Raw genomic sequence first — 56,488 nt, 5'->3', positions numbered from 1 at the left:
AGGAGAAGGCCGAGTGGGACGCCAAGGAGTGGACCGAGGACGGTGACATCCCGGACGCGGTGGGCCGCCACGACATGAACAAGATCCTCTTCAACGAGGACACCGTGGACAAGATGCTGGAGACGCTGATGACGCGCGGCCACCGCGTCGAAGGCGGCGACCGGCTCGGCAAGACGATCATCTTCGCCAAGAACAACGACCACGCCCGGTACATAGAGGAGCGCTACAACGCGAACTACCCGCAGGGTGCCGGCCACACCGCGCGCGTGATCACGTACAAGGAGACGTACGCCCAGTCCCTCATCGACGACTTCTCCAACCCGAAGAACCCGCCGAACGCCCCCGACATCGCCATCTCCGTCGACATGCTCGACACCGGCATCGACGTGCCCGAGGTGGTGAACCTGGTCTTCGCCAAGCCGGTCTTCTCCAAGACCAAGTTCTGGCAGATGATCGGCCGCGGCACCCGCCTGCGCCCCGCCCTCTATGGCCCCGACCCCGACAACCCCGAGCACAACAAGCAGAACTTCTACGTCTTTGACTTCTGCGGCAACATCGACTTCTTCAACAGCCAACTCGACCGGTCGGAGGGGCGCAGGGCCGTCACCCTCACCGAAAAGCTCCTCCAGCGCCAGCTCGACCTGGTCCGGGTCCTGGACAAGCGGCAGCAGCCCGACCCGGCACGTGACGCCGGCCCCGACGCGATCGGTACCGAGGCGGAGATCCGCTGGTCGCTGGCCCACCGGCTGCACCACACCGTCACCGGCATGAACCTAGACAACTTCCTGGTGCGCCCGCACCGCCGGGAGGTCGAGGTCTTCAGCGACTTCGGGAGCTGGCACCGGGTGGACGACGACGCGGACACCGCGATCCGCGACCACCTGCTCGGACTGCCCAGCGAGTTCCGCCCGGACGACGAGGAGACAGGCGAGGAGGCCAAGCGGTTCGACCTGATGGCGTATGGTCTCCAGCTTGCCGCGCTGGAAGGCGGCAAGGACTTCGCCAAGCTGCGCACGAAGATCCATGACATCGCGTCCAACCTGCTCACCAAGACCAACATCCCGGCGGTCGGTGAACAGGCCGAGCTGCTGGAAGCGGTGGCGGGCGACGAGTGGTGGAACGACGTGACACTCCCGATGCTGGAGGACATGCGCCGCCGTATGCGTCGGCTCGCCCGGCTCACCGACCCCAAGGTCAAGCGGAACGTCGTCTACACCGACTTCGTCGACCAGTTCGGTGACATCATCGAGGCCGAGATCCAAGGAATGCCTCAGGGCACGGACGAGCAGCGCTTCAAGCAGAAGGCGCGGGCCTACCTCCTGCGCCACGAGGACCAGCCGGTGGTGCGCAAACTGCGTCTCAACGAGCAGATCACCGAACTCGATCTGGCGGACCTGGAGGAGATCTTCCTGTCAGAGGCCATCGCCTCCCAGGAGGACCTCGACGAGGTGCGGTCCTCTGGCGGCCTCGGCCTGTTCGTGCGCGGGCTGTGCGGGCTGGATCGACAGGCCGCACAGAAGGCGTTCGAAGTCTTCTGCACGGGTAAGCAGCTCAGCTCCCGCCAGATCGACTTCCTGACGTTGATCATCGATACGGTGGCAAAGCGCGGAATCCTGGGCTTGGGCGACCTCTACGAGGATTCGTTTGCCGATCTTGCCCCGGGTGGCCCCGACGACCTGTTCACCGGTGAGGAACTCGAAGTCCTCAACGTCATCTTCAAGGAACTGGAGCGGACAGCCAGGCCCACCACCTTGGCGGCTTAGGCTCGGCGTCGCGGCGATCGCCCACGCTGCGAGCTGATGCCACTGTTCCGAGCTGACGGCAACCCTGACGGCAACGACGGCACACAGAGGCTGTTGATCACGACCATCAGCGATCAGCCGGGAGGAAAGCGGAGCGCCCGCCCAATGGCCTGCCCGATCCTACGGATCAGAAGGTTGCAGGTTCGAATCCTGCCGAGTGCACACAGATCAAAGGCCCCCGGGATCATCCCGGGGGCCTTTGGCGTCAACCGCCGACATCAACGCGGCCGGAAAGGCTGATCGCTGATCGCCGCTCGACACGCAGGGCCCCGCCGAGTCGGTCGGACACAGCGGGGCGGGGCGGGGTTCGGGTCACCTCGTGAAGGGGGTCCAGCCATGGTTCGCGTACCAGTAGTGGGGCAGGCCCTTGGTGCCGGTGGTGCGGAACGGGAGGCCGTGGTCGTCGATGCGTTCGGTGCCGGTGCGGCCCTGTGAGGACCAGTCGAGCTCCAGGTACCAGCGGCAGTCGCAGCCGACGGTCCGGGCGTCGACCATCAGCACCTCGGGGTCCTTCGCGGACACCCGGTAGGGCATGCGCATCGCCGGGGTGTTCGTTCCGGTGGCGCTGTCGCTGCCCGGGACCGAGCGGGCGATCGGCCGGTCCATGTCCAGGTCGACGGTGAACGAGCGGGGGGTCATGTCGCCGCCGCAGCCCTGGTCCATGGCGTAGACCGTGCCCTTCACCGGGGCGGCCCGTCCGACGACGCGGACCCGCAGCGCCTCCAGGACGACCGCCGTGTCCGTCCGCCCCTGCACCGAGATCCCCACGAGTGTCTCGCCGCCGTGCACCGCCGCCTGGGTCCGGGCCCACGGGGCGGCGTCCTGCGGCGCCGGGGGCGGTGGCACCTGCTGGGGCGCCTTGTCGATGACGTAGTCGTGGCTGCAACCGATCTGCCACAGCTGGGAGTTCGCGGTCCAGGTGAGGGGCGGGGCGGCGGAGGCGGTGGTGCGGGAAGGGTTCGTGGTGGGGCTCGGTGAGCCGTCGCCCGCGGCCGGTGTCCTGGGGGAGGGCGAGCCGGATGGCCGGCCGCTCGCCGTGGAGGGCGGTGCGGACGGTGTGGGGGAGCCGTGGCGCGCGCCCGCGGTCTTCGCGGTCGGCGTGCCGGACGCCCGGTCGTCGCCGGTGGTCGTGGAGTGTCCGGAGGCGGCCAGGGCGGACAGGCTGCCCAGGGTCACCAGCAGCGCGGTCGTCACGGCCGTGGTGACCGCGACGCGGCGTCGGTACCAGGGCTTTCGTGGTGCGGGGCGCGGCGCTTCGGCCCGCTCGGGAGGACCGGGCCTGTTTTCCTCCGGCGAGGGGGTGGCGGCGACCGCCGGTGTGGGGTCGGCCGCCGTCACGGTCACCGGCTCGGCCGTTTCGTCGGCCGCGGGAACAGCGGCCGTCGTCGACGCGGACGCGGCCCCCGCGGAGGGCCGGGACCTCTGCCGTGCCGCCACTGCCAGGACCCACCACCGGTGCAGTTCGACCCGTTCGGCCGGACTCGCCCCGCACATCGCGGCGAACCGTTCCACGGGTGCGAAGTCCAGTGGTACGGCGTCCCCGGCGCAGTACCGGTGCAGCGTCGAGGTGTTCATGTTCAGCCGGCGGGCGAGTGCGCCGTAGCTGCGGTCCGTGCGCGCCTTCAGGCGACGCAGCAGCGCCGCGAACTCCTCCACGTCGTCCTGAGATGGCACCGGGTCCTCCTGCCTCGTGTCCCAGGACGGCATCCCAGGCACTCCCTGTATGGGGAGGTCGGGAGGCCTGGGACGGTTCCACCGTTGCGGATCGGGTGCCGTCCGTTGTGGCCGTGCCGAGCGTCCGCCGATGCTCTTGGTGTCGCCGGAGCGGCCCCCACGCCACGGGGGTCGAGAGGGACGCTCTGCAGACGGCGACGCACTTCCGACCTCATCGAAACCGGGGAAGCACACTCATGAACAGCAACAAGACCGCCCGCAAGCACGTCCGCCGCACCGCTCTGATCGCCGGCCTCGTCGCCGCCGTGGCTCTGCCGCTGGGGCTCACCGCGTCGGCTCAGGCGACCACGAGCGGGACGACGGCGGCTGCTGTCGCGCAGCGGACGATCAGCGGCACGTCGTCGGACAACGTGACCCGCGTCGCCGACTTCTACGGCGCCTACATCGACGCCCAGCTCGACGCGGACAACGGCAAGCTGGCCACCGAGCTCCGCACGTTCTACGTCCGGCCCGACCACCTCCGTGAGGTGGTGAAGTGGGAGAACCGCAACCACGCGGACGGCATCCTGCGGGCCCAGAACGTCCCCATGAAGTGGACGGTCAAGAGCACCGCCACCGCCGGCCGGGTCAACGTCACCCTCACCTGGGGCCAGGGCAGCACCACCAAGCTCGTCGTCGACCTGGACCGCAACCACAAGATCACCCGCATCGCCGGTTAGCGGCTCGATTCCTGTCGAGCGCACACGGACGAGAGGCCCCGGAGCGATCCGGGGCCTCTCGCGTACGCGGTGTGCCGCCGTGCCGCGGGCCGGAGTTCACGTCCGCCCGGGGCGGGCCGAGGCCGGTTCAGGGGGCGGTGTCGTGCTGGAGACGGAGTTCGCGGCGGTAGGTGTGGGCCAGGGTCGTGGCGCGGGTGAACCAGTCGGTGAGGACGGCGATCTCGTCGGGGGTGTAGTCGCCGAAGAGGGCGGTGAGGCGGTCGTAGTAGGGCTGGTAGAGGGCGTGGACGCGGGCGACGGCCGTGGGTTCGGCGGCCACGCGGACCCGGCGGCGGTCCTGGGGGTCGGGGCGGCGGGTGACGTAGCCGGCGCGTTCCAGGCGGTTGAGGATGCCGGTCACCGCGCCTGTCGTGACCTGGACGCGGGTCGCCAGCTCGCCGGCGGTGAGGAGGTTCTCGCCGGCTTGGAGGACGTAGGCGAAGCAGGTCAGGTCGGTGACGTTGAGGCCGAGGCGCTGAGCCATCTCCTGTTGGCCGACCATGCTGGCCGCGATGAGGTCGTCCATCGCCGACAGCGCTGCTGCGGGGGTGGCGGCGGGGCGGGGCGGCGTGGATGTCATCGCGGGGACTGCTCCTGTACCGGGTGCTCGGCGACTGTTTCGTGCTGGTCCCTTGTTATCCGCTTTCCTGTTCTCTTACCTTGTAAGAGAGTCGTTGACTTCTTAGATTGTGAGGTAAGTCGTGGCGCATCTGCATGACGAGGGGCACACCGTCGCCGGCTGGACCGGTGTCGCCGTCGCGACCGTGGGGACCACCGTGGTGGGGGTCGGGGTCTGTGCCGGCTCCGGCCTTCTCGTGGCCGGGGGGCTGGTGATCGCCGGCGTGAGCGTGCTGGTCACCTGGGGGCTGCACCTGGCGGGCTGGGGCAAGCCGCCCGGGGTGCGGCCCCGGGCCGAGTGGGGCATGCGGGTCCGGGACACGGGGGCCCGCCGAGGTCATCCGGGGTGTGTCGGGTGCCGCCTCGCGGGGCGCGTTCCCGCTGGTCGGGGCGCGTTGTCAGTGCCGGGGCCTACCGTTGCGGGTGATGGCACAGGCATGGAAGTGCACGGGACTTCGGTGGTCGGCGGAGGGTCCCGTGCTGACGTGGGACCGGGGGCGTCGTAGCCCGCTGTCCTGGGGGAAGCGCGTGGCCTTCGGGGTCGCGGAGGGGGGTGTGCGGGAGTGCGCCGGGGCTCGGGGGCACGCGTGTCCGGTGCGGGCGGGCGTGTCGGCGCGCAGTACGGGGGGCCGGTGCGAGGAGTGCGCGCGCCTGGACCGGGCCCACTCCGTCGCCGCGGACGGGATCGCCGACGATCCGCGGCCGTACCGCGTGTACCTGGCGTGGTTCGGGCCGGGGCTGGTCAAAGTGGGGATCACGGCGGTCGGGCGGGGGTCCGCGAGGCTGCTGGAGCAGGGGGCGGTCTGTTTCAGCTGGCTCGGCACCGGGCCGCTGATGGCCGCCCGGCGCAGCGAGGAGCTGCTGCGGGCCGCCCTGCGGGTGCCGGACCGGATCCCGTACGGCGAGAAGCGGGCCGTGCGGGCCGCCCTGCCGGCCGGAGCGGAGGAGCGGGCCGCCGAGATAGGTGAGTTGCACGCGCGCGCGGTGGAACTGACCGGCTGGCCGGAGTCGTTGGCCCGCGCGCCCTTCCAAGCCGTCGACCATGTGCGGGTGTTCGGGCTCGACACGGCGCCCGCCGCCCGGGGCGAGGTGACCGGGCTGGTCGCCGGGGGTGTGGTGAGCGGGGAGCTGGTGGCCGCCGCCGGGCCCGATCTGCATCTGGCGACCGGCGCCGGCGCGGTGGTCGTGCTCGACACGCGGCTGATGGGGGGATGGGGGCTGGTTTCGGTCGGGGAGGGGGGCGAAGTCACCGTTCCGGTGCGGGAGTTCAAGGCGGAGGCGCATCGTCAGGACGGGCTGTTCTGAGGGATGGCGCATTGCGCGCGAAAGGGGGCGAAGCGGCCCGTGGGATCAACGTGGAGTGAGGGGTTCCCAGGCGTTCCCTGAGAGGTGCCTGTGTATTTCTCAGGGAAATCACAGACTGGTGAAAGCGTGTTCTCAGAGGACCCCGACATGGTGTGTCCCATGACCACGACCTCGCCCCAGGGGCGCACCGAACTGCTGAGGCCGGACGGGAGCCCCGTTCGCGTGCTTGTGGTGGACGACGAGTTGTCGATCACCGAGCTGCTGTCCATGGCCCTGCGCTACGAGGGATGGCAGATCCGGAGTGCCGGGGACGGCACGGGCGCCATCCAGACCGCGCGGGAGTTCCGGCCCGACGCCGTCGTCCTCGACATGATGCTGCCCGACATGGACGGGCTGACCGTCCTGGGCCGGCTGCGCCGTGAGCTGCCGGACGTCCCGGTGCTGTTCCTGACCGCCAAGGACGCCGTCGAGGACCGGATCGCCGGCCTCACCGCCGGTGGCGACGACTACGTCACCAAGCCGTTCAGCCTCGAAGAGGTCGTGGCCCGGCTGCGGGGGCTCATCCGGCGCTCCGGCGCCGCCGACCGGCGCTCCGACTCCGTGCTCGTCGTCGGTGACCTGACCCTCGACGAGGACAGCCACGAGGTGTCGCGGGCCGGGGACAACATCCACCTCACCGCCACCGAGTTCGAGCTGCTGCGCTTCCTGATGCGCAACCCGCGGCGCGTGCTCAGCAAGGCGCAGATCCTCGACCGCGTGTGGTCCTACGACTTCGGCGGCCAGGCCAATGTCGTCGAGCTGTACATCTCCTACCTGCGCCGCAAGATAGACGCCGGGCGGGAGCCGATGATCCACACCCGGCGTGGGGCCGGATATCTGATCAAGCCCGCGGTCTCATGAGCGGGCGACGACGACCGCGTCCGCAGAAGAGACGAGCGGGGAAGCCGCGCACCCTGCGGACGCGACTCGTCGTCGTGTCCGTGACCCTGATCGCCGTGATCTGCGCGGTGATCGGCACCGTGACCACTCTCGTGCTGCGGGATCACCTGTACGGGCAGCTGGACGGCTCCCTGAAGGAGGCCGCCATGCGTCTCTCCGGCGGCCCCGCCGGAGGACCCGGTGGCAAGGACGGCGCCAAGAACGACAACGGCGCCGCCCGCGGCGACACCAACGCGCCCCAGCAGCAGATGACCCTCGACGAGTTCGTCGCCAAGGGCCCGGGGCCGCAGAAGGCCCTCGCGGCCAAGGTCGAGAACGGCTCGATCACCAGCGGCAGGGTCGGCGACAAGAAGAACGACGACAACAACATCCCGCAGATGAGTCCCGAGGCACTCACCGAGGCCCAGATGAAGGTGCTCGGCACGGTCACGCAGGACGAGAAGCGGCACACCGTCGAGATCCCCGGCCTCGGCACCTACCGGGTCCAGTACATCCACGGCAACAACGGTGACTACTACGTAGGCATCCCGACCTCCGACGTCGACGGAACCATCAACACCCTGATCCTCGTCGAGGTCAGCCTCACCGTCGCCGGCCTCATCGCCGCCACCCTCGCGGGCACGGTCATGGTCAGTGTCGCCACCCGCCCCCTGCGCAAGGTCGCCGCCACCGCCACCCGGGTCTCCGAGCTGCCCCTGCACACCGGTGAGGTCAACCTCAGCGAGCGGGTGCCGGAGTCCGAGACCGACCCGCACACCGAGGTCGGACAGGTCGGCGCCGCGCTCAACCGGATGCTGAACCACGTCCACGGCGCCCTGCACGCCCGCCAGGAGAGCGAGATGCGGGTGCGCCAGTTCGTCGCCGACGCCAGCCACGAGCTGCGTACGCCACTGGCCTCCATCAGGGGATACGCCGAGCTGACCCGGCGCGGACGCGAGCAGGTCGGGCCCGACACCAAGCACGCGCTCGGCCGGATCGAGTCCGAGGCCGGCCGGATGACCCTGCTCGTCGAGGACCTGCTGCTGCTCGCCCGCCTCGACGCGGGCCGCCCGCTCCAGTTCGAGCAGACCGACCTCGTACCGCTGGTCATCGACACCATCAGCGACGCCCGCGCCGCCGGACGCGAACACGTCTGGCGCCTCGAACTTCCCGACGAGCCGGCTCTCGTGTCCGCCGACTCGGCGCGGCTCCAGCAGGTGCTCGTCAACCTGCTGGCCAACGCCCGTACGCACACCCCGCCCGGTACGACCGTCACCGCACGCGTGCAGCGGCGCGGGCCCTGGCTGTGCGTGGACGTCCAGGACAACGGCCAGGGCATTCCGCCGGACCTGCTCCCGCACGTCTTCGAACGGTTCGCCCGCGGCGACTCCTCGCGCTCCCGTGCCTCCGGCTCGACCGGTCTGGGCCTCGCCATCGTGCAGGCCGTCGCGACCGCGCACGGCGGTGCCGTGACCGTCGACAGTGTGCCCGGCCACACCGTGTTCACCGTGCACCTGCCCGCGCTCGCCCCCGCCGTGCCCCAGCCGGCCCCCGAAACGAACTGGCAACTCGACTCACAGGTCGAGCACAGTGCCACCACATGGGTGCAACAGGGCGCCTGAGGAAAGTCGTTGTCATGCGAACCGATTCTTCTCCCGGCACCCTGCCGGCGCGGGAGCACCTCCCGGCCGCCACAGCCGGTACGCCTGTACTGGACGTAGTGATCCCCGTCTACAACGAGGAGAAGGACCTCCAGCCGTGTGTGCGGAGACTGCACGACCATCTGGCGCGTACGTTCCCGTACCCGTTCCGCATCACCATCGCGGACAACGCGTCGACGGACACCACTCCCCTGGTGGCACAGCGGCTGGAGGCGCGGATCCCGGAGGTGAAGTCCTTCCGGCTCGAGCAGAAGGGCCGCGGCCGTGCGCTGCGCACCGTCTGGTCGGCCTCGGACGCCCCGATCCTCGCGTACATGGACGTGGACCTGTCCACCGACCTCAACGCACTGCTGCCGCTGGTGGCGCCGCTGATCTCCGGCCACTCCGACCTGGCGATCGGCTCCCGGCTGGCCCGCAGCTCCCGCGTGGTGCGCGGGCCGAAGCGGGAGTTCATCAGCCGGGCCTACAACCTTATCCTGCGCGGCTCGCTCCAGGCCCGCTTCTCGGACGCGCAGTGCGGGTTCAAGGCGATCCGGCGTGACGTCGCACAGCTCCTGCTCCCCCTGGTGGAAGACACCGGCTGGTTCTTCGACACTGAGATGCTGGTGCTCGCCGAGCGGGCCGGTCTCCGTATCCACGAGGTGCCGGTCGACTGGGTCGACGACCCGAACTCCACGGTGCACATCGTGAAGACGGCGACCGACGACCTGAAGGGGGTTTGGCGCGTAGGGAAGGCGCTGGCCACCGGTTCGCTGTCGCTGGACCGGCTGACCAGGCCGTTCGGCGACGACCCCCGCGACCGCGACATCATGGACGTACCCAAGGGCCTGGCCCGCCAGCTCGTCGGCTTCTGTGTGGTCGGTGGTCTCTCCACCCTCTTCTACCTGCTGCTCTACAGCGGCTTCCGCCAGTTCAGCGGCTCGCAGTTCGCGAACGCGCTCGCGCTGCTGGTCTCGGCGGTCGCCAACACCGCCGCCAACCGGAGGCTGACCTTCGGGGTGCGCGGCCGGGGCGGGGCCGTCAAGCACCAGGCGCAGGGCCTGGTCGTCTTCGGTATCGGACTCGCGCTGACCAGCGGTTCGCTCGTCGCGCTGAACGCGGCGAACTCCGCCCCCGCGCACTCGACCGAACTCGCCGTACTGGTCGCGGCCAACCTCGCGGCGACCGTCCTGCGCTTCCTGCTCTTCCGCGTGTGGGTGTTCGCGGACCGCCGGGAGGCCGAGGAGCCGCAGGCCGGCGTGGTCGCCCCCCGCACCCCCGCCGCACCGGCCCACGCGCCGCTGCCGCACCGCTCGGGCCCGACCGCCCACGACACCGCGACGAGCCACGCCACGGCCACGGGCCAGGACAGGGCCACCGGCCACGCCACGGCCGTCGGCCACGACAAGACCATCCCCGGCCACACCACGGCCGTCGGCCACGACAGGGCCACGGGCCGCACCACGCCCAGGAGCCACGGCGGCACGACGAGCTTCGACGGCCCGACGGGTTACGACGGCAGGACGAGCCACGACAGCCGGACCGGCCACGACGGCCCGACGGGTTACGACGGCAGGACGAGCCACGACAGCCGGACCGGCCACGACAGCCCGACCGGCCACGACAGCCCGACGAGCTTCGATTCGACGACGAGCTTCGACACGACGACCCAGTTCCGCGCCGGCGAAGCCGCGGACGGCACCTGGAGGGACGCCACCATGCGCTTGCAGCCGGTGCGCCCCCACGACACCGACCCGGGGGACGCCCGATGACCACCCACCTCGACCAGACGACGACCTGGCCACCGACGGACACCACCGCGGAACCGGCGGTCCCGGCTCCCGAGTCGGGTGAGCCGAAGCAGCCCCTGTACCGCAGACTGTGGCGCGGCCGCCCCGAGGACCCCCGCTGGGCGCGCCCGGCCTTCCTCGGCCTGCTGGCCGCCACCCTCCTGCTCTACCTGTACAACCTGAGCGCCTCCGGCTACGCGAACTCCTTCTACTCCGCCGCCGTCCAGGCCGGCAGCCAGTCCTGGAAGGCCCTCTTCTTCGGCTCGCTGGACGCGGGCAACGCCATCACCGTCGACAAGCCCCCGGCCTCGCTGTGGCCGATGGCGCTGTCGGTCAGGCTCTTCGGCCTGAACTCCTGGGCGATCCTCGTCCCCGAGGTGCTGATGGGCGTCGGCACGGTCGCCGTCGTCCATGCCTCGGTGCGCCGCCGCTTCAGTGCCGCGGCCGGCCTGATCGCGGGCGCCGTGCTCGCGCTCACCCCCGTCGCCGCGCTGATGTTCCGGTTCAACAACCCGGACGCGATGCTGGCCCTGCTGATGGCCGTGGCCTGCTACATGGTGGCCCGCGCACTGGAGGACGGCCGGACGAAGTGGCTGGTGTGGGCCGGTGTCGCGATCGGCTTCGCGTTCCTCGCCAAGACGCTCCAGGCCTTCCTGATCCTGCCGCCGCTCGCGCTCGTCTACGCGGTCTGCGCTCCGGTGTCGGTGAAGAAGCGGTTCGGCCAGCTGGCCGTCGCCACGGGCGCGCTGATCGTGTCCGGCGGCTGGTGGGTCGCGATCGTCGAGCTGTGGCCCGCGTCCTCCCGCCCGTACATCGGCGGCTCGCAGAACAACTCCTTCCTGGAGCTGACCTTCGGCTACAACGGTCTCGGCCGTCTCAACGGCGAGGAGACCGGCAGTGTCGGCGGTGGCGGTGGCGGCGGCAACACCGGGCAGTGGGGCGAGACCGGCTGGGACCGGATGTTCAACTCCGAGATCGGCGGCCAGATCTCCTGGCTGCTGCCGGCCGCGCTGATCCTGCTGGTCGGCGGTCTGGTGGCGACCAGCAAGCTCAAGCGCACCTCGGCCACCCGCGGTCTGTTCCTCGTCTGGGGCGGCTCGCTGCTGATCACCATGGTCGTCTTCAGCTACATGGCGGGCATCTTCCACCAGTACTACACGGTGGCCCTCGCCCCCTACATGGCGGCCGTGATCGGCATGGGCGCCGGGATCCTGTGGGAGAAGCGGTCCGAACTGTGGGCGTCGATCACCCTCGCGGCCTCGGTCGTGGCGGCGGCGGCCTGGTCGTACGTCCTGCTCAACCGCACCTCGGACTACCTGCCCTGGCTGAAGTGGCTGGTGCTGATCGGCGGCCTGGTCGCCGCGCTCGGCCTGGTCTTCGCCGGCCGGATCAACCGTCAGCTCGCCCTCGCGGCGGCCTCGCTCGGTCTGGTGGCCTCGCTGGCCGGCCCGACCGCGTACACGATCAGCACCCTCCAGGAGGGCCACACCGGTTCCATCGTGACGGCGGGCCCGGCAGGCTCGTCCATGATGGGCGGCGGCGGTCCGGGCGGTGGCGGTGGCCGGGGCGGCTTCGGCGGCAACGGCGGCGGCCCCGGCGGCCAGCAGCAGAACGGCGGCGGCAACACCCAGGGCCAGAACCAGCAGGGCCAGAACCAGCAGGGCAACGGCTTCCCCGGCGGCGGTCAGATGGGCGGCGGGGGCATGCCGGGCCAGAACGGCAACGGCTCCACCCAGGGCCAGGGTCAGGGCCAGGGCCAGGGCCAGGGTCAGCAGGCCGGGCCCGGCGGTCAGACGGGCGAAGGCGGCGGCATGGGCGGCGGCGGTGGCGTCGGCGGCCTGCTGAACGGCGCGAGCGTCACCGACGAGGCCAAGAAGCTGCTGGAGGCCGACGCCGACGACTACACCTGGGCGGCGGCCGCGATCGGCGCCCAGAACGCGGCGAGCTACCAGCTGGCCACCGGTGAGGCCGTGATGGCGATCGGCGGCTTCAACGGCACCGACCCGTCCCCGACGCTGGCGCAGTTCAAGGAGTACGTGGCGGACGGCAGGATCCACTACTTCGTCTCCAGCGGCAGCGGCGGCGGTATGGGCGGCAGCAGCGACGGCACGTCCTCGCAGATCAGCACCTGGGTGCAGGCCAACTTCAAGGAGGTGACGGTGGGTTCGGCCACCTTCTACGACCTCACCCAGAAGTCGAGCGGCTGACGTACGGCTGAGTGGGAAGGGCGGTGGCTCACCCGAGCCACCGCCCTTCTTCGTGCGCCCGAGCACCCGTCCTCCCGTGCCCGACAACTCTGTTGTACGCCGTACAGGAATCCTTCTACGGTGTACAGCATGACGACGACGTCCACGACCCCGTCCCCCCGGGCCGGCCGACCCCGGGCCGGCGATCCGCGGGGCGGCCATTCCCAGCGCTGGCTGATCCTCGGCGTGATCTGCCTGGCCCAGCTCACCGTCCTGCTCGACAACACGATCCTGAACGTCGCGATCCCCTCCCTCACCGAGGAACTGGACGCGACCACCTCCGACATCCAGTGGATGATCAACGCGTACTCGCTCGTGCAGTCCGGCCTGCTGCTCACCGCGGGCAGCGCCGCCGACCGCTACGGCCGGAAGAAGATGCTGGTCACCGGCCTGGCGCTGTTCGGCACCGGTTCGCTCGTGGCCGGACTCGCGGACACCAGCGGCGAGCTGATCGCCGCCCGGGCCGGCATGGGCGTCGGCGGCGCGCTGCTGCTCACCACCACCCTCGCCGTCGTGATGCAGATCTTCACGTCCGAGGAGCAGCCGAAGGCGATCGGCATCTGGGCCGCGGTGAACGCGCTCGGCTTCGCCACCGGCCCGCTGATCGGCGGTTTCATGCTGAACCACTTCTGGTGGGGCGCGATCTTCCTGATCAACCTGCCGGTCGTGGCGCTGGCCCTGGGCGCGGTGATCGCGCTGGTGCCGGAGTCGAAGAACCCGCGGGGCGACCGGCCCGACCTGCTCGGCGCGCTCCTGTCCACCATCGGCATGGCGTCACTCGTCCTCGCGATCATCTCCGGCCCGGCGCACGGCTGGACGTCGGCGCGGGTGCTGGTGAGCGCGGCGGTCGCGGCCGTCGTCCTGACGGTGTTCGCCTGGTGGGAGAGCAGGATCCCCCACCCCATGCTCGACCTGGCGTTCTTCCGTGACCGCCGGTTCGCGGGTGCGGTCGGCGGGGCGGTACTGATCACCTTCGGGATGGGCGGCGCGCTCTTCCTGCTCACCCAGCACCTGCAGTTCGTCCTCGGATACGGCCCCCTGGAGGCGGGTCTGCGGACCGCGCCGCTGGCGCTGACGGTCGTCGCGCTCAACTTCTCCGGGGTGGCGCCGAAACTGACCGCGAAGCTGGGCACGCCGGTCGCCGTCATGGCGAGCATGGTGGTGATGGCCGCCGGCCTGGTGTCCATCGCGACCACCGGCGACGGGTACACCGGCACCGCGATCGGGCTGGTGCTCATCGGCGTGGGATGCGCGGTCGCCAACCCGGCGATGGCCCACGCGATCATGAGCGCGATACCGCCGGCGAAGGCCGGGGTCGGCGCGGGGATCAACGGGACGCTGGCGGAGTTCGGGAACGGGCTCGGGGTGGCCGTGCTGGGCGCGGTGCTCAGCTCCTCCGTCGCCTCGGGGAAGTCACTGTCGGCCGGGCTCGGCGCCGGGCAGCTGGTGGGGGCCGTGGCGGTGCTGGCCGGAGGACTGGTGGCAGCGGGTCTGCTGCGCAGGGCCGAGCGGCAGAAGGAGCCACCGGCTCCGGCCACCTGAGAGCGGTCGCCGCCGGCACTCGCCCCGCCTGGCGACCTGCCGGCCTGCCGCCGTGCGCCGGGCCGCCTGGCCGCCGCCCGGCCGGCTGTCTGCCCGATCGCCGCGGGTTCGGTTGTCGCCTGGCCGGCTGTCTGTCCGATCGCCGTGGGTTCGGTTGTCGCCTGGCCGGCTGTCTGTCCGATCGCCGTGGGTTCGGTTGTCGCCTGGCCGGCTGTCTGTCCGATCGCCGTGGGTTCGGCTGCCGCCTGGCCGGCTGTCTGCCCGATCGCCGCGGGTTCGGCTGTCGCCTGGCCGATCGCCGTGCCTCCGGCTGCCGCCTGCCCGACGGCACGCCCTGGCCGCACCCCTGACCGCCCGCCCGCCTGCCTGGGCGCCCGCCCGCCCTGCCGCCCCCGGGCGCCCGCCCTGGCTGCACGCCCGCCCCCCGGCCGCCCCCCCACCCCGAGGCCCCCCACCCCGAAGCCCCGCTCGCCCCCCAGGCCCGAATTGGCTGCCCGCGCCGCTCCCTCCGGCACCTCGGGGCGGCGGCCGCCTAGCATCTTTCCCAGTTACCGGAACGCAGGAAGGTGCTGGCCATGGCCGAGACCGCCAAGGAAGCCGCGCAGCGCAGTGTCTGGCTGGAGGACGGCAAGGCGCGGCGGCGTGGCCGGGGCGGTGGCGGTCAGCCTTCCGGGCTCGACCGGGAACGGATCACCGAGGCGACCGTACGACTGCTGGACGCCGAGGGGCTCGCGAAGTTCTCCATGCGCCGCCTCGCGGCCGAGCTGAACGTGACGGCGATGTCCGTGTACTGGTACGTCGACACCAAGGACGACCTCCTCGAACTCGCCCTTGACGCCGCCTTCGGCGAACTGGAGCCCCCCGATCCGGCGGCCGCGGACGAGGACTGGCGGACCCAGCTGCGCGCGCTGGCCACGCTGTACCGGACCCTTCTGGTCCGCCACCCCTGGCTGTCGCCGCTCGCCGGCCGCTACCTCAACATCGGCCCGAACTCGCTGCGTTTCTCCCGCGCGGTCCAGCAGGTCGTGCTGCGCACCGGTCTGCCCGCGCACGGCATCACCGGTGCCATCTCGGCCGTCTTCCAGTTCGTGTACGGCTACGGCACGATCGAGGGCCACTTCTTCAGCCGGGTCGCGGACACCGGGCTGACCCCCGACGAGTACTTCCGGCAGGCGCTGACCGCGACCGCCGAGGCCCCGCAGACCGCCGAGATCATCGAACAGTCCAAGAGCCTGATGGCGGCCCGCGGCGGCGACACGGTCGCCGAGATGATGAACCGCGACTTCACCTTCGCCCTGGACCTGCTGATCGCGGGCATCGAGGCGATGGTGGAGCGCGGCTGACTACTCCTCGGGGGCGAGCCGCGCCGGAAAGCCCCCCGTCGCCACCGGTCCCCAGCGTTCCGGGGTGATGCGGATGATCGACTTGCCCTGCTTGACCATGGCGGCCCGGTACTCGTCCCAGTCGGGGTGTTCGCCGGCGATGTTGCGGAAGTACTCGACGAGCGGCTCCACGGAGTCGGGGGAGTCGATCACCTCGGCCGTGCCGTCGATCTGCACCCAGGGGCCGTTCCAGTCGTCGCTCAGCACGAGGACGCTGACCCGCTCGTCGCGCTTGGCGTTGCGGGTCTTGGCCCGCTCCGGGTAGGTCGAGACGACGATCCGCCCCGAGTCGTCGACCCCGCAGGTCAGCGGCGACCCCTGGGGCCCTCCGTCGGCCCGCCGGGTCAGCAGGATCGCGTGGTGCCGGGGGCGTACGAAGTCCAGCAACTCGTCCAGGGTGACGGCGGTGTTGGTCGCGATGTTCGGTGCCATGCAGGTCAGCCTAGGGCGACACGGACCCCGACCGCGTGACCCCGGTGGTCCTACGCCCGGGGCAGCGTGTCCCCCTGCACCGCCTGGATGTCCAGCTCGACCCTCAGGGTCGTACCGATGGCGGCGATGCCGGCCTGGACGACCTGGTTGTAGTTCATGGCGAAGTCCTCGCGGTGGAGTTCCGCGGTGGCGCGGAACGCGGCCCGGGTGCCGCCCCAGGGGTCGGCGCCGACGCCGAGGTGGGCGAGGTCCAGGTCGACCGGGCGGACGACCCCGCGCAACGTGAGATCGCCGTGCACGGTCCACCGGTCCGGGCCCGCCACCGTCAGGCCGGTCGAGCGGTAGGTGATCTCCGGGTGGGTCTCGGCGTCCAGGAAGTCCGCCGAGCGCAGATGGGTGTCGCGCATGCCGTTGCCGGTGTCGATGGACGCGGCCCGGATGACCGCCTCCACCCGGGACCTGGTGACCTCGTCCGGGGCGATCTCGATGCTCGCGGAGAACTCCGTGAACCGGCCGCGCACACTGGAGATGCCCAGGTGCTGCGCCACGGCGGCGACCGTGGAGTGCGCCGGGTCGACCGTCCACGGTCCGGGCGGCGGCAGCTCGGTGCCGCCCTGCCGGGCGAGGGTGACCGCCCCGACCTCGGCGCGTCGGCTCGCCGTCACGATCGCGCTGGAGGCCACGGGCGCGTACCCGACGGCGGTGACGATCACCGTGTACGCCCCGGGCGCCAGCTCGGTCGCGTCCCGTACGGCGCCCTCGGCGTCCGCCTCGGCGCGCAGCATCTGCGTGCCCGTCATGTCCGTCACCGTGACGACCGCGTGCGACACGGCCCATCCGTCCTTGGTGCGGATCCTCGCGGTCAGTGCCATCTCAGGTGTCTCCTCGTGAGAAACCGGGCGGGCGGCGGGGAGCACCCAGCACCCTGCCGCCCGCCCGGCGAACAACCGTCCTGCTCGCTACTCGCCCGGGTGGGCGAGTGCGATGTCGTGGCCGTCGGCGTCGGCCCCGGCGACCGTCAGCCCGGTGGCCACCGGCGGATAGCCGGTCGCGATCACCGTGTAGTCGCCGGTGTCGAGGTCGGCGAAGGCGTACGCCCCGTCCGGTCCCGTCGTCGCCGTGCGGAGCACGTTGCCCGCCGCGTCCACGAGCGTCACCCGCGCATCGGCCAGCGGACCGTGCGGCGCCCGTACGACGCCCCGGAGCCGGGCGCCCGCCTCGAGGACGACCTCCGCGCGGGTCACGCCCGTCGCGCCGATCTCCACGGGGAGCGCGCGCGGCCGGAACCCGGGCGCGTTCACCGCGACCGTCACGGCACCCGGCACCAGCTCCGCGAAGGTGAACTCGCCCTGCTCGCCGGTGGTTCCGGTGGCCAGCAGATCGCCGCGCACATCGGTGACGACCACCATCGCGTCCTTGACGCCCGCGTTCGACCCGGCGGCCCGGACGACCCCGTTCAGGCCGCTGGTCCCGCTGAGCAGGACGTCGTACGCGACCGGCTCGCCGTTGACGACGATCGTGGACGCCTGCGGCTGGAACCCGTCGGCGGAGGCGATCAGGACGTACGAGCCCGTGCCCGGCGCGTCCAGCGCGTAGGCGCCGTCGGCCTGGGCGACCGACCGGCCCAGCTGGCGTCCCTCGAGGGAGATCAGGGTGACGGCGGCCTGCGGGACGGGGACGTTCTCGGCGCCGCGGACATGGCCGTGGACCGGGATGCCGGACCCCGCACCCTCGCCGTCGCCGGTCGCACCGGTGGCCACGGCCGCGAACCGCTGTGTGCCCTCGGGACCGTCCTCGGGACCGGCCTCGCCGGTGGCGGGGACGGCGGCCCAGCTCGGGACCCTCTCCCCGGCGGAAGCGGACCCGTCGGACACCGCGGACGCCTCGGGCGCCTCGGCGGGAGCCGACGCCCCGGCGGAAGCCTTCGTCTCCTCCCCGGCCGCCTGCGCCATCGCGCCCGCCGTCCGCAGCGGGACCTCCTTGATGAACAGGGTGATCAGGAAGGCGACCGCCGCGAGGCACGCGGCGATCAGGAACACGTCCGCGATGCCGTGGCCGTACGCGCTCTCCATCACCGTGCGCAGCGGCGCGGGCAGCGAGTCCATGTCCGGGATCGAGCTGGAGCTGGAGCCGGAGGCGAGGGCGGCGTACTTGGGGCCGAGGGCGGCGATGCCGTCCGTGGCGTAGTCGGTGATCTTGTTGGCCATCACGGCGCCGAGGACCGAGACGCCCATCGCACCGCCGAGGGACCGGAAGAAGGTGACCGTGGAGGACGCGGAGCCGAGGTCCTTGGGCTCGACCTGGTTCTGTGTGCACAGCACCAGGTTCTGCATCATCATGCCGATGCCGAGGCCCAGCAGGGCCATGAAGATCGCGGTCTTCCAGTAGTCCGTGTCGTAGCGGATGGTGCCGAGCAGGCCGAGGCCCGCCGTGATGAGCACGCCGCCGCTGACCAGCCAGGCCTTCCAGCGGCCGGTGCGGGTGATGAACTGCCCGGAGACGGTGGAGGAGACGAACAGACCGCCGATCATCGGGATGGTCAGCACGCCGGACATGGTCGGGGACTCGTCGCGGGCCAGCTGGAAGTACTGGGCGAAGAACACCGTGCCGGAGAACATCGCCGTACCGACGAACATCGAGGCGATGGACGACAGGGTGATGGTCCGGTTGCGGAACAGCCGCAGCGGAATGAGGGGTTCGGAGGCCTTCGACTCGACGAGTACGAAGAGCAGGGCGAGCGCGATCGAGCCGCCGACCATGGCGTACGTCTGCCAGGACACCCAGTCGTACTTGTCACCGGCGAAGGTGACCCAGATCAGCAGCAGCGAGACCGCCGCGGCGACGAAGAACGCGCCGGCCCAGTCGACCTTCACGTCCCGCTTCACGACGGGCAGGTGCAGGGTCTTCTGGAGCACGATCAGGGCGATCACGGCGAAGGGCACGCCGACGTAGAAGCACCAGCGCCAGCCGAGCCACGAGGTGTCGGTGATGACACCGCCGAGCAGCGGGCCGCCGACGGTGGCGACGGCGAAGGTCGCGCCGAGGTAGCCGGAGTAACGGCCGCGCTCGCGCGGGGAGATCATCGCGGCCATCACGATCTGCGCGAGGGCGGACAGACCGCCGACGCCGATGCCCTGCACCACGCGGAAGGTGATCAGCATCCCGGCGTTCTGCGACAGACCGGCCGCGGCCGAACCCAGGACGTAGATGACGAGCGCTATCTGGACGAGCGCCTTCTTGCTGTAGAGGTCCGCGAGCTTGCCCCACAGGGGCGTCGACGCGGTCATCGACAGCAGGGCGGCGGTGACGACCCAGGTGTAGGCGGACTGGCCGCCACCGAGGTCGCCGATGATCTCCGGGAGGGCGTTCGAGACGATCGTGGACGACAGGATCGCCACGAACATGCCGAGCAGCAGCCCGGAGAGCGCCTCCATGATCTGCCGGTGTGTCATCGGAGCGTGTTCGGCGGGGGCGTGCTTGCCGGCCCCTCCGCCGTGCTTCGCGTGAGCCCGCACACCGGCTGGTGTGGTCGTTGCCATGGGCTTCCTTTTCTTATCGTGCTTGTGCGGGTGTACGGGTGGTCTCTGTGGTCTCTGTGGTCCCTGCGGTCTCCGTGGAGACGGTGGGAGTGGTGGGCGGTGGCCGGTGCGGGGCGGTCCGGCAGTCGCCGAAGCTGGCCCGCAGCCGGGTCATCAGCCGGATGAGCTGGCCGACCTCGTCGTCGCTCCAGTCGCTCAGCCGTTCCGCCAGCAGCTCGGTGGTGCGGCGGGAGAGTTCGGCGAGCATCGCGTGGCCCTCGGGGGTGAGGCGCAGGATGCGGGAGCGCTTGTCCGCCGGGTCGGGGGAGCGTTCGAGCCAGCCCCGCTCGGCGAGGTGCGCGGCGTGCCGGCTGGTCACGGACATGTCGACGGCGAGCAGCTCGGAGAGGTTGCTCATGCGCATGTCGCCGTGGCGCCCGAGCAGCGTCAGCACGCCGGCCGAACCGGCGGAACAGTCCGGCGGCAGAATCCGCCCGAGGTCCCGCTTCACCGCTCCGACGGCACTGAGCTGACGAACCAGCTCCTCGTACTGCGCCTGCCGTGCCATCCCACCTCCCAATTCGTTGCTTAGGGCAACCATAGAAGAGGTTGGTTGCCGCAGGCAAATAAAATGGGGGAGGTCGGCCGCAAAAAGTTGGCAAAGGCAAGTATTGCGAGGGTAAATGTGCAGGTGGGGGTGGTCGGCGGGTACGCCGGTGGACATATCGGCGGCCGCGCCGGCGGGCGGTTCCGGGTGAGGCGCATGAGCACCTGGTGGAGGCCCTGGCCGAGGGTTCCGCCCGAGGTTGCGACAGGGCGTTCCGGCAGGGCGTTCCGGCCCGGCGTTCCAGGACCCCCGCTTGGGTCGCCCCGCGCGTTTTCGCTAGTGTCTCGGCCCATGGCTAACACCCAGGGCCCCCAGGGCAACCACGACCCCGCAGGCAGCACCCAGATGTTCCGCGCCTTCGTCGACGAGGGCGCCCCCCAGGCGGCCCGTCAGGCTCCCGCGCCGGCCGGTCCCCGTATCGGTCTGATCGTGGGCGTCGTCGCCGCGGTGGTGATCGTCGCCGCGGTCGCCTGGCTCGCGCTCTCGTAAATACGCGGCAGTACGCGGTCCCCGGTCGCGCGGTCCCCGATCCCTGCCGCGGCCGGCTCACTCCCACCGCACGGACACGTCCCGCGTCTCGATGTGCATCCCCAGCGGGACCCGCCAGGAGTCGACGCACACCGTCCACGTCTGTCTCTTCCGTGCCCCGGGAGCGATCGGCGTGGGCAGGGGCTCGGTCGATCCCAGCGTGGCCCAGTCGATGCCGAGCGCGTCGACGACGTGCGTCCCGAAGCTGACCGTGCCCGAACGCACCGCCGTACCGCCGGAGTTGTGGAAGGCGAGCGTCACGTCCTCGCACCAGCGCCGGTCGCTGGGGGCGCGCAGCGGTGTGCCGGTGGTCAGGGCCGCCGGGGCGGGCGGGTCCGGTCGGGCCGACGTCGGGCTCGGAGCGGGAGCCGGCACCGAGGGCGCGGGAGTGTGCGTGGGCGCCGAAGCCGGGGTCGTACGGCCGGAGGCGGTGGCTCCCGCCGGGGACGCGGTCTCCGCCGAGGGGTCGGCCTGCGTCGAGGACGTGCCGCCCGCGCTCGGACCGCCCTCCTCCCGGGGGGAGTTCGCCGACGGCCCGTCCAGCGGTATCAGCCGCACCTCTCCCGTGGGGCCCGGACCGGGTCGCGTACCTGCTCCCGGTGTTCCGTCGCCCGCCGGGCCGACCGCCACGAAGTCGCCGCCGTGGCCGCCTCCCCCGCAGCCGCCCAGCACGATCCCCGTGCAGACGACGGCGGCCGCCGACGCGCCCCACAGGGCACCTCGGCGGCCACGGGTCCGTGTCCGGGTCGGGCGTTCCGGAGGCTTCGGCATCGCGCCAGTGTCACTGACGGATCGTCAAGAAGGAAGCCTCCGACCCCGATCGGGTCAGTCCGAGATCAGTCCGTCCCGCAGCTGGGCCAGGGTCCGGGTGAGCAGCCGGGAGACGTGCATCTGGGAGATGCCGACCTCCTCGCCGATCTGCGACTGGGTCATGTTGGCGAAGAAGCGGAGCATGATGATGCGCCGCTCGCGGGGCGGGAGCTTGGCGAGGAGCGGCTTGAGCGACTCGCGGTACTCCACCCCCTCCAGTGCCGTGTCCTCGTACCCGAGGCGGTCGGCCAGGGAGCCCTCGCCGCCGTCGTCCTCGGGGGCGGGGGAGTCGAGGGAGGACGCCGTGTAGGCGTTGCCCGACCGCGAGGCCGTCGACCACGTCCTCCTCGGACACGCCCAGGACCGCGGCCAGTTCGGCCACCGTCGGGGAGCGGTCCAGCTTCTGGGAGAGTTCGTCGCTGGCCTTGGTGAGGGCCAGGCGCAGTTCCTGGAGGCGGCGGGGGACGCGGACCGACCACGAGGTGTCGCGGAAGAACCGCTTGATCTCGCCGACCACCGTCGGCATCGCGAACGTCGGGAACTCCACGCCGCGTTCGCAGTCGAAACGGTCGATCGCCTTGATCAGGCCGATGGTGCCGACCTGGACGATGTCCTCCATCGGCTCGTTGCGCGAGCGGAAACGCGCGGCGGCGTAGCGCACGAGCGGGAGGTTCAGCTCGATGAGGGTGTCTCGGACGTAGACCCGCTCGGGGCTGTCCTCGGCGAGGGCGGCCAGTCGCAGGAACAGGGAGCGGGACAGGGTGCGGGTGTCGATGGCCCCCGTGGTCGGAAGGGCCGGAGCCGGCGAGGCCTCGATGGCCGTGACGTTGTCGAGCACGTCGGGCTCGGCGGGCGCGGACTCGCTCTTCGTGAGCGTGAGCACCTTCGAGCTGCCCTGGTCTGCGGACATGCCACCCCCTTTGGGTCGCGGGACGGTCGCGGCGGACGATCCCGGGAGGAACGTCAGCCTTCACCTGAATACCGGAGCCGAAGCTCTGGCAAACGCGCTTCCGGCAGAATGTCACATGTCGGCAACACGCTGTAGTGACATGTCGACATGACAGTAACGAATCGGCCCTGGAAAGAGGGGGTGTGACGGCTTTTCAGCTCAGATCTGTCGGGAAGTGCACGGCTGGGCGATTCGCTCTCACCGGTGACTTCTCGCTCGCGCTTGCGATCCCCCATCGGGTGACGTGACCAGAGCCGTGCGCCCTGTCCGTGCGCCCCGTCCGTGCGCCGGTGCCTACGCCTGTGCCTCGGCCTGAAGCGGTGAATCGGCCCGAAGCGGTGAACCGGCCCGGTTCGCGGCCGGCCTCGCCCGCCGGGCGCCCCGGCCCGCCGCCCCGGACCTGTCCCCCTCCGGGCCTGCGGACGGCCGAGTCGCGCCCTCTAGGCCTCGATCCGGTTCGCCGAGCGGAGCCGTTGGAAGCTGCGCGCGAGGAGCCGGGAGACGTGCATCTGGGAGACGCCGAGTTCCGCGCTGATCTGGGACTGGGTGAGATTGCTGTAGTAACGCAGCAGGAGGATGCGCTGTTCGCGCTCGGGCAGTTGGACCAGGAGGTGGCGGACCAGGTCGCGGTGCTCCACGCCGTCCAGCGCCGGGTCCTCGTAGCCGAGGCGGTCCAGCAGGCCCGGCAGCCCGTCGCCCTCCTGGGCGGCCTCCAGGGACGTGGCGTGGTACGAGCGGCCCGCCTCGATGCAGGACAGCACCTCGTCCTCGGTGATCCGCAGCCGCTCGGCGATCTCGGCGGTGGTCGGGGTGCGGCCGAAGGCCGTCGTCAGGTCCTCGGTGGCGCCGTTGACCTGGACCCACAGCTCGTGCAGCCGGCGCGGTACGTGGACCGTGCGGACGTTGTCGCGGAAGTACCGCTTGATCTCGCCGACGACCGTCGGCATCGCGAAGGTCGGGAACTGCACGCCCCGGTCCGGGTCGAAGCGGTCGATGGCGTTGATCAGCCCGATGGTGCCGACCTGGACGACGTCCTCCATCGGCTCGTTGCGGGAACGGAAGCGGGCGGCCGCGTAGCGCACGAGCGGGAGGTTGGCCTCGATCAGCGCCCCGCGCACCCGGTTGTGCTCCGGCGTGCCCGGCTGGAGCTCCTTGAGTTCGCCGAAGAGCACCTGGGTCAGCGCCCGGGTGTCGGCTCCGCGGCGCCGCTCCGGGGCGGGCGCGGGGGCAGGGGTGAGGGCGGGGGTGAGGGCCGGGGCGGGTGCCGGGGCGGGTGCCTCTTCCTGAGGCGGCGCAGTACTGGCCGACACGGTCAACGCCACCTCTTCATCGGTCAATCATCCGTCAAAAGCGGTCATAGCATCACAAGACATGTGCACTGTGTGCAAGCACCCCATAACACCGTGTTGGGGGACAAGTTGGGCCGTCCGCCATGCGAAAGCCCCCCGTCCTGGCGGCGGGGGGCTTCGAAGTTCTAGGGGCGGCGCGGATCAGAACTCGTAGTCCGCGACCACCCAGGTGGCGAACTCCCGCCACAGCGCGACGCCGGCCTGGTGGGCCGGGTGCTCGAGGTACCGCTTCAGGGCGTCCGGATCCTCGACCGCGGAGTTGATCGCGAAGTCGTAGGCGATGGGGCGCTCGCTGATGTTCCAGCCCAGCTCCCAGAAGCGCAGCTCCTCGATCTGCTCGCCGAGTGCCCGGAAGGCCGCTTCGCCCTCCACGACCCGGGGGTCGTCGCGCTCGACGCCCTCGTTGAGCTTGAAGAGGACCAGGTGGCGGATCATGGAAACTCCCGTACGTCCTACTGCGCCCCGTCGACGAGCCACGTGAAGAAGTCGCCGATGGCCTTGGCTGCGTCCGATATGCCCTGGAAGCCTATCTGGACGTAGTCGGCCGCCTTGGCGGGGTCCGTGATGATCACGTAGAGCACGAAGACCACGAGTACGTAGACGGCGATCTTCTTGGCGTTCACCGCCACCTGGCCTCCCCTGTATGTGCCCGCTAGGGCCCCCTGTTGCCGGGCGAGAGTGTAACTGTCACATCATCGGAAAACGATGAAGAACTCGCGCACGCCGAAGGGCCCGGTCCAATGGACCGGGCCCTTCCGAGAGCGGTAGCGGAGGGATTTGAACCCTCGGTGACTTGCGCCACACTCGCTTTCGAGGCGAGCTCCTTCGGCCGCTCGGACACGCTACCGAGGGAGACCTTACAGCACGGGAGCCCCTGCTTTGAAATCGGAATTCAGCGTGAGCGGAAGAACTCGGTGAGCAGTTCCGCGCACTCCTCGGCGAGCACGCCGCCGACGACCTCCGGCCGGTGGTTGAGGCGCCGGTCGCGGACGACGTCCCAGAGGGAGCCGGCCGCGCCCGCCTTCTCGTCGCGGGCGCCGTAGACGACCCGGTCGACCCGGGACTGGACGACCGCGCCCGCGCACATCGTGCACGGTTCGAGCGTCACGACGAGCGTGCAGCCGGTCAGCCGCCACTCTCCGAGCCGCTCGGCGGCCCGCCTGACGGCGAGCACCTCGGCGTGGGCCGTCGGATCACCGCCGGCCTCGCGCTCGTTGTGGCCGGCCGCGAGGACGGTCGTGCCGTCCGCGGCCAGCACGACGGCGCCGACGGGAACGTCCCCGCCCCGGACGGCCAGCCGGGCCTCGTCCAGGGCGAGCCGCATCGCGGACCGCCAGGGTTCGCGTACGGGGTCCGCCGGCGCCTCGGGTGCGGTCAGCGGACGGTCTCCAGGACATCCGCGGCGCCCAGGGCCTCGGCGATCTCGCCGAGCGCGTCGTCGGACATCGCCCTCAGCTCCTTCTCGCCGATACCGAGATCGTCGAGGATGCGGGCGTCGCCGACCGGGCCGTGCGGCACCGAGTCGGCCGAGACGGAACCGTCCGCGGACTCGTCGTCGCCCTCGCTCTCGTCCTCACCGTCCTCGGTGCCGTCGAGGTCGAGGGCGTCCAGGTCGTCTTCGTCACCCGGGTCCCTTCCGAGCAGTTCGTCGGTGAGCAGCAGCTCGCCGTACGAGCTGCGGCTGGCGGCGGCGGCGTCGGAGACGTAGACGCGCGGGTCCTCCTCACCGTCCACACGGACGATGCCGAACCACGACTCCTCCTGCTCGATGAAGACGAGGACCGTGTCCTCGTCGTCGCCGGTGGATTCCCGGGCCAGGTCGGCCAGATCCGACAGGGTCTCCACATCGTCGAGCTCTGTGTCGCTCGCTTCCCACCCGTCTTCGGTGCGCGCGAGCAGTGCGGCGAAGTACACCGTGACTCTCCCACTGGTCATAGGCGTGCCGGTTGGGGGTCCCCCCGGCGGAGGTTACGGGCGGAGAGAGAGCTGCGCTCCGGAGCCCCACCCACTCGGAATCGTGGCAGAAACAAGGCGTTCAGGGGACGTCTTCCGCTCCCTGTGTCCGGTGGTTTTGATCGCACGTCCGTGGTGACGTCCGCAGGCAACTCACCAGCGCACTCGTTGCGGCCACCTGCGGATCGTACGCGGCTTTGCCATGCACCCACGCACACCCACCCCGAGCGACACCCCTGACGGTGGCGATCTTCCCCGAACGCCCGAAGTGCCGTACGGGGGAGGCGGATCGTTCGGCTACCAGCGGAACGTGCGCATGCGCATCGCGTGGCGCAGCCGGGCGGTCTTGGCGCGGCGCGGCTGGACCCGGTCGCGCAGCGCGCGGGCCTCGGCGAGGTCGCGCAGGAAGCGGGCGCGGCGCCGGCGGCGCTCGGCGTCGGTCTCCTGCGGCTCGGCCGGCTCGGGCGTACCGCCGCCGCGGGAGTCAGGCAGGTCAGGCATAGGCTCACCACCCAGGTCCGTCCCCACCACTTTCCCCCTGATGGGGGGTTTGATGCCAGCAATCGGACCAACCCCGGGCCAGAGGCTCACCATGTGTGGGGGCGCCGGGCGGGTGCGGCCCGGTTACTGTTGTGGACATGCGTCTCCACGTCGTCGACCACCCTCTGGTCGCCCACAAGCTCACCACGCTGCGCGACCAGCGCACGGACTCCGCGACCTTCCGCCGGCTGGCCGACGAACTGGTCACCCTGCTCGCCTACGAGGCCACTCGCGACGTGCGTACGGAGCAGGTCGACATCACCACGCCGGTCGCCTCGACCACCGGCGTCAAGCTGTCGTACCCGCGTCCGCTGGTCGTGCCGATCCTGCGCGCCGGCCTCGGCATGCTGGACGGCATGGTCCGGCTGCTGCCGACCGCCGAGGTGGGCTTCCTCGGCATGATCCGCAACGAGGAGACGCTGGAGGCGTCCACGTACGCCACGCGGATGCCGGAGGACCTCTCCGGCCGCCAGGTGTACGTCCTGGACCCGATGCTGGCCACCGGCGGCACGCTGGTCGCCGCGATCCGCGAGCTGATCGGGCGCGGCGCGGACGACGTGACCGCGGTCGTGCTGCTCGCCGCTCCGGAGGGCGTGGAGATCATGGAGCGTGAGCTGGCGGGTTACCCGGTCACCGTGGTGACGGCGGCCGTCGACGACCACCTCAACGAGCACGGTTACATCATCCCGGGCCTGGGCGACGCGGGCGACCGACTGTACGGCGCGGCGGAGTAGGACTCCTCAGGACTGCGCAGGACTCCGCAGGCATCTTCGGGACTGCCGGGACTCCTTGAACGGCTTGGGCTGACGGGCCGCCGACGCCCTTCAGCCCAAGCCCTTCAGCCCGAGCGCTTCAGTCAGGCGCTTCAGCAGCCCTTCTTCGTGGTGGCCGCAGGGGCCGGAGCGGTCAGGGCCGTCAGGGCCTTGGTCGCGGCGGCCTGGCTGTTCAGCGCCTTGAAGCGGTCGCCGATGATCAGGTCGATCTCGGTTCCCTTGCGGGCCGCGTCGGTGCGGCGCTCAGCCGTGTCGAGCTGGGTGGCGAGCACCGGCAGCGAGGTGTTCAGCGAGGCCGACGGACCGATCAGTATCCCGATGCCGGTCACCTTCTTGTCGTACTGCTTGGTGGCGTTGCCCACCTCGCCGATCTTGAAGCCGCGTTTCTTCAGCTCGTCCGCGGTGGTCTTGGCGAGGCCGCTGCGGGTGGTGGCGTTCAGGACGTTCACGGTGATCTGCGCGGGCCGCGGGAGTGCGGCGGCGGACGCCGAGGGCACCGGGCTCGCCTTCGTGGACTTCACCGCACAGCCGGCGCCGGAGCCGGCCGCGGAGGCCTCCCCGCCGCCACCGGTGAACACGTCGATGAGCTGCAAGGTGCCCCAGCCGGCCATGCCGAGGGCGGTACCGCAGGCGACGACCACGACGAACAGCCTGCCGCGTCGTCGGTGGGGGCGCATGCGGGGGTATTTGTCCCCCGTGATCCGGTACTTGCCGCCCATGCCGGGGGGAGTCAGCATGCTCATGGGCGCAGCGTAGTGCGCCCGGGCGGACATGACTAATAAACGATCATCCGACACCGTGCGGGCAGCGCGAAAGAACCCGAAAGGGTCAACCGCGGGACGCGAGAGGCCGCGTCAGTCCAGCTCGAGCACGCGCGCGTGCAGCACCTGGCGCTGCTGGAGCGCCGCTCGCACCGCGCGGTGCAGCCCGTCCTCCAGGTAGAGATCGCCCTGCCACTTCACGACGTGCGCGAAGAGGTCGCCGTAGAAGGTCGAGTCCTCGGCGAGCAGGGTCTCCAGGTCGAGCTGCTGCTTGGTGGTCACCAGTTGATCGAGGCGGACCGGGCGCGGTGCGACGTCCGCCCACTGCCGGGTGCTCTCCCGGCCGTGGTCGGGGTACGGCCGGCCGTTTCCGATGCGCTTGAAGATCACACGGAAAGCCTACCGGCCCAGACCTTCCGGGCGCAGCCATGGCGGGCGAGTGCGACGCTGGAAAAGACGTGACGAACGGGGGCAAAGCGGGAGCGAGGGGATCGGGTCGATGAGTGGTGCCAGCGAGATTGCCGCCGGGTACGCCTTCGCCGGCCCCGCCCTCGACCTGGGAGCCCTCCTCTGGGACGGGCAGTGCCTGCCCGACGCGCCGGTCCGGGTGCCGTTGCCCATGCTGAACCGGCACGGCCTGGTCGCGGGCGCCACCGGCACCGGCAAGACCAAGACCCTCCAGCTGATCGCGGAGCAGCTCTCGGCGCAGGGCGTTCCGGTGTTCCTGGCCGATGTGAAGGGCGACCTCTCGGGCGTCTCGGTCCCCGGCGCCGACAACGACAAGGTGCGGGAGCGGGCGCGCGAAGTGGGCCAGAAATGGACGGCCGCGGGCTTTCCGGCGGAGTTCTACGCCCTCGGCGGCCTCGGCCACGGCATCCCGGTCCGGGCCACCGTCACCAGCTTCGGGCCGGTCCTGCTGTCGAAGGTCCTCGGGCTCAACCCGACCCAGGAGCAGTCCCTCGGCCTGATCTTCCACTACGCCGACCAGAAGGGCCTCGAGCTGTACGACCTCAAGGACCTGCGGGCGGTCGTGGCCTTCCTGACCTCGGACGAGGGCAGGACCGAGCTGAAGAACATCGGTGGGCTCTCCACCGCCACCGCCGGGGTGATCCTGCGCTCCCTGACCGCGTTCGAGGCCCAGGGCACGGCCGGCTTCTTCGGCGAGCCGGAGTTCGACACCGGTGAGTTCCTGCGGACGGCGGCCGACGGGCGGGGGATCGTCTCCGTCCTGGAGCTGCCCGCCGTCCAGGACAGGCCGCAGCTCTTCTCCACCTTCCTGATGTGGCTGCTGGCCGACCTCTTCCACGACCTCCCCGAGATCGGTGACGCCGACCGGCCGAAGCTCGTCTTCTTCTTCGACGAGGCGCATCTGCTGTTCCACGACGCGTCGAAGGCGTTCCTCGACTCCATCACCCAGACCGTCCGGCTGATTCGCTCGAAAGGGGTCGGCGTGTTCTTCGTCACGCAGACCCCGAAGGACGTACCCGGCGATGTCCTCGCCCAGCTCGGCAACCGTGTCCAGCACGCGCTGCGGGCCTTCACACCCGACGACCAGAAGGCCCTCAAGGCCACGGTGAAGACGTTCCCCCACTCCCCCTACGACCTGGAGGAGTTGCTCACCGGCCTGGGCACCGGCGAGGCCGTCGTCACGGTCCTGAGCGAGCGGGGCGCCCCCACGCCGGTCGCCGCGACCCGGCTGCGGGCCCCGGAGTCCCTGATGGGGCCGGTGGACGGGGCGGCGGTCGACCGGGCGGCCGAGGCGTCCCCGCTCCACGAGCGCTATGCACAGGCTGTGGACAGGGAATCGGCGTTCGAGAAACTGGCGGCGGCGCAGGAGAGGACGGCACCGCCTGCGGACCGGACCGGGGGCGAGGGGAGATCCACCCCCGAGCCCGACTCCAGGTCCAGGTCCGAGTCCAGGCCCAAGTCCGGTGCCGAGGGCGAGCCCTCCGTCGTGGAGCAGGTCGTCGGCAGCGGGATGTTCCGGTCCCTGGCCCGTTCCGTCGGCACCCAGATCGGCCGGGAGATCACCCGTTCGCTCTTCGGTACGGCGCGGCGGAGGCGGTAGCCCCGCGAGGTCCCGGGAGGCCCCGCCCCCGCCGCCCCGGTCAGTGGTCCCGGTCGCTCGCCGGGGCCTGCTGCGGCCGGCCGCGCTCGGCCGTCTTCGACTGCGGCTTCGGGGCCGCGCTGCGGGCGGCCTCGGCGCGCAGCAGGGCGCGCAGGATCGCGTAGGGGTCGGTGGGCATGGCTGTGCTCCTTGCGTGAGTGCTGACGGGCCTCGCTCGGGGCGTCCGTCAGCAGCGCAGGACCACGGTGCGCAGGGCGCGCAGGGCGTACGGCGTCCGGGGCGGCGTGGGCCGGGGCCGCTCCGCCGGGAGTGCGGGCGCCGGGGCCGTGGACGGCGCGGGGCGCAGGGGTGCGGCGGGGCGGTGGGTGCCGGGGGCCGGTCGCAGGGCCGGGTCGACGACGTCGTACTCGACGGTCTCGGCGGCCGTGACCGGTGTCGCGGAGAGCTCGGTGGCCGCGCCCGGTGCCAGCAGGGCGAGCAGCAGGACGAAAGCCCGCAGCCAGGTGCGGCCGTGCGGGACTCGTCGTGCGGTGCTGCTCATGGCAGGTCATCTGCCCGCGACACGCCCACGTTCCAGCATGCCGGGCGGGGAACCACCCGGTCGGCGGACAAGGACGGGCCGGGGCCGGGGCCGGGTGGTGCGGGGGAGACGCCGCCGCACGGGATCACAGGGCACGGGACCCCGGCGGCGAGGACCCGGGTGCGAGGACCCGGGCGGCGAGGGGACCGGTCATGCCCTGCCGCCGCCCGCCGACCCCCTCCGCACGGCCCTGCCGCTGCGCGGTCGGTCCTACTTCTTCGCGGCCTTGGCCGCCTTCGCCGCCGCCTTCATCTCCTGCTTGTGCGCCCGCACCTTCGCCAGCGACTCCGGGCCGGTGATGTCCGCGACGGACCGGAAGGACTGCTCCTCGCCGTAGGCGCCGGCCGCCTCCCGCCAGCCCGTGGGCCGTACGCCGAGCTGCTTGCCCAGCAGGGCCAGGAAGATCTGTGCCTTCTGCTTGCCGAACCCGGGCAGTTCCTCCAGCCGCTTCAGCAGCTCCCGGCCGGTCCCGACGCCCTCCCAGACGGCGCTCGCGTCACCGTCGTAGTGCTCCACGAGGTACTGGCACAGCTGCTGGATGCGCTGCGCCATGGAGCCTGGGTAGCGGTGCACGGCCGGCTTCTCGGAGAGCAGGGCGGAGAAGGCCTCCGGGTCCCGGGTCGCGATCTCGTGCGCGTCGAGGTCGTCGGCGCCGAGCCGGTCGGCGATGGTGCGGGGCCCCTTGAACGCCCATTCCATGGGGACCTGCTGGTCCAGCAGCATCCCGACCAGCGCGGCGAGCGGGGAGCGGCCGAGGAGCGCGTCGGCCTCGGGGTCCTGGGCGAGGTGCAGGGTGACGTCCATGCGTCGATGATCCCGCCTGGGCCGTCAGCTCGCGCGCCAGTACCCGAGCGCGTGCAGCCGCTCCTTGGGGACGCCCAGTTCCTTGCGGACGTACGCCGCCAGCGTGCGGGTGGTCCGGGTGTCGCAGGCGATCCAGACGTACGGGTGCTCGGTGGCCGCCAGCAGCGCCGGCAGCTCGGCCTTGACCCGGTCGACCAGTTCCGCGCGGGGGATGTGCCGCCGCTCGTGGCGGGCCGGGTCGGTGCGGAAGGGGAGACCGTCCGCCTCGCCCTCGAACCAGATCGTCGCCGGGGCGCCGTCCAGCGCTCCGAGCAGGGAGTTGATGGCGGGCAGCGAGGCCGGGTCGCCGATCGCCAGGACGTGCGAGGGGGTGGGGGCCGGCTCCTCGAAGCCGGTGCCCTGGAGGGTCGCGTCGATGGTGTCGCCGGGCTGCGCGGTCCGCGCCCAGTCGCTGGCCGCGCCCTCGTGCAGGGCGAACTCCAGCGAGAACGTGCCGGCCGCCGGGTCGGGGTCGACCAGGGTGTACGCCCGCTGGTGCGGCTTGCCCGCGTTGGTGAACCACAGCCGTACCCACATCGTCGGGTGGACCCCGGCCGCGGCGAGCAGCCCGCCGTCGGTGAGGTGCACCCGCCGGAACGCCCCGGTGACGTCCTCGGCCCCCGTCACGGTGAGCGTGAAGTCTTTCGCCCGCATCAACCTGAGGACCGCGCCCTCCCAGCCCCGCCCCTGCACCATGACCCTCTTCACCTCTCGCGTACCATTCCCGCACTGATTGATTAGGTAAGGCTAACCTAAAGCACAATGCCACAGAGGGACAGAGGGACCACAGCGTGACGACCGAGATCCACAGAGACGCATGGGGCGTCCCCCATCTGCGCGCCGACAGCGCCCCGGCCCTCGCCCGCGCCCAAGGACTGGTCACCGCCCGCGACCGCGCCTGGCAGCTGGAGGTGGAACGGCACCGCGCGCAGGGCACCTCGGCGTCCTTCCTCGGGCCGGAGGCCGTGCCCTGGGACGTGTTCGCCCGCCGCGTCCGGCTGGAGGACACCGCCCGCCGCTGCTTCGACCGGCTGACGGACCGGCACCCGGAGACCGCCGACTGGGTGCGCGCGTACGTCGACGGCGTCAACGAGGGCCTCGCGGAAGGGCCGGCGCTCACCCCCGAGTTCCGGGAGACGGGTCTCGTCCCCGGCCGCTGGGAGCCCTGGATCCCGCTCGCCGTCTGGCTCTCCACCCACATCCTGTTCGCCGGCTTCCCCGCCAAGCTGTGGCGCGAGGAGGCCGCCCGGCACCTCGGACCCGACGCGGTCGGCCTGTTCGCCACCGACGGCCCCGCCACCTCCGGCAGCAACGGCTGGCTGATCGGCGGCGAACGGACCGTCACCGGACAGGCCGTCATCGCCGGCGACCCGCACCGCTTCATCGAGGACCCCGGCGTCTACCAGCAGATCCGCCTGGCCTGCGACGAGTTCGACGTCGTCGGCCTCGCCGTCCCGGGCGTCCCCGGCATCGCCCACTTCGGCCACACCGGCACGGTCGCCTGGGCCATCACCAACGCCATGGCCGACTACCAGGACCTCTACCGCGAACGGCTGCGCCGCACCGGCGCCGGCGTCGAGGCCCTCGGCCCGGACGGCACCTGGAGCCGGGTCGCCCGGCACACCGAACTCGTCCGCGTGGCCGGCGAGGAGACCGTCGAGGTCGAGATCCTGGAGACCGACCGCGGCCCGGTCATCGCCGGCGGCCCCGAGGGCCTCGACGACGGCACCCCGCTCGCCCTCGCCCTGCGCCACCCGCCCCGGGTCACCGCCGACCTCGGCTTCCAGGCCCTCCTCCCCCTCCTGCGCGCCCGCCGCACCGCCGACGTGGACGCCGCCTTCGACGACTGGGCCGAGCCGGTCAACGTCGTCCAGGCCGCCGACACCGAGGGCGGCCTGCTGCACCGGGTCGCCGGCCGGGTGCCCGTGCGCGCCGCGGCCAACGGCACCCGGCTGGTGCCCGCCTGGGAACCCGGCCACGAATGGACCGGCTGGCACGAGATGCCCCGCGCCGGCCTCACCGACGGCGTCGCCGTGATGGCCAACCAGCGCGGCCCGGCGGCCGGCCTCGGCGTCGAGTTCGCCCCGCCGCACCGCGCCGACCGCATCCGCGCACTCCTCGCCGGACGGCGGAGGTGGACCGCCGGCGACATGCCCGCGATCCACACCGACACCCACCTGGCCTCCGCCGCACCCCTGCTGGACCGGCTGGCCGCCCTCGACGGCCTCACCGGCCCGGCCGCCGACCTGCGCGCGCGCCTGCTGCGCTGGGACCGCCGGATGGACGCCGACAGCCAGGACGCCCACCGCTACGCGGCCGTCCGCAGCGCGCTCGTCCGCCGGCTCGCCGCCCACCCGGCCTTCGCCGCCCTCACCACCCCGCCCGCCTACCCCGAGGTCTTCCTGCCCTGGCTGGCCCTCGTCCCGCGCATCGGCTTCGCCCTCGAACACCTGCTGCGCGCCGAGGAGCTGTACGGCGTCGACCGGCAGACGCTCCTGCGCGAGGCGCTGGAGGAGGCCGCCGGACAGCCCGCCGCCCGCTGGGGCGACTCCCACCGCCTCGCCCCCTGGCGGGCCCTGCCCGACCCCTCGTACGAGGCCCCCGCGCTCTCCGGCGACCACGACTGCGTGCTGTGCACCTCGGCCGTGCCCGGCTGGACCGACCTCGCCGCGCGCGGCCCCGCCGCCCGGTACGTCTGGGACCTGGCCCGCCGCGAGGACAGCCTCTGGGTCGTCCCGCACGGCGCCTCGGGCCGGACCGACAGCCCCCACCACCACGACCAGCTGCCCCTCTGGCTCAAGGGCGAGCTGGCCCCGGTCGTCACCGACTGGACGCAGCTGACCAAGGAGAGCGATGTCTGACCGTCCCGGCCACCCCGGCCACCCCCTTCGGCCATACGTCCACGAGCAGCACGCCGACGGGTTCGGCACCGTCGGCATCCGGCCCCTCGACGCCGAGGGCGACGCCGACGTCGTCCACGGCTGGGTGCGCGAGGAACGCGCCGCGTTCTGGGGCATGAACGGCCTGACCCGGGAGCAGGTCGCCGAGATCTACGCCCACATGGCGGGCCTCGACACCCACCACGCCTACCTGGCCGAGCTGGACGGCACCCCGGTCGCGCTGCTCCAGACCTACGAACCCGCCGAGGACCGGGTCGGTGAGTGCTACGAGGTCGAGCCCGGCGACATCGGCGTCCACCTGCTCCTCGCCCCGGCCGGCGAGCGGGGCGGGCGGCCCGGCTGGTCGTCGGCGCTGCTGGGCACCTTCGCCGCGTACGTGCTGCTGGGCCTGGACCGGCGACGGGTCGTCGTGGACCCCGACGTGCGCAACGAGAAGGCCGTGCGGCGGTTCGTCCGGCAGGGCTTCGAGCAGGGGCCGCTGGTCACCCTGCCCGAGATCGACCTGCCGGACGTGTACCTGCCCGAGAAGAAGGCCCAACTCGCCTTCCTGCGCCGGGAGGTAGCCTTCCCCGGGTGACTTCTGCGCTCACCCCGGACGACCTCGTCGGTCACTACGGCCTGGAGCCGATCCCCCGTGAGGGCGGCCTGTTCCGCCGCACCTGGGCGGGACCCGAAGGGCCGGACGGCCGTCCGGCCGGCTCCGCGATCGTCGCGCTGCTCACCGCCGACGACTACTCGGCCCTGCACCGGCTGCCCGCCGACGAGGTCTGGCACCACTACCTCGGCGACCCCCTGGAACTCCTCCTCCTCGCCCCCGACGGCACCTCCCGCACGGCCGTGCTCGGCCCCGACCTGCGCGGCGGACAGCACCCCCAGCTCACCGTCCCCGCGCGCACCTGGATGGGCGCGCGGTCCCGGGGCGCCTGGTCCTTCTTCGGCTGCACGATGGCCCCCGGCTTCACCTACGGGGACTACGAGCACGGCGAGGCGGACCCGCTGACGGCGCGTTATCCGGACCGGGCCGCCCTGATCGCGCGACTGTGCCGTCCATGACCTTGCTGGCGGGCCGCACGGCCCTGATCACGGGCGCGGGCGGCGGCATCGGCCGCGGCATCGCGCTGCGGTTCGCACAGGAGGGCGCCGCGGTCGCCCTGCACTGCCGTACGGCGGTGGACGCGGCCCGCGCCCTGGCGGCGGAGATCGGCGCGCGGGACATCGGCGCACGGGCCGTCGTGCTGCCGGGCGCCGACCTCACCGACGAGGACGCGTGCCGACGACTCGTGGCCGAGGCCGCCGAGTGGGGCGGCGGACGGCTCGACGCGCTGGTGAACAACGCGGGCGTCCAGCCCGTCCGGGAACTGCCCGGGATGCCGGCCGCCGACTGGCGGACCGTCGTCGACACCAACCTGACCAGCGTGTTCGCCTGCACCCAGGCAGCGGCCGAGGTGATGCGCGAGCACGGCGGGACCATCACCCACATCGCCTCGGTGGAGGCCCGGATGCCGGCCCCGGGACACGCCCACTACTCCGCCGCCAAGGCCGCCGTCGTGATGCACGCCCGCGCGGCCGCCCAGGAGTACGGGCCGTACGGCATCCGCGTCAACACGGTCTCGCCCGGCCTGATCGACCGCGACGGCCTCGCACAGGCCTGGCCGGAGGGGGTACGGCGATGGCGGGAGGCGGTCGCGGTCGGCCGGCTGGGCCGCCCGGAGGACGTCGGCGACGCCTGCGTCTTCCTGGCCTCCCCCCTCGCCTCCTGGATCACCGGCCACGACCTGGTGGTGGACGGCGGGGTGTCGGCCCGGCCGACGTGGTGAGCAGCAGGCCGTGGTGAACCCCATCTGCCGGTGAGCTGGACGCCGTGGCGGGCCGGATGCTGTGGTGAACCTGATGGCGTGTGCATCCGTACGTAACCCCGAGCACGCGAGTCTCGAGCAAGACGGAGCGGTGACGTGGGCGAAGGGCGCGATGACGGACGACACGGCGGCCGGTACGGCGGCGGGCACGGCAGTGGGCGAAGGGGACTTCAAGGGCTGGTGCTGCTGGGCACCGTGCTGGTCCTGTTCCTCCTCGGCAGCGGACCGGCCTCGGCGCACGCGGCCCTCCGCGGTGCCGACCCAGCCGACGGAAGCGTCGTCGAGACGTCCCCCCGCAGCATCACCCTCACCTTCACCGAGTCGGTAGGGCTGCTCGACGACTCCTTCCGCGTCCTGGACCCCGACAACCAGCGGGTGAAGACCGACAAGCCGGAGCACGCGAAGGACAGTTCGGACACCGTGTCCGTCGCCTTCCCCGAGAAGCTCGGCACCGGCACCTTCACGGTGGCCTGGCGAGTGGTGTCCGAGGACAGCCACCCGATCTCCGGCGCGTTCACCTTCTCCGTCGGCGAACCCTCCGCGACCCGGGCCACCCTGCCCACCACCGCCACCGAGAACCCCGTCACCGACGGCCTCTACAACATCGGCCGCGACCTCGCGTACATCGGTGCCGCCCTGCTCATCGGCACGGCCGCCTTCGCCGCCCTGTGCCGCCCGCCGGACCGCCGTCCGCTGCGCGTCCTGCTGCTCGCGGGCGGCTGGGCGCTGGCCGGCTCGACGGTCTTCCTGTTCGTCCTGCGCGGCCCCTACGAGGCCGGCACCGGCCCGGCCGACATGTTCGACCCGTCCGGCCTGACCAGGACCCTGAGCAGCCGCCCCGGCCTGGCCCTGCTGGCCCGCCTCGCCCTGCTGGCGGCGGCCGCCGTCCTCCTGCTGCGGCAGAGCAGGCGCGAGCGGCCGTCCCGCGCCGCCCTCGCCACCGGCGGAGCGCTCGCCGTCGGTCTCGCGCTGACCTGGGCCGCCGCCGAGCACGCGTCGGCCGGCCTCCAGGTCCCGGCCGCGATGACCTCCTCGGTGCTGCACCTGCTGGCGATGGCGGTCTGGCTGGGCGGCCTCCCGGCCCTGCTGATCCTGCTCCACCGCGCCTCCGTGCCGGCCGGCGTGGTCACCCGCTTCTCCCGGCTGGCCGGCGCCTCGGTGACCGTCCTCGTCGTGACCGGCGTCTACCAGTCCTGGCGCGGCCTCGGCTCCTGGGCGGCACTGACGGACACGACGTACGGACGGCTCCTGCTCGCCAAGCTGGCCGCGGTGGCGGTGCTGCTGGTGGCGGGCGCCCGGTCGCGACAGACACTGAGGAAGGGAACGACCGTGAGGGTGCGGACGGCGACGCCGACGGAGACCCGGGTACCGGAGCCGGTGAGCGCGCTCGCCGGGGGTTCCCCCGGCACGGCGGTCTCCCGGCCCGCCCCGGAACCCGGGCGGGAAACCCCGGAGACGGCCGGGCCGCGGTCGCCCGCCGCGCTCCCCCTCACCCCGGCCGAGGACGCCCACCGCAGGGCGCTGCGCCGCTCGGTCCTCGCCGAGGTCGCCGTGTCCGTCGTCGTCCTGCTGCTGACGACGATCCTCACCGGCACCCTGCCCGGCCGGGCGGCGGCGGAGGCGGCGACGGCGGAACAGACCGCCGGACTGCCCGTCGCCTCGGTCACCACCATCCCCTTCGACGCCGGCCTCGGCGCCAAGGGCACGGTCCAGGTCACCCTCGACCCGGGCCGGGTCGGCAGCAACTCGGTACAGGCCGTGGTCTACGGCACCGACGGCGGGTTCGTCAGCATCCCCGAACTCCGGCTGTCCTTCTCCCTCCCCAGCCAGGACATCGGCCCCCTCGACGCCAAGCTCACCGACCGGGGCGGCTACTGGGCCGCCGACGGCCTCAACCTCCCCATCCCCGGCACCTGGGAGATGAAGGCGACGGTCCGGGTGACGGACGTCGACCAGGTGAGCGAGACGAAGCCGGTGCGGATCGTGCGCTGAGGCGGCCGGGGCGGCCCGGGCGGGCCACCCCGTTCCGCGGGGCGAGACGCCCCGGCCCGGCGGGGACCCCGCCGGGTAGCATCGCGGTGTGAACACCTACTGGCACGTCGTTCTGCCGCCGCTCAGCGCCTGACGGGCGCGACAACGGCGGTGTGATCCCCGCCCCCCACCGACTCACGTCTCGGCCAGGGGGTTCTGTCGTACGCCCGTTTCGGATCCCCTCCCAGACGCACGCGACGACGGAAGTTCACGACTGTGCCGAACCGCACCTCTCCGCTCTCTCCCGCGCGCCCGACGACGACCGTCGGCACGCCCTCCTCCCGCACCGCCGGTCTCCTCGGCGGCCCCGCGCCCATCCTGACCGCGGCCGTCCTGTGGGGCACGACGGGTACGGCGAGTTCCCTGGCCCCGGCCGGTGCGCCGGCGGCGGCCATCGGCTGCGCCGGACTCGCCCTCGGCGGCATCCTGCTGCTCCTCACCTCCCGAAGCGCTTCCCGTAGCGCTTCCCGTAGCGCTTCCCGTAGCGCCGCCCGCAGTGCTTCTCGGAGGACTTCCCCGACCGCCGCCGCCACGGTGGCCGCCTCCCCGGGCGCCCGCTCCCTGGTGGCGGCCGCCACGGGCCGCGAACGGTGGCTGCTCCTCGTGGGCGCGCTCGCCGTGGCCGGCTACCCGGTCACCTTCTACCCCGCGGTGGCCCGCACCGGCGTGGCGGTGGCCACCGTGATCGCACTCGGCAGCGCCCCGGTCTTCGCCGGCCTGCTGGCCTGGCTCACCGGGCAGTCCCGGCCCACGGCCCGCTGGACCGTGGCGACCGCCACCGCCGTGCTGGGCTGCACCCTCCTGGTCCTCGGCCCGGAGCTGTCGGGCCGCTCCACCCCCACGGACCTGACGGGCGTGGCGCTCGCCGCCTGCGGCGGCCTCTCCTACGCCGTCTACTCGCTCATCGGCGGCCGGCTCATCACCCACGGACACCCGTCCGGCGAGGTGATGGGCGTGCTGTTCGGCGCCGGCGGGCTGATCGCCTCGCCGCTGGTCCTGCTCACCGACGCGCACTGGCTGACGACGGTGCGCGGCGCGGCGGTGGCGGTCTACCTCGCCCTCTTCACCGTCTTCCTGGCCTACCGGCTCTTCGGACACGGCCTGCGCCGCACGCCCGCGTCGGTGGCCACGTCACTGACCCTGGCCGAACCCGCCGTGGCGGCGGTCCTGGGTGTCACCGTCCTCGACGAACGGCTCCCCCTGGCCTCCTGGTCCGGCCTGACCGTCCTGACCCTGGCCCTGGTCCTGCTGACCTTGCCGAGCGGGAGGCCGTAGTCGGGCGCCGGCTCTCCTGCCGGGCTAGAGCCCGCGGAGCGCCTCGCGGAGATCGCCGTAGGCGCTCCAGCAGAGGACGCTGCCGTCGTCGTTCAGGCTGCCCATGTACCAGTCGTCGTCGCCCACGGCCTTCACCAGGCACAGGCCGTGGAACCCCAGCACGATCTCGGGCCGAAGCCGCTCGTCCTGCCACGAGCCCGTCACCACACGGTCGGTGGTCAGGGCAACGGCCTCCCGGTCACCGGAGACGTCACGGATCTCCTCCAGGGTCCACCCCGCCGGGAGCCGCTCGTCCGCCATTCGGCAATGGTGCCAGGGGAGGGCTCCCGCCGGGCCGCGGGGCACGGTCAGACGTGGTCGGCGCAGCAGGGTGTCGGATCGGGGACCTCGAACGGTGCGAGCGTGCCGCCCGCCGCGGGGACGAGGGCGAGGGTCAGCCGCCCGGCCCGCCACTCGGGCCGCACGTGGTCACGGGTGCCGACCGGTGTCGCGGGGTCGGGGCGGTACCCCGCCGGCGCGCCGACCACGACGAGCCGTTCGACGGTGGTCAGGGCGAGCAGGTCGGCGACGGTGACCGTGCCGGTCAGGTGCTCGACCCCCGGGAAGAGCACGGCCCGCCCGCCCGTTCGCCGCGCGTGTTCCCCGGCCGCCAGCGCCGCCGCGCGGGCGGCTCCCCGGGGACCGTACGCGCGGCCGCCCAGCGACGCCCCCGCGTCCAGCCCCTCCAGCGCGGCGATGCCCGCCCACACGGACTCGGCCGCCCCGGCGTCGGGCAGGGCGAGGGAGACGGCCGTACCCCTGCGCTCGTCGGTGCGGATCAGATGGGTGCAGGCGACCGTGCCGGGCGGGAGGCCGAGCCGGTCCACCAGGTCGTGGACCAGGTGATCGGCCGCCCGCAGGCTCGCCGTCCCGGCGTCCACCCCGAGGACGGGGCGGGCGCCGGACGCGTCGTGCGGAGTGCTCATGCGGGCAGGACCCACATGGGGTTGGAGTAGAACCACAGGTCCTTCCACGGGTCGGCGTCGCCGACGACGTCCATGGCGGGACCCGCCGGGTCGACGGCCGCGCCGTGGACACCGACGGCCGTACGGTTGCCGTCGGTGCCCCGCAGCCGGACGTAGAACGGCTTGTCGGCGCGGCCGAGCGCGTAGGTGAGCCGTACCGAGCCGGTGGACCGGTTCACCTCGAAGGACTTCACGACCTTGGTGCTCGGCGTGGTGAAGACGTCCTTGTCGGCGGCCGGACCGGTGACATCGCCCTGGATGACGTCCACGCGGGCCAGGGCCGGCACGAACTGGGCCCAGTTGGGGCTGTCGGCCAGGCCGATCTCGACGACCACCTCGACCTGGGCGCCGCGGCGGACGTGCAGCATGCCGCCGAGCGTCACCGCGCGGCCGCCGGAGCGCAGCCGGGCGTCGAGCCCGCTGATCAGGCCGCCGTGGTCGACCCAGACCCGGCCGGCGCGGATGCCGTCCATGACGGCCTGGTACGAGAAGGAGGCCGCGCCGACATGTGTCCGGCTGTACTGGCCGGGCCAGAAGTCGGTGTCACCGAGGTTCAGGCCGCCGCCGTGGACCGGGTCGGCATGGCGGCCGTCGGCGTTGAAGTCGCCGTTCGGGCCGCGTACGGCGGAGTCGGCGTGGACGTTGTGGGAGTCGGAGTTGGCGGTGATCCACCAGGGCTTGCCCTCGGCGAGCAGGCTGTCCCACAGGCCGCCGACGGTGGAGGTCATCCAGTCGAAGCCGCCCCAGGTGCGGTAGCTCTCCAGCGGGTAGGCGGCGAAGGAGTCGGCGCCGGGGCTGTTGTCGTAGATGCCGCGCGCGGCGCCGGGGCCGGTCGGGGCGGGCAGCCCGCCGGCCTGGTGGCCCGGGGCGCCCTCCATGCCGACGGCGATCCTCGGCTGGGCGTCGCGCCAGCCACGGATCTCGTGCGGGGAGTCGATGCCCTTGCGGGCCGGGTGGTTGGCGAGGAACAGGGCGTCCTTCACCGTGCGGCGCCGCACCTGCTCGGCGAGGAAGTCGATGCCCGCGATGGCGAGCGCCTCGTTCGCGGGCGTGCCGGCGGACGCCTTCTTCACCGAGCCGTCGAAGGAGTTCTCGAACTCCTTGAGCACGGCCACCTCGTTCTTGCCGGGGTGCACGAAGACCGTGCCGTGCTCGGCGGCCGGGATGTTCCACTCCAGGCCCTGGAAGACCAGCGTGCCGTCGATCCGGTCGCGCGCGGCGACGATGTCGGGGTTGACCTTCTCCACCCCGATCTTGGCGTGCGTCTCGCTGCCGTGGTCGGTGATGACCATCCAGTCCAGACCGTGCGCGTTCGCCTGCCGTACGTGGTCGATGACCCGGTACTTGGCGTCGGAGCTGTACTGCGTGTGGATGTGGTGGTCACCGGCCAGCCACAGATAGCCACCGGCGCGCCCGCCGTGGGACCCCGCCGACGCGGGCACGGCCGCCGCGGCCTGCCCCGCCCCACCGAGGACACCACCGGCCGCGAGCCCCGCGCCCAGCAGTCCGGTGCGGCGCAGCATGGAACGCCGGGACAGCTGGCCGGGCGTGAGCTCCTCGTCGGGAACCGACATGTCGAGGGCGGGCGGCAGCGAGGAGGCGTCACCGCCGTGGTGATGGTGATCGTGATGGTGGTGGGCACCGTGGCTGTGGCCGTGGCTCATGCTCAACTCCCGCTGGCGGCAAGGGCATACACGCTTGGGACGTGCAGAGTCTGGGAAGCCCGCATGAACGACGGGGGTCCGGGCGGCGGGGTGTCACGGAACGACTGATGACGGCACCGGGCACGATGTCGCGTCATTCTGCGGGGCTCGGCCTGGGCGGCGGGCTGGTCATCGTCTTCCCCATGGTGGCCGCCGGCTGACTGCCTGCGGCCTGCTGGTTCAGCCGGTCGCGAGGATCAGGCTCAGGGCCAGCAGGGCAAGTCCCGCCACGGTGATGACGCCGCCCATGAACTTGAAGAAACCGGGGCCGAGGCTCTTGGTGTCCGCGAGGCTCAGGTCGCCTGCGCGTTGGCCCATCAGTTCCAGAGCGGCCCGTCGGCGTGCCAGCGTTGTGTCGACGGCACCGCGCACGTTGAAGGCCCACCTCGCTCCGATGCAGACAGCTGCGGCCCCCAGCGCTGCGAGGAAGGTCAGGACCCCTGTCGGGTTGGATGAGGCTGCGGCCGATGCGGTGGCGATCATGAACATGGCGCGCAGCATCGCATCCGGCTGAACCGGATGTCACCGCAGCGGTGAACCGAGACGGAAACGGAGACGGACAACGACGAAGGGCCCCGCTGCAAGCAGCGGGGCCCTTCGACATCGTGCCCGGTGAGGCACTGGCGGAGGATACGAGATTCGAACTCGTGAGGGGTTGCCCCCAACACGCTTTCCAAGCGTGCGCCCTAGGCCTCTAGGCGAATCCTCCGCGGCAAACAATACAAGACGTTGAGGAGTGCTCGCGAACTCGTTCCCTGCCCTCGTCATCGGGTACTGTTTGGGCAGCCCCTCACGCGGCGCTATCTGACTGAACTCCCCCAGGGCCGGAAGGCAGCAAGGGTAGGTTGGCTCTGGCGGGTGCGTGGGGGGCGCTTGCATGCGTGGGCCTCGGTTGTCAGTGCGCGCCTATAACCTCGTAAGCGTGTCGTCTCTCGCGCTGTACCGCCGCTATCGCCCGGAGTCGTTCGCCGAGGTCATCGGGCAGGAGCATGTCACCGACCCGTTGCAGCAGGCGCTGCGGAACAACCGGGTCAATCACGCGTACCTGTTCAGCGGTCCGCGCGGATGCGGCAAGACGACCAGCGCGCGCATCCTGGCCCGCTGCCTGAACTGCGAGAACGGTCCGACACCGACGCCCTGCGGGGAGTGCGAGTCCTGCAAGGACCTGGCGAGGAACGGGCCGGGCTCCATCGACGTCATCGAGATCGACGCCGCGTCCCACGGTGGTGTGGACGACGCCCGTGACCTGCGCGAAAAGGCCTTCTTCGGGCCCGCTCGCAGCCGCTACAAGATCTACATCATCGACGAGGCCCACATGGTCACGTCGGCCGGCTTCAACGCGCTCCTCAAGGTCGTCGAGGAGCCGCCGGAGCACCTCAAGTTCATCTTCGCCACCACCGAGCCCGAGAAGGTCATCGGGACCATCCGCTCGCGGACCCACCACTACCCGTTCCGGCTCGTGCCGCCGGGGACGCTCCGCGACTACCTCGGCGAGGTGTGCCAGAAGGAGGACATCCCCGTCGCGGACGGCGTGCTGCCGCTCGTCGTGCGGGCGGGCGCCGGGTCCGTACGTGACTCGATGTCCGTCATGGACCAGCTCCTCGCCGGCGCGAGCGACGCAGGTGTGACGTACGCCATGGCCACCTCCCTCCTCGGGTACACGGACAGCTCGCTGCTCGACTCCGTCGTCGAGTCCTTCGCCACGGGCGACGGGGCCGCCGCCTTCGAGGTCGTGGACCGGATCATCGAGGGGGGCAACGACCCCCGGCGGTTCGTCGGCGACCTGCTGGAGCGGCTGCGGGACCTGGTGATCCTCGCCGCCGTGCCGGACGCCGCCGAGAAGGGGCTGATCGACGCCCCGGCCGACGTCATCGAGCGGATGCAGGCCCAGGCGGGAGTCTTCGGGGCCGCCGAGCTGAGCCGTGCCGCCGACCTGGTCAACGAGGGGCTCACCGAGATGCGCGGCGCCACCTCGCCCCGCCTCCAGCTCGAACTGATCTGCGCCCGCGTGCTGCTCCCCGCCGCCTACGGCGACGAGCGTTCCGTCATGGCCCGCCTCGACCGCATCGAGCGCGGGGTGAACTTCTCCGCCGGCGCCGGTTCTCCGACCGCGCCCGCGATGCCGGCCATGGGCTACGTGCCGGGGCCGGAGGCACACGGCGCGGGCGTGGGCCCGGGTGCCGGTGCTGGTACGCAGGCCATTCCGCCCGGTGGCGGGGCGGCCGCCGCGCGAGCCGCGGTGCGTGGGCCGGCGGGCGCACCCCCCGCCGCACCGGTCGCACCGGTCGCACCGGTGGCACCCGTCGCACCAGCCGCGTCCGCCGCCCCGACGGCTCCTCCTGCGACCCCTGCTGCCCCCCCGGCTCCTGCCGCCATGCCCACCCCCGCTCCCGCGCCCTCCCCCCAGCCCGCCCAGGCCACCCCCGCCGCTCCCGCCCCCGGCGCCTGGCCCACCGCCACCGCCGCCGGGAGCGGTCGGCGGCCCGGCGGCTGGCCCACGGCCGCCCCCGCGGGCAGCGGCGCCAGGCCCCAGGCCCCCGCCGCGGCACAGGCTCCGGCTCCCGCCGCCGCCCCACCGGCCGCGGCACCCGGGGCCCCCGCGGCCGCCCCCTCCGGCTACGCGGCCCCCGCCGGCGGCCTCGACCCCCGCATGCTCTGGCCCAACATCCTGGAAGCCGTCAAGAACCGGCGCCGCTTCACCTGGATCCTCCTCAGCCAGAACGCCCATGTGGCCGGCTTCGACGGCACCACCCTCCAGCTCGGCTTCGCCAGCGCCGGCGCCCGCGACAACTTCGCGAGCAGCGGCAGCGAGGAGGTGCTGCGACAGGCGCTGTCCGAGCAGTTCAGCGTCCAGTGGAAGATCGACGCGGTGGTCGACCCGTCCGGCGGCTCGGCACCCGCACCGGCCGGTGGCCCCGGCGGCGGTGGCGGCGGCTACGGCAACCCGGCCGCCCCCGGTGGATACGGCGCACCCGGCGGCGGCTACGGCGGTGGCGGCGCGCCGTCCCCCCAGCCCGCCGCCCCGAGCGCCCCCGGCCCGGCCCGGCCCGCGCCCCCGTCGGCCGCGGCACCCGGCCCGGCTCCCGCCCCTCAGGCCCCCTCCCGCCCCGCCGCCCCCGACCCGGTCGCCCCCGAGGACGACACCCCCGAGGACGACGACCCGGACCTCAACGAGTCGGCCCTCTCCGGCCACGAGCTGATCGTCCGCGAACTGGGCGCGACGGTGGTGGAGGAGTTCACCAACGAGTGACGGCCGGGGAGCCGAGCGGCGACCCGGGGCGACCGACGGCCGCCCGGCCACCCTTCCGGCGCCGCGCCCGGCCACCCTTCCGGCGCCGCGCGCGGAGACCCGGCCGACCCCGTCCCACACCCCTTCCCGCACCCCTGGGCCCACCCCTTCCCGCACCCCTGGGCCCACCCCCTCCCGTACCCGCCGGCCCACCCGCTCGTAGATTCCTACGACAACCCGCGCCCCGCCCCCTCGGCAGCCCGCACAATCCCACCGCGCCGCCTCCCGTTAGGCTGGCCCCGTGAACGTCCTCGTCATCGGCAGCGGCGCCCGCGAACACGCCCTGTGCCGCTCACTGTCCCTCGACCCCGCCGTCACGGCCCTGCACTGCGCCCCCGGCAACGCCGGCATCGCCGAGGTCGCCGAGCTGCGCCAGGTCGACGCCATGGACGGCGAGGCCGTAGCCGCGCTGGCCAAGGAACTCGGCGCCGACCTGGTCGTCGTAGGCCCGGAGGCGCCGCTCGTCGCCGGGGTCGCCGACGCCGTGCGCGAGGCGGGCATCCCGGTCTTCGGGCCGTCCAAGGAGGCCGCGCAGCTGGAGGGCTCCAAGGCGTTCGCGAAGGACGTGATGGCGGGGGCCGGCGTCCCCACGGCCCGCTCCTACGTCTGCACGACCGCCGAGGAGATCGCCGAGGCCCTCGACGCGTTCGGCGCGCCGTACGTCGTCAAGGACGACGGTCTCGCCGCCGGCAAGGGCGTCGTCGTGACCGACGACCTCGACGCCGCCACCGCGCACGCCCTGGCCTGCGAGCGTGTGGTCATCGAGGAGTTCCTCGACGGCCCGGAGGTCTCCCTCTTCGCGATCACCGACGGCGAGACGGTCGTCCCGCTCCAGCCCGCCCAGGACTTCAAGCGCGCGCTCGACGGCGACGAGGGCCCGAACACCGGCGGCATGGGCGCGTACTCCCCGCTGCCGTGGGCCGATCCGAAGCTGGTCGAGGAGGTCATGGAGACGGTTCTCCAGCCGACCGTCGACGAGATGCGCCGCCGCGGCACCCGGTTCTCCGGTCTGCTCTACGCCGGTCTCGCGATCACCAGCCGCGGTGTGCGGGTCATCGAGTTCAACGCCCGCTTCGGCGACCCCGAGACGCAGGTCGTCCTGGCCCGGCTGAAGACCCCGCTCGCCGGTGTCCTCAAGGCCGCCGCCACGGGCACCCTGGAGGACCTCGACCCGCTGCGCTGGAGCGACGACGCGGCCGTCACCGTCGTCGTCGCCTCGCACAACTACCCCGGCACCCCGCGCACCGGCGACCCGATCACCGGCCTCGACGCGGTGGCCGAGCAGGACGCCCCGCACGCCTACGTCCTGCACGCCGGGACCAGGCAGGACGGCGACGCGGTGGTCAGCGCGGGCGGCCGCGTGTTGTCCGTCACGGCGACCGGCGCGCACCTCACCGAGGCGCGGGACCGGGCGTACCGGGCGGTCGCGCGCATCGGCCTCGACGGTTCCCAGCACCGTGGCGACATCGCCGCGAAGGCGGCGGCGGGCGCGTAGGGCGCATCGGGCGGCCGGGGCGTGCGCGCCTTGGCCGCGTCTGCCTCTCGCGCCTCTCACCAGGCATTCTCCAGGCCCCGGGCCACCAGCGGATTCCGTACGGAACCCCCTGGGAACCCGGGGCCTGATCTTTGCCCACTGTCATCCACCTTTCCCCAGAGCCATTCCATCGAGTGAGCGCTGCCCCATCCGGCTGACGGGGGACGGAGTGCCAACTAGGGTGCGGCGCAAGCGTTCCGGCACTTGGCCCACCGGCATTGCGATGTCACCGGCGGGTGCCACAGTGGGGGAGTGAGCAAGACCAGAAGAGCCAGGAGAGCGAGACGGGGAGGGGGTGAGGTCCGGTCGTGACCGGTATGGGAGTGGAGGCAGGCGCGCAGGCCGCGCGAGCCCGGGCGCTCGGGGTGCTGCGCGTTCGCAGCAGAGCGCTCGCGATCGCCCTGCTGCCCGCGGCGGCGGCCGTGATCCTGCTCGCCGGCGGCTCCTCCGGGCACCTCATGGGCCCGGGGTGGGACGTGGCCCGCGGGGTGGTCTGCGCGGTCGCGGTCGTCGTCCTGCTCGCCGCCGCCGTCGTCGCCCTGGTCGTCGTCCGCGCCCGTCCGGCCGTCAGCCCCACGGTCGCGATCACCGAGAAGGCGGCCCCCGACCTCTACCGGCTGGTGCGCGACCTCGCCGACCGCCTCGACGTCCCCGCGCCCTCCGCGATAGCCCTCACCCCGGACTGCGACAGCTGGCTGGAGGACCGCACCCATCCGGCCCACGGCCCCTCGGCCCCCCGCTCCGGGGACGAGATAGCGGGCACCGGCTCCGGCGGGCGTCTCCACCGTCGTACGGCGACCGCGCCCGTTCTCGTCATCGGCTCCCCGTTCCTGTGGTGGATGCGCGTCGGTGAGCTGCGCGCCGTCCTCGCCCCGGTCGTCGCCGGTACGGGCCCCTCCGCCCACCCGGACATAGCCGCGGCCCGGCGCTTCGTGCGGGGGCTGGACGCCGCGGTGGCCGTCGCCGCCGACGGCGGACGCTGTCCCGGCGTACGGCTGGTCTGCACAGGCATCGGCTGGGCCGCACGGCTGATGCTGCGGAGCTGCCAGACGCACGCCACGGAGATGGAACGAGGCGTGGCCGCGGCCGCCGCCGAGCGCGCACAGGCTGTGGACTACGGGCTGCGGATCGTCGCCCAGGAGCAGGTGGGCCTGGCCTACGCGGGCTGGGACCGGCTCCTCACCCGCGTGGCACTGCCCGCCTGGCGGATGGGCCGCTGGCCCTCCCGGCTGGACGCGGGTGTCGTCGCCGCCCTGACCGAACTGTCCCGGCGCGACCGTCTGGCCGAGGGTTTCGCCTCCCGCCTGGGCGAGCGCCCCGCCTGTGACCTGCTGGAAGAGCCCGGCGTCATCGACGAGGCCACCTCCCTGCTCGCCGCCCGCCTCTTCCACGGCGGCCCGGCGGAGTCCGGCCCCGAGTGGTCCCCGGTGGGCTGGGAGGAGTATCCGGACGAGGTCGTGGACCGCAAGTGGCGCACCGACGCGGCCCGTCTCCACCGCGTCCTCGACGCCCTCGGCGTCCGCCGCACCCCCGACTCCACGGCCCCTCGTCCCGGCTCCCACCCCGACCCCACGGCCCACCCGTCCGCCGGCCCCACCCTGGCCCGCGTCCTGGACCATCTGACACCCCCGCCCACCGCCACTCCCGCTCCAAAGACCCCGGCCGAGCACCAGCCCCCCACCCGCCCCGCCACGACCACTTCGCCCGACGGCCACGGGGACGGGGACGGGGACGGGGACGGGGACGGGGACGGCCAGCAGGACGGACACTCGGCCGGGTCCGGATACGAGCACTCCGGCGGATCCGGCGGATCCGGCGGCTTCGGCGACGAGCCCACCCCCGGTTTCGGCGACGAGGACGATACCCTCCCCGCCCCCAACCCCCGCGGCACCGCCCTGGCCACCCGCCTCGGCGCGGAGCTCGCCCGAGAGGAGGCGGCGGCCGCACCTCCCGCGCCCGCCACCGGAGGCCAGGGCCCCGACACCTCCCTGTGGGACAACGGCGCGCTCCCTCTGTTCCCCCTTCAGCCCCCGCGCACCGACCGCGAACTCCTCGCCGACCACGTCACGGCGATGGTCTGCTGCGCGGCGATGGACACCGTCGGCGCGACCCCCGGCCTCGACTGGCTCGACGGCCCGACGCTCCTCGTCGACGGCGTGCGTGTGGCCGACCTCGCGCCCCGCGTTCTCAGCCTCGTGGAGGACGGCGACGCGACCCCGCTCCGCGCCTGGCTCGTCGAGCTGGGGATACGTCCGGAGAAGCCGGTCCGCCTCGGCTGAGACCGACCGCCGCCCCACCGTCGTAACGGAGAACTCGGTTCCACTTTCGGCCAATTCGCAACGAATAGTGACTGTCTGCGCGCGTTATGTGATGTGCTGGGACCGATAGCGCCCTTGGCAAGCGCTCGCGACATAAGACAACCGCGCACACCGACCCTGTGCGCGGGCCGCGGGCAGGGCGCCCGCACGCAACCGCCGACGGGGGCCCGAGGGAGGGGAGCACCATGGCACCGGGACCGGAGCACGTTCGCCGATGGGAGTCGGGAGCACTGGCCCACGCCGTGACGGACCCCTTCGGCCAGGGCCCCGTCCCCTGGCTGCGCGGCAGCGAGACCTACTTCGACGCCACCGGCCAGGTGGTCCCCTGGTACGTCGACCAGGTCCCGGCACCGACCCGGACCCAGAACCCGGCCCAGGCACGGCGCACGGCCGAGGGCACGCCCCGCGTCCCCGGCCCCCGCACCGCACCCGCGGCCGGCGGCCCCCGCTCCGCCGACGACGTCCGGCGCCAGATCAAGGGCTTCATCTCCACCGGCGCGGCCGCCCCCGGCGAGGCCCTCGACTTCCACATCACGGTCGACCCGCCGCAGGAGTTCAGCGTCGACGTCTACCGGATCGGCCACTACGACGGGGACGGCGCCGCCAAGATCACCACCAGCCCCCGGCTCTCCGGCATCGTCCAGCCCCCGCCGCTGACCGCCGACCGCACCGTCTCCTGCCACCACTGGTGGCTCTCCTGGCGGCTCCAGGTCCCCTCGTACTGGAGCGCGGGCGCGTACGTCGCCGTCCTCACCACCGTCGACGGCTACCGCTCCCACATCCCGTTCACGGTCCGCGACGAGCTCCCCGCCGACCTGCTGGTGGTCCTCCCCGACGTCACCTGGCAGGCGTACAACCTCTACCCCGAGGACGGCCGTACCGGCGCCAGCCTCTACCACGCCTGGGACGAGCACGGACAACTGCTCGGCGAGGCCGACGCCGCGACCACGGTCTCCTTCGACCGGCCGTACGCCGGCGCCGGCCTCCCGCTGCACGTCGGCCATGCCTACGACTTCATCCGCTGGGCCGAGCGCTACGGCTACGACCTCGCCTACGCCGACGCCCGCGATCTGCACGCCGGCCGGATCGACCCCACCCGCTACCGCGGCCTGGTCTTCCCCGGTCACGACGAGTACTGGTCGCAGGCCATGCGCCGTACCGCCGAACTCGCCCGCGACAGCGGCGCCTCGCTGGTCTTCCTCTCCGCCAACACCATGTACTGGCAGGTGGAGTTGGGGCCGTCGCCGTTCGGCGTCCCGGGCCGGCTGCTCACCTGCCGCAAACGCAAGGGCCCCGGCAAGGCCGTCCTGTGGCGCGAGATCGACCGCGCCGAACAGCAGACGGTCGGTATCCAGTACGCCGGGCGGGTCCCCGAGCCGCACCCCCTCATCGTCCGCAACGCGGACCACTGGCTGTGGGAGGCGACCGGGGCGCACGAGGGCGAGGGCATCGAGGGCATGGTCGCGGGCGAGGCCGACCGCTACTACCCGCGCACCGCGCTCCCGCCCCACGAGGAACGCATCCTCCTCGCCCACTCCCCGTACACCGACGCCGACGGCGCCGCCCGCCACCAGGAGACCTCCCTCTACCGCGCCGCCTCCGGCGCCCTGGTCTTCGCCGCCGGCACCTTCGCCTGGTCCCCGGCCCTGGACCGCCCCGGCCATGTGGACCCCCGGATCCAGCGCGCCACGGCCAACCTCCTGGACCGCATCTGCAAACGCGACTGACCTCTGTCACCGCCGCGACTGACCTCTGTCACCGCCGCGACTGACCTCCGTCGCCGCCGCGGCTTGCCTCCGGCACCACCCCGACGGACCTTCGTTCCCCGCCCCGCCCGACCCGCTGTCCGAGATCAATCCCGGTGTACGGGACAATCAAGCCACTAGGACAGAACCACGGGGAGGAACCGTGTCCGGATTCGTAGAAAAGCCCGAGCCCCTCGAGGTGCCGGGCCTGGTGCATCTGCACACCGGCAAGGTGCGCGAGCTGTACCAGAACGAGGCGGGCGACCTCGTGATGGTCGCCAGCGACCGAACGTCCGCGTTCGACTGGGTGCTGCCGACCGAGATCCCCGACAAGGGCCGCATCCTCACCCAGCTCTCCCTGTGGTGGTTCGACCAGCTCGCCGATCTGGTCCCCAACCATGTGCTGAGCACGGAGCTGCCCGCCGGCGCCCCCGCCGACTGGCAGGGCCGCACCCTGGTCTGCAAGTCGCTGAAGATGGCCCCGGTCGAGTGCGTGGCCCGCGGCTACCTCACCGGCTCCGGCCTCGCCGAGTACCGGGAGTCCCGCACGGTCTGCGGCCTCGCCCTCCCCGAGGGACTGGTCGACGGCAGCGAACTTCCCGCCCCGATCTTCACCCCGGCCACCAAGGCCGCCGTCGGAGAGCACGACGAGAACGTCTCCTACGAGGAGGTCGCCCGCCAGGTCGGCGCCGAGACCGCCGCCCAGCTCCGCCAGGCCACCCTCGCGATCTACGGCCGCGCCCGCGACATCGCCCGCGACCGGGGCATCCTCCTCGCCGACACCAAGTTCGAGTTCGGCTACGAGGGCGAGACCCTGGTGATCGCCGACGAGGTCCTCACCCCGGACTCCTCCCGCTTCTGGCCGGCCGACCAGTGGCAGCCGGGCCGCGCCCAGGCATCCTTCGACAAGCAGTTCGTCCGCGACTGGCTCACCTCCGCCGAGTCCGGCTGGGACCGTGCCGGCGAGCAGCCCCCGCCGCCGCTGCCCCCGAACATCGTCGACGCGACCCGTGCGAAGTACGTCGAGGCGTACGAGCGCCTGACGGGCGTCACCTGGGCGTGACGCCCTGACACGCGAGGCCCCACGGGAAACCGGGGGCCTCGCGGCATGCACCGCCCCCGGAGAACCCCGAACGACCGGCCCCGGAAAAGGAAAGAGCGCCCGGGGCACACGAAAAGCCCTTCGGGCGGCCACGAAAAGGCCGCCAGACACGGAGCGACCTTCAGGGTGCGGAAAGACCTCCAGGGCACGGAGCTACCTTCTGGGCACGGAGCGACCTCAGGGCACGGAGCGGCCTTCTGGGCGCGGAACGCCTTCAAGACGCTGAACAGCCCTCAAGGCACGAAAAGACCCCGGCCCAATGGACCGGGGTCTGATTCCCGAGCGGACGACGAGGCTCGAACTCGCGACCTCAACCTTGGCAAGGTTGCGCTCTACCAACTGAGCTACGTCCGCATGCGCCGTGGCGCGAGGCCAACTATACCCAACCCCGCTCGCGAGCGAGACGCACCGCCGCGTGACGATTCTCCGCCCCGATCTTGGACACGGCCGACGACAGGTAGTTCCGCACGGTCCCCGGCGACAGCGCGGCCCGCTCGGCGATCTCCGTGACCGGCGCTCCGTCGGCGGCGAGTTCGAGCACCTCGGCCTCGCGCGAGGTCAGTGGCGAGTCCCCGGAGGCGATCGCGTCCGCCGCCAACTCCGGGTCGACGTAACGGTTCCCCGCGTGCACGGTCCGGATGATCTCCGCGAGCCGCTGCGCGCTCACCGTCTTCGGGACGAACCCGCGCACACCCGCCGCAAGCGCCCGCTTGAGGTGTCCCGGCCGGCCGTGGCTGGTGACGATCAGGACCTGGCAACCGGGCAGTTCGGCCCGCAGGGATGTGGCGACCTTCACACCGTCCCCGCCCGGCATCTGGAGGTCCAGGACGGCCACGTCGGGCCGATGGGCCCGGGCCATCGCCAGCGCCTCCGTCCCGGTGGCCGCCTCCGCGACGATCACCAGGTCGTCCTCCAGGGAGAGCAGCGCCGTCAGCGCACCCCGGATGAGGTGCTCGTCGTCGGCGAGCAGCACCCGCACCGTCATGAAGTGACCTCTCTCACGGCTTCCTTCCCTCTGCCTCTCGCACGGACTTCCTCCGGCTCCGGCTCCGACGGCTTCGCTCCCGCGCCCTCCCGCACGGCTGCGGCCTTCTCCCTCAGCGGCACCCGGGCCACCACCCGGAACGTGTCCGCCGCGGCGAACCCCGCCTCCAGCGTCCCGTCCACCCGCCGCAGCCGCTCCCGCAGCCCGGCCAGCCCCGATCCGCCGGCGCCCTCCGGACCGGCGGCGCCGGAGGCGACGGGTTCCGCGCCGTCGTTCTCCACCGTCAGCACCACCCGCCCCTCGGTCACCTTCAGCTCCACGGAACACCGCCCGGCGTCCCCGTGCCGCAGCACATTGGTGGTCGTCTCCCGCACCACCCAGCCGAGCGCCGACTGCACCCCGGCGGGCAGCCCGCCGGCGTCCCCGCGCACCTCGCAGACGATCCCGGCCGCCGTCAGCACACCCTGCGCTCCGGCGAGTTCCACACCCAGGTCGGCCTCCCGGTAGCCCCGGACGACATCGCGCACCTCCCGCTGGGACTCCTGCGCTATGCGCTGCACCTCGATCATCTGGTCCACGGCCTCCGGCCGGCCGCGCCGGGCCAGCTGCACGGCCAGCTCGCTCTTCAGGGCGATCACCGCGAGATTGCGGCCCATCACGTCGTGCAGGTCCCGCCCGAACCGCAGCCGCTCCTCGGCCACCGCGAGCCGGGCCTCGACCTCGCCGGCCCGCTCCGCCTCCCACAGCACCGCCAGGTTCCAGGCGCCGCAGCGGCAGGCGAACAGGGAGAAGCACGTCCCGAAGGCGGTGACGACCCCGACCGTGACGATCCCGGCCGGATCCGGATCGGTCCAGGCGAACAGGGCCATGAGCAGCACCGCGAGCGCTGCGGACCGGCGCAGGAACACCCGCACCGGCACCATCACGCCGTACAGCATTCCCACGGAGAGCAGCGTGGCCCCTATCGACAGCCGGACCGTCGCCGGGTCGGTGCCCTTCAGCGCGGCGAGCACCAGGGTCAGCGCCAGGCCGAAGACGGCCAGGACGGCCGCGGGAGCCAGGGCGCGCTGCGGGAGTTCGGCGCGCCCCAGGTAGTGGTCGAGGACGGGCCGGGTGAGCCGGTTCGCCTCGGAGCACTGCAGGACGGCCACCAGCAGGAGCAGGCCGCCGACGATCATCGGCACGGGCCGCCGCTCCAGCCCGCCCACCAGGGGCAGCGCGAGCCAGGCGAAGGAGAAGAACCAGGTCGTCAGATACCAGGTGATCAGCGTCTGAAGCTCGACCCGCTCGGCCTTGCTGCGGTCCTTCCAGTGACGCCGATGCCACCCCCGGATGCGGCCCAACATCATTGCCCTCCCCTGCCGTTGGAACCCGGTGTGGTCAGCGCCGGGGCTCCCACCTGAACCACCGTCGTACAGCAAACACCGCCAGCACGGTCCAGGCCAGCGCGATCGCGATGGCGCGCAGGCACTCGTACGCCGAGAGGTCGCCGGTCCAGCCGCCGCGGATCAGGACGATCACCGGGGACAGCGGCAGCAGTTCGCAGAAGGAGGCGAGCCGGTCGGGCAGCAGCTCCAGGGGGACGGTCACCCCGGAGCCGATCATCGAGACCAGCACCATCGGCATCGTCGTGACCTGGGCGCTCTCCACCGTGCGGGTCACGGCCGCGGTGACCGCCGCCAGCGCCGCGCACATCGCCAGGCCCGTCAGCAGTCCGAGGACGGCGAGATGGGGTGCCTCGGGCGCGGGTATGTCGAGCAGGATCGTGGAGCCCGTCACCAGCACCAGGGACTGCGCCAGCCCGGTGGCCAGGACCGGTAGCGCCGCACCGGTGAGGATCTCGGCGTCCCGCAGCTCGCCGGTGCGCAGCCGCTTCAGCACCAGCTCCTCGCGCCGGGCGGTGTAGATCGCGGCCAGCGCCGAGTACACCCCGAACAGCAGGGAGAAGCCGATCGCGGCCGGCAGCAGGACGAGACCGGTGGTGAGGCCGACGTCCTGGACCTCCATGTCCTCGACCACCGACGCCAGGCTGAGCGGCAGCACCAGCGGTACCAGCACCGCCGCGAGGAGCGTGCTCTTGCTGCGCCCGAGCAGGGTCAGCTCGGCACGGGCGAGGGCGGCCATACGGCTCGCCGGGGTCGTCACCGGCCGGGCCGAACCCACCGGCCGCGCCGCGCCCTTGACCACGGCGCCACTCGCTTCGACACGTGCACCGCCACGCGCGCTGCCGCTCGCACCGTCACCCATGCCGCCGTCCCCGTTCATACCGCCGCCTTCATTCGTGAGGCCGCTCATGCCTCCACCTCCGCGTCCGCCGTCCGGCGTGACGCCTCCCTGGCTATCCCCAGGAACGCCTCCTCCAGCGAGGCCGACCGCACATCCAGCCCGTGCAGGTCGACCCCGGCCCGCTCGGCCCACACCAGCAGCCCGGTCGCCGCCCGCTGGAGCTCGTGAGTGCGCAGCCGGACGAGGGGGCCGTCCACCTCGTGCTCGGACACGCCGAGTTCGGCCAGGGGCGGCAGATCGCCGACGAAGTAGCCCTCGGGCAGGCGGAAGGTGATCCGGGAGGGCTGGGCCGCGGTCACCTCGGCGGGTGTCCCGGCGGATGCGATGCGCCCCTCGTGGAGGATGGCGAGCCGGTCGGCGAGGTTCTCCGCCTCTTCCAGGTAGTGCGTGGTCAGCAGCACCGTCGTACCGGAATCGCGCAGGGCGCGGACCAGGTCCCAGGTGTCGCGGCGGCCCTCGGCGTCGAGGCCGGTCGTCGGCTCGTCCAGGAACAGCACCTCGGGGTCGCCGAGCAGGGCGAGCGCCAGGTCGAGGCGGCGCCGCTCACCGCCGGACAGCTGCTTGACCCGGACGCCGGCCCGCGCGGCGAGTCCCACCAGGGACAGCACCTCGCCGACCGGGCGGGCGCCGCTGACGCATCCGGCCCACATCCGCGCGGTCTCGGCGACGGTCAGCTCGGAGGGGAAGCCGCCCTCCTGGAGCATCACCCCGGTGCGCGGCCGGACGGCGGCCCGGTCGGCGTGCGGGTCGTGGCCGAGGACGCGGATACGCCCGCCGTCGGGCCGCGCGAGGCCCTCCAGCAGCTCGACGGTCGATGTCTTGCCGGCGCCGTTGGTGCCCAGCAGCGCGAAGATCTCACCGCGGTCGACGTGGAAGGAGATGCCACGGACCGCTTCGAACCCGCCCCCGTACACACGCCGGAGGTCGGTGACCTCAATCACGTGTTCATTCGTGTCCATGCCTCAAGGCTCCCGGAGAACCGAGGCCGGCGGCAGTGCGAGGTGTCACCACTCCCCATGACAAATGTCAGAAAGCCACCGGCCCCCGGCCCCCGGCCACTAAGCCCCGGCCCCC

The 56,488-nt window shown here is 72.5% G+C and carries 51 protein-coding genes, 3 tRNA genes, 1 other RNA gene and 1 pseudogene (1 of these 56 running past the window's edge); 25 read left to right on the top strand and 31 right to left on the bottom strand.

All coding sequences use genetic code 11. The annotated features are described in order from the left end of the window. Window positions 1-1,763 carry the 3' end of a DEAD/DEAH box helicase family protein gene (locus tag IE275_RS21075; RefSeq protein ID WP_189712889.1) on the top strand. Its footprint begins 1,834 nt before the window's first position, so only the last 1,763 of its 3,597 coding nucleotides appear in the window; the start codon falls outside the window, past its left edge; its stop codon occupies window positions 1,761-1,763. 351 nt (window positions 1,764-2,114) lie between these two features. On the opposite strand, the gene IE275_RS21070 is transcribed toward IE275_RS21075, so the two are convergent. Then, window positions 2,115-3,476: a helix-turn-helix domain-containing protein gene (locus IE275_RS21070; protein WP_229870410.1), complete on the bottom strand. Its 1,362-nt coding sequence runs from the start codon at window positions 3,474-3,476 to the stop codon at window positions 2,115-2,117. Window positions 3,477-3,712: 236 nt separating this feature from the next. Between IE275_RS21070 and IE275_RS21065 the strand changes: the two genes are divergently transcribed. Next, entirely contained in the window at window positions 3,713-4,195 is a 483-nt protein-coding gene (locus IE275_RS21065; RefSeq protein ID WP_189712887.1) for a hypothetical protein, read from the top strand. A gap of 127 nt (window positions 4,196-4,322) precedes the next feature. Here the strand turns inward: IE275_RS21065 and IE275_RS21060 are convergent, their stop codons facing one another. Continuing rightward, window positions 4,323-4,814: a MarR family winged helix-turn-helix transcriptional regulator gene (locus IE275_RS21060; RefSeq protein WP_189712886.1), complete on the bottom strand. Its 492-nt coding sequence runs from the start codon at window positions 4,812-4,814 to the stop codon at window positions 4,323-4,325. Between the two features lie 121 nt (window positions 4,815-4,935). Between IE275_RS21060 and IE275_RS46000 the strand changes: the two genes are divergently transcribed. The 8 genes from IE275_RS46000 to IE275_RS21025 all read left to right on the top strand — a co-directional run bounded on the left by IE275_RS46000 (window position 4,936) and on the right by IE275_RS21025 (window position 15,636). After that, window positions 4,936-5,358 carry an HGxxPAAW family protein gene (locus IE275_RS46000; protein WP_229870408.1) on the top strand — a complete coding sequence of 141 codons (423 nt, stop codon included), beginning with the start codon at window positions 4,936-4,938 and terminating at the stop codon, window positions 5,356-5,358. Then, on the top strand, window positions 5,279-6,157 hold the full coding sequence (locus tag IE275_RS21055) for a DUF2797 domain-containing protein (protein ID WP_189712885.1): 879 nt from the start codon (window positions 5,279-5,281) through the stop codon (window positions 6,155-6,157). The genes IE275_RS46000 and IE275_RS21055 overlap by 80 nt, the downstream gene beginning before the upstream one ends. Window positions 6,158-6,316: 159 nt before the next feature. Next, window positions 6,317-7,057 carry a response regulator transcription factor gene (locus IE275_RS21050; RefSeq protein WP_062645116.1) on the top strand — a complete coding sequence of 247 codons (741 nt, stop codon included), beginning with the start codon at window positions 6,317-6,319 and terminating at the stop codon, window positions 7,055-7,057. Then, the gene (locus tag IE275_RS21045) at window positions 7,054-8,697 is read left to right on the top strand and encodes a sensor histidine kinase (RefSeq protein ID WP_189712884.1); all 1,644 of its coding nucleotides are present in this window, start codon (window positions 7,054-7,056) and stop codon (window positions 8,695-8,697) included. Before IE275_RS21050 ends, IE275_RS21045 begins: the two co-directional genes overlap by 4 nt. Before the next feature lie 14 nt (window positions 8,698-8,711). Further along, window positions 8,712-10,487, top strand: coding sequence for a bifunctional glycosyltransferase family 2/GtrA family protein (locus IE275_RS21040; protein WP_189712883.1), 1,776 nt, complete (start codon window positions 8,712-8,714; stop codon window positions 10,485-10,487). Beyond that, on the top strand, window positions 10,484-12,712 hold the full coding sequence (locus IE275_RS21035; RefSeq protein WP_189712882.1) for an ArnT family glycosyltransferase: 2,229 nt from the start codon (window positions 10,484-10,486) through the stop codon (window positions 12,710-12,712). The genes IE275_RS21040 and IE275_RS21035 overlap by 4 nt, the downstream gene beginning before the upstream one ends. Before the next feature lie 129 nt (window positions 12,713-12,841). Next, the gene (locus tag IE275_RS21030; RefSeq protein WP_189712881.1) at window positions 12,842-14,293 is read left to right on the top strand and encodes an MFS transporter; all 1,452 of its coding nucleotides are present in this window, start codon (window positions 12,842-12,844) and stop codon (window positions 14,291-14,293) included. A gap of 575 nt (window positions 14,294-14,868) precedes the next feature. After that, window positions 14,869-15,636, top strand: coding sequence for a TetR/AcrR family transcriptional regulator (locus IE275_RS21025; RefSeq protein ID WP_189712880.1), 768 nt, complete (start codon window positions 14,869-14,871; stop codon window positions 15,634-15,636). Here the strand turns inward: IE275_RS21025 and IE275_RS21020 are convergent, their stop codons facing one another. The 4 genes from IE275_RS21020 to IE275_RS21005 form a co-directional block, all read right to left on the bottom strand. Beyond that, a complete protein-coding gene (locus IE275_RS21020; protein WP_189712879.1) occupies window positions 15,637-16,107 on the bottom strand; it encodes a PPOX class F420-dependent oxidoreductase in 471 nt (156 codons plus the stop codon). Between the two features lie 50 nt (window positions 16,108-16,157). Beyond that, the gene (locus tag IE275_RS21015; RefSeq protein ID WP_189712878.1) at window positions 16,158-16,979 is read right to left on the bottom strand and encodes a YceI family protein; all 822 of its coding nucleotides are present in this window, start codon (window positions 16,977-16,979) and stop codon (window positions 16,158-16,160) included. Window positions 16,980-17,066: 87 nt separating this feature from the next. Next, window positions 17,067-19,559 (bottom strand): MFS transporter, encoded by a 2,493-nt coding sequence (locus tag IE275_RS21010; RefSeq protein WP_460120260.1) that lies wholly within the window; start codon window positions 19,557-19,559, stop codon window positions 17,067-17,069. A gap of 100 nt (window positions 19,560-19,659) precedes the next feature. Next, window positions 19,660-20,193, bottom strand: coding sequence for a MarR family winged helix-turn-helix transcriptional regulator (locus IE275_RS21005; RefSeq protein WP_189712876.1), 534 nt, complete (start codon window positions 20,191-20,193; stop codon window positions 19,660-19,662). Between the two features lie 330 nt (window positions 20,194-20,523). Here IE275_RS21005 and IE275_RS21000 point away from each other — a divergent pair, with 330 nt between their 5' ends. Next, a complete protein-coding gene (locus IE275_RS21000; RefSeq protein WP_189712875.1) occupies window positions 20,524-20,721 on the top strand; it encodes a hypothetical protein in 198 nt (65 codons plus the stop codon). Between the two features lie 57 nt (window positions 20,722-20,778). Here IE275_RS21000 and IE275_RS20995 read toward each other — a convergent pair whose 3' ends face one another. The 9 genes and pseudogenes from IE275_RS20995 to IE275_RS20955 form a co-directional block, all read right to left on the bottom strand. After that, complete coding sequence (locus IE275_RS20995) at window positions 20,779-21,531, bottom strand: hypothetical protein (protein WP_189712874.1); 753 nt, start codon at window positions 21,529-21,531, stop codon at window positions 20,779-20,781. Between the two features lie 54 nt (window positions 21,532-21,585). Further along, window positions 21,586-22,480: pseudogene (locus tag IE275_RS20990) on the bottom strand (RNA polymerase sigma factor SigF). 479 nt (window positions 22,481-22,959) lie between these two features. After that, window positions 22,960-23,835, bottom strand: a complete 876-nt coding sequence (locus tag IE275_RS20985) for an RNA polymerase sigma factor SigF (protein WP_189713012.1) — start codon at window positions 23,833-23,835, stop codon at window positions 22,960-22,962. 174 nt (window positions 23,836-24,009) lie between these two features. Next, window positions 24,010-24,303, bottom strand: a complete 294-nt coding sequence (locus tag IE275_RS20980) for a Dabb family protein (RefSeq protein ID WP_189712873.1) — start codon at window positions 24,301-24,303, stop codon at window positions 24,010-24,012. 17 nt (window positions 24,304-24,320) lie between these two features. Next, window positions 24,321-24,497 (bottom strand): hypothetical protein, encoded by a 177-nt coding sequence (locus tag IE275_RS20975; RefSeq protein WP_189712872.1) that lies wholly within the window; start codon window positions 24,495-24,497, stop codon window positions 24,321-24,323. 133 nt (window positions 24,498-24,630) lie between these two features. After that, a tRNA-Ser gene (locus tag IE275_RS20970) sits at window positions 24,631-24,715 on the bottom strand. 45 nt (window positions 24,716-24,760) lie between these two features. Further along, window positions 24,761-25,192 (bottom strand): tRNA adenosine(34) deaminase TadA, encoded by a 432-nt coding sequence (gene tadA / locus IE275_RS20965; RefSeq protein ID WP_189712871.1) that lies wholly within the window; start codon window positions 25,190-25,192, stop codon window positions 24,761-24,763. A 50-nt stretch (window positions 25,193-25,242) separates the two neighbouring features. Beyond that, the gene (locus tag IE275_RS20960; protein WP_189713011.1) at window positions 25,243-25,782 is read right to left on the bottom strand and encodes a tRNA adenosine deaminase-associated protein; all 540 of its coding nucleotides are present in this window, start codon (window positions 25,780-25,782) and stop codon (window positions 25,243-25,245) included. A 336-nt stretch (window positions 25,783-26,118) separates the two neighbouring features. Next, window positions 26,119-26,322, bottom strand: coding sequence for a hypothetical protein (locus IE275_RS20955; RefSeq protein WP_189712870.1), 204 nt, complete (start codon window positions 26,320-26,322; stop codon window positions 26,119-26,121). 137 nt (window positions 26,323-26,459) lie between these two features. Here IE275_RS20955 and upp point away from each other — a divergent pair, with 137 nt between their 5' ends. Then, entirely contained in the window at window positions 26,460-27,095 is a 636-nt protein-coding gene (gene upp, locus IE275_RS20950) for a uracil phosphoribosyltransferase (RefSeq protein ID WP_189712869.1), read from the top strand. A 131-nt stretch (window positions 27,096-27,226) separates the two neighbouring features. Here upp and IE275_RS20945 read toward each other — a convergent pair whose 3' ends face one another. Together IE275_RS20945 and IE275_RS20940 are read right to left on the bottom strand one after the other, a co-directional pair. Next, on the bottom strand, window positions 27,227-27,877 hold the full coding sequence (locus IE275_RS20945; protein ID WP_229870406.1) for a LytR C-terminal domain-containing protein: 651 nt from the start codon (window positions 27,875-27,877) through the stop codon (window positions 27,227-27,229). A gap of 111 nt (window positions 27,878-27,988) precedes the next feature. After that, window positions 27,989-28,285, bottom strand: a complete 297-nt coding sequence (locus tag IE275_RS20940; protein WP_004943146.1) for a type II toxin-antitoxin system VapB family antitoxin — start codon at window positions 28,283-28,285, stop codon at window positions 27,989-27,991. A gap of 109 nt (window positions 28,286-28,394) precedes the next feature. Between IE275_RS20940 and IE275_RS20935 the strand changes: the two genes are divergently transcribed. Further along, window positions 28,395-29,963 (top strand): helicase HerA-like domain-containing protein, encoded by a 1,569-nt coding sequence (locus IE275_RS20935; RefSeq protein WP_189712868.1) that lies wholly within the window; start codon window positions 28,395-28,397, stop codon window positions 29,961-29,963. Between the two features lie 40 nt (window positions 29,964-30,003). Here the strand turns inward: IE275_RS20935 and IE275_RS20930 are convergent, their stop codons facing one another. From IE275_RS20930 to IE275_RS20915, 4 genes are all read right to left on the bottom strand, one after another. Beyond that, window positions 30,004-30,141: a hypothetical protein gene (locus IE275_RS20930; protein WP_189712867.1), complete on the bottom strand. Its 138-nt coding sequence runs from the start codon at window positions 30,139-30,141 to the stop codon at window positions 30,004-30,006. A 48-nt stretch (window positions 30,142-30,189) separates the two neighbouring features. Then, on the bottom strand, window positions 30,190-30,504 hold the full coding sequence (locus tag IE275_RS20925; protein ID WP_189712866.1) for a hypothetical protein: 315 nt from the start codon (window positions 30,502-30,504) through the stop codon (window positions 30,190-30,192). 249 nt (window positions 30,505-30,753) lie between these two features. Continuing rightward, window positions 30,754-31,347 (bottom strand): HhH-GPD-type base excision DNA repair protein, encoded by a 594-nt coding sequence (locus tag IE275_RS20920; protein WP_189712865.1) that lies wholly within the window; start codon window positions 31,345-31,347, stop codon window positions 30,754-30,756. Between the two features lie 24 nt (window positions 31,348-31,371). Beyond that, window positions 31,372-32,082: a siderophore-interacting protein gene (locus IE275_RS20915; RefSeq protein ID WP_189712864.1), complete on the bottom strand. Its 711-nt coding sequence runs from the start codon at window positions 32,080-32,082 to the stop codon at window positions 31,372-31,374. Window positions 32,083-32,177: 95 nt separating this feature from the next. On the opposite strand from IE275_RS20915, the gene IE275_RS20910 reads away from it, so the two are divergent. The 6 genes from IE275_RS20910 to IE275_RS20885 all read left to right on the top strand — a co-directional run bounded on the left by IE275_RS20910 (window position 32,178) and on the right by IE275_RS20885 (window position 39,448). Next, window positions 32,178-34,247, top strand: a complete 2,070-nt coding sequence (locus IE275_RS20910; protein ID WP_189712863.1) for a penicillin acylase family protein — start codon at window positions 32,178-32,180, stop codon at window positions 34,245-34,247. Next, window positions 34,240-34,863 carry a GNAT family N-acetyltransferase gene (locus IE275_RS20905; protein WP_189712862.1) on the top strand — a complete coding sequence of 208 codons (624 nt, stop codon included), beginning with the start codon at window positions 34,240-34,242 and terminating at the stop codon, window positions 34,861-34,863. Before IE275_RS20910 ends, IE275_RS20905 begins: the two co-directional genes overlap by 8 nt. Next, window positions 34,860-35,339 carry a cupin domain-containing protein gene (locus IE275_RS20900; RefSeq protein WP_189712861.1) on the top strand — a complete coding sequence of 160 codons (480 nt, stop codon included), beginning with the start codon at window positions 34,860-34,862 and terminating at the stop codon, window positions 35,337-35,339. Before IE275_RS20905 ends, IE275_RS20900 begins: the two co-directional genes overlap by 4 nt. Continuing rightward, window positions 35,336-36,103 carry an SDR family NAD(P)-dependent oxidoreductase gene (locus IE275_RS20895; RefSeq protein WP_189712860.1) on the top strand — a complete coding sequence of 256 codons (768 nt, stop codon included), beginning with the start codon at window positions 35,336-35,338 and terminating at the stop codon, window positions 36,101-36,103. The genes IE275_RS20900 and IE275_RS20895 overlap by 4 nt, the downstream gene beginning before the upstream one ends. Before the next feature lie 219 nt (window positions 36,104-36,322). Then, window positions 36,323-38,134 carry a copper resistance CopC/CopD family protein gene (locus IE275_RS20890; protein WP_189712859.1) on the top strand — a complete coding sequence of 604 codons (1,812 nt, stop codon included), beginning with the start codon at window positions 36,323-36,325 and terminating at the stop codon, window positions 38,132-38,134. A gap of 255 nt (window positions 38,135-38,389) precedes the next feature. Further along, entirely contained in the window at window positions 38,390-39,448 is a 1,059-nt protein-coding gene (locus tag IE275_RS20885; protein WP_189712858.1) for an EamA family transporter, read from the top strand. 24 nt (window positions 39,449-39,472) lie between these two features. On the opposite strand, the gene IE275_RS20880 is transcribed toward IE275_RS20885, so the two are convergent. The 5 genes from IE275_RS20880 to IE275_RS20860 form a co-directional block, all read right to left on the bottom strand. Then, on the bottom strand, window positions 39,473-39,748 hold the full coding sequence (locus tag IE275_RS20880) for a hypothetical protein (protein WP_189712857.1): 276 nt from the start codon (window positions 39,746-39,748) through the stop codon (window positions 39,473-39,475). Window positions 39,749-39,795: 47 nt separating this feature from the next. After that, complete coding sequence (locus IE275_RS20875; protein ID WP_189712856.1) at window positions 39,796-40,413, bottom strand: hypothetical protein; 618 nt, start codon at window positions 40,411-40,413, stop codon at window positions 39,796-39,798. Further along, window positions 40,410-42,116 (bottom strand): PHP domain-containing protein, encoded by a 1,707-nt coding sequence (locus IE275_RS20870; RefSeq protein ID WP_189712855.1) that lies wholly within the window; start codon window positions 42,114-42,116, stop codon window positions 40,410-40,412. The genes IE275_RS20875 and IE275_RS20870 overlap by 4 nt, the downstream gene beginning before the upstream one ends. Window positions 42,117-42,335: 219 nt before the next feature. Then, entirely contained in the window at window positions 42,336-42,644 is a 309-nt protein-coding gene (locus IE275_RS20865; protein WP_189712854.1) for a hypothetical protein, read from the bottom strand. Window positions 42,645-42,776: 132 nt separating this feature from the next. Then, window positions 42,777-42,864 (bottom strand) — tRNA-Ser (locus tag IE275_RS20860). A 72-nt stretch (window positions 42,865-42,936) separates the two neighbouring features. Here IE275_RS20860 and ffs point away from each other — a divergent pair. The 6 genes from ffs (at window position 42,937) to IE275_RS20830 (ending at window position 52,104) form a co-directional block, all read left to right on the top strand. After that, window positions 42,937-43,035, top strand: an RNA gene (gene ffs / locus IE275_RS20855) — signal recognition particle sRNA small type. Window positions 43,036-43,077: 42 nt separating this feature from the next. Continuing rightward, on the top strand, window positions 43,078-45,405 hold the full coding sequence (locus tag IE275_RS20850; protein ID WP_189712853.1) for a DNA polymerase III subunit gamma and tau: 2,328 nt from the start codon (window positions 43,078-43,080) through the stop codon (window positions 45,403-45,405). Between the two features lie 280 nt (window positions 45,406-45,685). Next, on the top strand, window positions 45,686-46,939 hold the full coding sequence (purD, locus tag IE275_RS20845) for a phosphoribosylamine--glycine ligase (RefSeq protein WP_189712852.1): 1,254 nt from the start codon (window positions 45,686-45,688) through the stop codon (window positions 46,937-46,939). 356 nt (window positions 46,940-47,295) lie between these two features. Then, the gene (locus IE275_RS20840) at window positions 47,296-49,257 is read left to right on the top strand and encodes a M48 family metalloprotease (RefSeq protein ID WP_373299268.1); all 1,962 of its coding nucleotides are present in this window, start codon (window positions 47,296-47,298) and stop codon (window positions 49,255-49,257) included. A gap of 224 nt (window positions 49,258-49,481) precedes the next feature. Continuing rightward, window positions 49,482-51,023 carry a N,N-dimethylformamidase beta subunit family domain-containing protein gene (locus IE275_RS20835; RefSeq protein WP_189712850.1) on the top strand — a complete coding sequence of 514 codons (1,542 nt, stop codon included), beginning with the start codon at window positions 49,482-49,484 and terminating at the stop codon, window positions 51,021-51,023. 181 nt (window positions 51,024-51,204) lie between these two features. After that, window positions 51,205-52,104 carry a phosphoribosylaminoimidazolesuccinocarboxamide synthase gene (locus IE275_RS20830; protein WP_189712849.1) on the top strand — a complete coding sequence of 300 codons (900 nt, stop codon included), beginning with the start codon at window positions 51,205-51,207 and terminating at the stop codon, window positions 52,102-52,104. Window positions 52,105-52,424: 320 nt separating this feature from the next. Here IE275_RS20830 and IE275_RS20825 read toward each other — a convergent pair. The 5 genes from IE275_RS20825 to IE275_RS20805 form a co-directional block, all read right to left on the bottom strand. Further along, window positions 52,425-52,497 (bottom strand) — tRNA-Gly (locus tag IE275_RS20825). Window positions 52,498-52,519: 22 nt separating this feature from the next. Next, on the bottom strand, window positions 52,520-53,128 hold the full coding sequence (locus tag IE275_RS20820) for a response regulator transcription factor (protein ID WP_189712848.1): 609 nt from the start codon (window positions 53,126-53,128) through the stop codon (window positions 52,520-52,522). Next, the gene (locus IE275_RS20815) at window positions 53,125-54,477 is read right to left on the bottom strand and encodes a sensor histidine kinase (RefSeq protein WP_189712847.1); all 1,353 of its coding nucleotides are present in this window, start codon (window positions 54,475-54,477) and stop codon (window positions 53,125-53,127) included. Before IE275_RS20815 ends, IE275_RS20820 begins: the two co-directional genes overlap by 4 nt. A gap of 31 nt (window positions 54,478-54,508) precedes the next feature. Further along, window positions 54,509-55,252 (bottom strand): ABC transporter permease, encoded by a 744-nt coding sequence (locus IE275_RS20810; RefSeq protein WP_229870429.1) that lies wholly within the window; start codon window positions 55,250-55,252, stop codon window positions 54,509-54,511. Window positions 55,253-55,419: 167 nt separating this feature from the next. Next, window positions 55,420-56,373, bottom strand: coding sequence for an ABC transporter ATP-binding protein (locus IE275_RS20805; RefSeq protein WP_189712846.1), 954 nt, complete (start codon window positions 56,371-56,373; stop codon window positions 55,420-55,422). Between the last annotated feature and the right edge of the window lie 115 nt (window positions 56,374-56,488).

The sequence above is a fragment of the Streptomyces phaeofaciens genome, from assembly GCF_014648915.1.
Classification (GTDB): Bacteria; Actinomycetota; Actinomycetes; order Streptomycetales; family Streptomycetaceae; genus Streptomyces; species Streptomyces phaeofaciens.
This window is presented reverse-complemented; position numbering and strand designations above follow the sequence as displayed.

Excerpts from the sequence above, each read along its gene's own strand:
- IE275_RS20870 (WP_189712855.1), bottom strand. The coding sequence starts at position 42,116 with ATGAGCCACGGCCACAGCCACGGTGCCCACCACCATCACGATCACCAT.
- IE275_RS21020 (WP_189712879.1), bottom strand. The coding sequence starts at position 16,107 with ATGGCACCGAACATCGCGACCAACACCGCCGTCACCCTGGACGAGTTG.
- IE275_RS20945 (WP_229870406.1), bottom strand. The coding sequence starts at position 27,877 with ATGAGCATGCTGACTCCCCCCGGCATGGGCGGCAAGTACCGGATCACG.
- IE275_RS21015 (WP_189712878.1), bottom strand. The coding sequence starts at position 16,979 with ATGGCACTGACCGCGAGGATCCGCACCAAGGACGGATGGGCCGTGTCG.
- tadA (WP_189712871.1), bottom strand. The coding sequence starts at position 25,192 with ATGCGGCTCGCCCTGGACGAGGCCCGGCTGGCCGTCCGGGGCGGGGAC.
- IE275_RS20895 (WP_189712860.1), top strand. The coding sequence starts at position 35,336 with ATGACCTTGCTGGCGGGCCGCACGGCCCTGATCACGGGCGCGGGCGGC.
- IE275_RS21065 (WP_189712887.1), top strand. The coding sequence starts at position 3,713 with ATGAACAGCAACAAGACCGCCCGCAAGCACGTCCGCCGCACCGCTCTG.
- IE275_RS21055 (WP_189712885.1), top strand. The coding sequence starts at position 5,279 with ATGGCACAGGCATGGAAGTGCACGGGACTTCGGTGGTCGGCGGAGGGT.
- IE275_RS20930 (WP_189712867.1), bottom strand. The coding sequence starts at position 30,141 with ATGCCCACCGACCCCTACGCGATCCTGCGCGCCCTGCTGCGCGCCGAG.
- IE275_RS21050 (WP_062645116.1), top strand. The coding sequence starts at position 6,317 with ATGACCACGACCTCGCCCCAGGGGCGCACCGAACTGCTGAGGCCGGAC.
- IE275_RS20920 (WP_189712865.1), bottom strand. The coding sequence starts at position 31,347 with ATGGACGTCACCCTGCACCTCGCCCAGGACCCCGAGGCCGACGCGCTC.
- IE275_RS20980 (WP_189712873.1), bottom strand. The coding sequence starts at position 24,303 with ATGATCCGCCACCTGGTCCTCTTCAAGCTCAACGAGGGCGTCGAGCGC.
- IE275_RS20835 (WP_189712850.1), top strand. The coding sequence starts at position 49,482 with ATGGCACCGGGACCGGAGCACGTTCGCCGATGGGAGTCGGGAGCACTG.
- IE275_RS20840 (WP_373299268.1), top strand. The coding sequence starts at position 47,296 with ATGGGAGTGGAGGCAGGCGCGCAGGCCGCGCGAGCCCGGGCGCTCGGG.
- IE275_RS20915 (WP_189712864.1), bottom strand. The coding sequence starts at position 32,082 with ATGGTGCAGGGGCGGGGCTGGGAGGGCGCGGTCCTCAGGTTGATGCGG.
- IE275_RS21035 (WP_189712882.1), top strand. The coding sequence starts at position 10,484 with ATGACCACCCACCTCGACCAGACGACGACCTGGCCACCGACGGACACC.
- IE275_RS21025 (WP_189712880.1), top strand. The coding sequence starts at position 14,869 with ATGGCCGAGACCGCCAAGGAAGCCGCGCAGCGCAGTGTCTGGCTGGAG.
- IE275_RS21060 (WP_189712886.1), bottom strand. The coding sequence starts at position 4,814 with ATGACATCCACGCCGCCCCGCCCCGCCGCCACCCCCGCAGCAGCGCTG.
- IE275_RS20880 (WP_189712857.1), bottom strand. The coding sequence starts at position 39,748 with ATGGCGGACGAGCGGCTCCCGGCGGGGTGGACCCTGGAGGAGATCCGT.
- IE275_RS20810 (WP_229870429.1), bottom strand. The coding sequence starts at position 55,252 with ATGGCCGCCCTCGCCCGTGCCGAGCTGACCCTGCTCGGGCGCAGCAAG.
- IE275_RS20955 (WP_189712870.1), bottom strand. The coding sequence starts at position 26,322 with ATGCCTGACCTGCCTGACTCCCGCGGCGGCGGTACGCCCGAGCCGGCC.
- IE275_RS21010 (WP_460120260.1), bottom strand. The coding sequence starts at position 19,559 with ATGACACACCGGCAGATCATGGAGGCGCTCTCCGGGCTGCTGCTCGGC.
- IE275_RS20815 (WP_189712847.1), bottom strand. The coding sequence starts at position 54,477 with ATGATGTTGGGCCGCATCCGGGGGTGGCATCGGCGTCACTGGAAGGAC.
- IE275_RS21040 (WP_189712883.1), top strand. The coding sequence starts at position 8,712 with ATGCGAACCGATTCTTCTCCCGGCACCCTGCCGGCGCGGGAGCACCTC.
- IE275_RS20820 (WP_189712848.1), bottom strand. The coding sequence starts at position 53,128 with ATGACGGTGCGGGTGCTGCTCGCCGACGACGAGCACCTCATCCGGGGT.
- IE275_RS21030 (WP_189712881.1), top strand. The coding sequence starts at position 12,842 with ATGACGACGACGTCCACGACCCCGTCCCCCCGGGCCGGCCGACCCCGG.
- IE275_RS20805 (WP_189712846.1), bottom strand. The coding sequence starts at position 56,373 with ATGGACACGAATGAACACGTGATTGAGGTCACCGACCTCCGGCGTGTG.
- IE275_RS20865 (WP_189712854.1), bottom strand. The coding sequence starts at position 42,644 with ATGTTCATGATCGCCACCGCATCGGCCGCAGCCTCATCCAACCCGACA.
- IE275_RS21005 (WP_189712876.1), bottom strand. The coding sequence starts at position 20,193 with ATGGCACGGCAGGCGCAGTACGAGGAGCTGGTTCGTCAGCTCAGTGCC.
- IE275_RS20935 (WP_189712868.1), top strand. The coding sequence starts at position 28,395 with ATGAGTGGTGCCAGCGAGATTGCCGCCGGGTACGCCTTCGCCGGCCCC.
- IE275_RS20925 (WP_189712866.1), bottom strand. The coding sequence starts at position 30,504 with ATGAGCAGCACCGCACGACGAGTCCCGCACGGCCGCACCTGGCTGCGG.
- IE275_RS20875 (WP_189712856.1), bottom strand. The coding sequence starts at position 40,413 with ATGAGCACTCCGCACGACGCGTCCGGCGCCCGCCCCGTCCTCGGGGTG.
- upp (WP_189712869.1), top strand. The coding sequence starts at position 26,460 with ATGCGTCTCCACGTCGTCGACCACCCTCTGGTCGCCCACAAGCTCACC.
- IE275_RS20905 (WP_189712862.1), top strand. The coding sequence starts at position 34,240 with ATGTCTGACCGTCCCGGCCACCCCGGCCACCCCCTTCGGCCATACGTC.
- IE275_RS21000 (WP_189712875.1), top strand. The coding sequence starts at position 20,524 with ATGGCTAACACCCAGGGCCCCCAGGGCAACCACGACCCCGCAGGCAGC.
- IE275_RS20995 (WP_189712874.1), bottom strand. The coding sequence starts at position 21,531 with ATGCCGAAGCCTCCGGAACGCCCGACCCGGACACGGACCCGTGGCCGC.
- IE275_RS21045 (WP_189712884.1), top strand. The coding sequence starts at position 7,054 with ATGAGCGGGCGACGACGACCGCGTCCGCAGAAGAGACGAGCGGGGAAG.